Source organism: Thalassospira sp. SN3W (assembly GCF_038070535.1).
Classification (GTDB): domain Bacteria; phylum Pseudomonadota; class Alphaproteobacteria; order Rhodospirillales; family Thalassospiraceae; genus Thalassospira; species Thalassospira xiamenensis.
Window position 1 is genome coordinate 4420583 of sequence record NZ_CP121124.1, and the last position, 57134, is coordinate 4477716.

Below are 57134 nucleotides of genomic sequence, written 5' to 3' on the forward strand. Positions count from 1 at the left end.
CCCGATCAGCAAACGGGGGGCGGCAAATTCATGCCGCAGGAAATCGGCCGCGCGTTTCAGGTCATCCAGATTGGATGTGAAATTGGTCGATGCAAAATCACCACCCGATCCGCCAAGCCCGGTAAAATCGAACCGCAAAACGCCAATCCCCTGCATGGTCAGCGACTGCGCGATCTTGCGCGCCGCCGTCAGGTCCTTACTGCACGTAAAACAATGCGCAAACAGCGCATAGGCCCGAACCGGCCCCGTTGGCAAATCCAACCGTGCCGAAAGCTGTGCCCCCAGTGCACCTTCAAAGCTAAGCTTAATCGGCCTTACAGCCATATCGGACCTCCGCCGCCGGTATTTGGCGAATTCATTGTTTATTTATGCACGTTCTACGCTAGCATGCGATATTCGCTGCCACGAAACCAAGGGTAATACAGTATGACAATACTGGAAACCAAAAGAACGCTTGTGCGTCACGGAACCCACAACGACGCCCACTTTATCATGCAACTGCTGAACGAACCGGGCTGGATACGGTTTATCGGGGATCGCAATATCCATGATCTTGATGCCGCCCGAAAATTTATTGATGACCGGCTTCTCAGCAGCTATCTGAAACACGGTTTCGGGCTTTACATCGTCGATGAAAAGGCATCCGGATGCAGTATCGGGCTTTGCGGATTTGTCAAACGCGACACGCTTGATGCACCCGATATCGGTTATGCCATTACCGAAAGCCATCATGGCAGGGGCTATGCCTTCGAAGTCAGTACCGCCCTGATCGACTATGGCCACGATACGCTGGGCTTTGATCGGATATTTGGCTATACGCTGCCGGAAAATACCGTATCGCTTAAACTTCTCGCCAAACTGGGCCTGACCTATGAACGCGATCAGGACGTGAACAACAGCGGCGAAATCTGCAAGCTGTTTGTAAAGGTCGCCTGAACGCAAAAACCCGCATCACCGGATGCGGGTTTGCTCATTTCGGAGCATTGAAAATCGTTATTCCTTGCGGCGAATACCGATCTTGCGCCCGACACCCGTTGGCACCGGCAAACCGCGATGCGCCTCACGGATCAGATCAAGCGTCTTTTGAATGTCATCGGGAAATGCCGCCGAACGGCGCGTTTCCATATCGATATGCATCGTGATGATTTCATTGGTCGCCGACAGCCACCCTTCGGTCCCGTGACGCAATTCGTGATACATGTGAATGCGTTTGTGATCGCAATCCAGAATTTGCGTATGGATCACGAACGGGTCATTAAGGTGAATTTCCCGGTCATAGGTGATGTGCATTTCAAGCGCAAAGGTCGAAAACCCGCGCCGCTCGGGATATGTCCGCCCCATCCCGACCCCGTCCAGAAACGCCACAGACCCCAGATCAAAACCAACCACGTAATAGCCAACATTGACGTGACCGTTAAAATCGATCCAGTCCTGCGGCACCGTCCCGCGATAGCTTTCAAGAATCTCCGGGGCAAAAAGATCGGTACTGATCATTTACCGGCCTTTCCCACCGCATCGACAACCGCGACTGCCGCAACAAAATCTTCCAGCGAATGACCGACGGATTTGAAAACCGTACATTCCGTATCTGTCTCGCGTCCCTTGACCTCACCACGCGTCAGGCCGAACAGATCGCCGAGAATATCGGATTTTGAAATCGATCCGGCATTTAGCGGCTGCACCACATCACCGCCCTCGGCCGCGGCCCCTTCAAAACTATCAACATAAATCCGGCATTTCTGCATCAGGGCATCATCGGTTTCGCGCATGGTCGGCTTGAACGCCCCGACCAGATCAACATGCGTCCCCTCGCGAAGCCATTCACCACGGACCAGCGGCTCGGTCGAAAGTGTCGCGCATGAAATCAGATCGGCACTCTTACAGGCAGTTTCCAAATCATCCGTACCCACCGCCTCAAACCCAAGGGTGGCGGTTTCGGCGGCTAATGCGCGGGCCTTGTCGCCATTGCGGTTCCAGATCGTGACCTTTTTGATCGGACGCACCGACGCATGTGCATTGATCAGATTGGGTGCCATCGCCCCGGAACCGACCATGACCATTTCGCGCGTATCTTGGCGCGCAAGGTAGTCCGCCGCCAATGCCGATGCCGCCGCCGTCCGGCGTGTCGTCAATTTTGTACCGTCAATCACCGCCGATGGTTGCCCGGTCACGGCATCAAGCAGGATATAAGTCCCCGAAACCGCCGGCAGGTTACGCGCCGAATTTCCCGGCACAACGGCCGCAACCTTGACCCCGGCAGCGCCATCCTTTTGCCAGGCAGGCATGATTAGAAACGTCGCGTCATCCTCATTGCTGCGTTCCATGTTGAAATGGCTGCGTAGCGGCGCTTCGCAGCCATCGGCAAATCCTTGACGGAGCGCCTCAACCAGATCGCGGGGCGAGACGAATTTATCGATTTCTTCGGCAGAGATGAAACGCATGGGCCTTCCTGTAAATTTATTTTCGATTTCAGCGTGGTAGCGTTGATATCTTATACCACGTCAAAGGACATGCGTCACAGGATCGCACACTGTTTTTCACTTTGTTTCCGGTCAAAAATCTTCCCGAAATGGGTGAAATTAACGCTGCAAAAAACGTTTGAAATGGCCAAACATTGAACCGGTGCCAAGATAAAGTTCTTCAAGCACCGTGAAATGGTTCGCCCCCCATGCCTTATAAACCGGAACATGCAGTCCTTCCCGACTGCAATAGGCGGCATAAGCATCGCTTTGGCGGACAAATTCCGGGCTTTCGTTACTACCGACCACGACCATCATTTTGATGTCGTGTGGGACGGCATCAAGCATCGGTGAATTATCCGCTGCCGTCGCGGCATTAAGTTGCAGGTCGTTGTTGATACTGGTGAACCGGATCGGTTCCAGATCAAAAACCCCGGAAACCGGAACAACCGCACAAAACGGATAGGCATCATTAAGGGTATCTTCCCAATGATGAACCGCGAGGCGCGCGACAATCTGCCCGCCTGCCGAATGACCGGAAATGCTGATACGATCCCGATCCCCGTTAAAGTCGCCGATATTCTGGTAAATGAAGGTCATGCAACGGATCGCCTGACGGGTGATTTCCGCCACCGTCACATCCGGGCACAGATCATAATTCGCACAAATGACAGTAAAGCCCGCGGCGTTGAGGTCGCGGGCAACAAACGCATAGTCCTTTTTGTCCTGGCTTCGCCAATACCCACCATGGAAAAACACATGCACCGGTGCGTCCGGCTCGGCTGCCGGATAAACATCCATGGTTTCCTGGGGCCCGCCCCCATAACGGATATCGGTCATGTGGTGGACACTTGCCCGTGTATCGTCGGACAAACGAACAAACCGTTCAAAACAGGTCATATATTCCGGCACGGTTTCGCGCGGATTATACTGCCATTCAAGCTCGGCAAGGGTAAAACCACCCCAACTCATCTGAACCTCGTTTGCGTTGCCCGGACCGGAATTATTATCGGCAGATCAAGCCTGTCCGATAATCTTTCTTTATTTTTCAGGTTTTTGCAAACGCTACGCTAAGGTTCTTCACGCAATGCGATACAAATGCGGTCGTGATTGCAAGACCTGAAAGGCAATGGCAGAATATCGAAAATCAATTTTAAAATCAGCCGGATAGACCATGAGCAGCCGCAATATCCAAAGCCCGTTCCCCGCCGATGATGCGGATCGCAATCAGATTTGGGAAATGCTGGTGCCACGCGACATCGCGGCCTTTGTCGCGGCCGACTGGTCCATGGTGCAAGATGACTTCAAGGCAGACGGTTTTTACGCCATCGATGCCTGTAAATCCGACGATCCGGATGACTGGAAAATGATGTTTCCCGATCTGGCAGCCTATCGTGACGAATGGCTGCGTCAGGCGATTGTTGCACAGGAAATCGATTATGCCGAAGACCTGTTCGACGGAGTTTTCGTGCCACCGACCTTTCGAAAATCGATATCACCGGCAATCGTGCACTGGTGCGCAAACATTTCAACGGCACCATAAAAAAAGCAGACGGATCAACCGACCGTCTGCTTTGGAAAACCCATTATTACTGCGAAAAACAGATCGATGGAAAATGGCTGATTACCGGTTTCACCGGCTATCTGCCCAATCACGACCCGGCATAGATACGCTTGCCTTAAAGCACGCAACCACGCGCGGCAACATCAACCGTTTCGATATCGCCATTACGCACCAGATGCACCTGATCCAGCATGTTGCTGACAACGCAGACATGATTCGGGATGATTTCGATCCGCTGGCCGATTTCAAACGGTTTTGTCGCCGGATCGAAATGCAAAATGCCGTGTTCCTCGGACAGAGCCTTGACCGCAACATCGGGATGCCCCACGACATAGCCATATCCGTCAAGGCCCAGCAAATCGGATGTCAGAACCTTTGACCCGGCATCAATGATCGCCCGGCCCGGCGTCGGCAAGGATACGATTTCGGTCAAAACCCGAAGTGCACAATCATCTTCCTTGCAAACCCCACGCGCCATCAGGGATCGGTCATTATAAATATAAGTCCCGATGCGATGTTCGGTCACAGACGGCACTTCATGGGCCAACCACATATCGGGCGTCCCACCGGAACTGCGCACCGGGCATTCAAGGCCAATCGCATCCAGTTCCTTCATGGCCGTGGTGAAAAATGCCTCAACCTTGGCACCACCACCGGTCGCCGGATAGGTCATCAGACCGATAAATTTCACGCCCGGAAGCGATTGAATTTTCTTTGCCAGTTCAACGGCCTCTGCCGGGTTTTGCACCCCGCAACGCCCACCACCGGTATCGCATTCAATCAGGATTTCAAGCGGCTTGGCACTGTCGGCAAAGGCCTTGGACAATCCTTCAACCACAACCGCATTGTCGGCCACCACGCGCAGGCTTTTGATCCGGTCAAACAAGGCCCGCAAACGGGCCAGTTTGCGTTCGCCCAATACGTTATAGGTCAGAAGAATATCATCCAGCCCCGCATCTGCCATTACCTCGGCCTCGCCGATTTTCTGGCAGGTGATGCCAATCGCCCCGGCCTTCATCTGCTGGGCGGCAAAGGCCGGAATTTTATGGGTTTTGATATGCGGACGCAGCCCGATCCCGTGTTTGTCGCAATAGGCCTGATAGCTTTCGATATTTCGGTCAACGATATCAAGATCAACAACCGCGCACGGCGTATCAAGTTCGGGATATTGGGGCATTCCGGTCATCGGGGCAGCGTCCTTATCAAATCAGGTGGTGGCAGCAATCAGCTTGCAATTGCCGCAAACGGGTCATCAACAATCGGCCATATCGGGCGTGTCAGATGACGATATCCATTGGTTTTCGGATCGGACGGATAAGGTCCGTGGACATCGACATAAATGATCTCGCCCGCGATCTTGGCAAACGCATCGTAGAAGTGATTGGTCGATTTGATAAACAGATATTTTTTCGCCGTCGGATCAATGCCCATATTCGAAAACAGGCTGGGATCGAAGCTTTGCGACCGGTTGGAATTCAGGATCACCTCCCCCCCACCCGGAAGCTCGATCACCGCGCAATCGCCCAGCGGCACGATGCTGTCGCCGAAATACTGCCATGAATCGCGCCGGATTTTTTTCACCCGCACTTCGGCATCAATCGGTGCCCCGGCATGCGCACCGGTTTTTCCGCCAAAGCGTAATGGCAATGTCGCGCCCTCGCCGGCCGAAATGCAAACCCGAACCGCCATCGGGTCCCAGATGGTGCCAACTGCAAAATCACGAAGCCCGCGTTCCATTACGGCCCGCAGCAAAATCGTGCTGTCACCGGGCACACCGCCGCCCGGATTATCCCACACATCGGTCAGAACAATCGGCCGTGCATCGCTTGCCAATGCCTGATCAAGGGCGACATCCGGGGTTACAAAACTTGGCCGTGTCGTACCACGGAACCCGAAAAGCTCCTGACCCAGCTTTTGGGCAATCTCGTTTGCCTTGGCCGGGTCATTGTTGGTGGTCACAATCACCTTGGCACCAAGATCGGGCACATCACCGGCCATAAAGCCGTGAATAAACGATACCGAAAGAACATCACCGGCCCCCTCCATCGCCTTGGCGCGGTCAATAAAGGATCGCATCGGTTCGCGTGATGTCGGCAGAACTTCGATCATGTGGCAGTCAAAAACCGCCTTGGTCGGCTTGATCTCGCCGCGAAGCGTACGCAACACCAGATCAACCACCGAACGCCCGGCATCGACAAAATCGGTATGGGGGAATTCCTTGAACGCGACGATAATATCGGCGTTCGCAATGCGCTGCTCTGTCAGGTGGCTGTGCGGGTCATAACTGGTGCCGATAATAACGTCCGGCCCGACAATGTCGCGAACACGCGAAATCAGATCGCCTTCGCAATCCAGATATCCTTGCGCCACCATCGCCCCGTGCAGGCCCAGAATAACCGCATCAACCGGCATGGCCGCACGCAACTGGCCCAGAACCTCGTCGCGCAATTGTTCATAGGTTTCCCGATTGACCAAACCGCCCGGCTCGGCCCAGGTGGCGGTTCCCTCGATCAGGTCCCAGCCTTCCTTTGCCGCACGCGCGCGCGCCTCGGTAAAGACGGCACTACACAGCGTCGGGGTCACCGGATGCTGTCCGGGCGGTGCATAGAAGCTTTCCTTGAAATCGGAAAAATCGGTGCGCAACGGCGAGAATGTGTTGGTTTCGGTCGCAATAGAGGCGCAAAAAATCCTCATGACCCCATCCTTTTTGTTCTTTGTAATCATCATATTTTATGTGCAAAAGAAAAAAGCGTGCGGGTGAAGCACCACCCGCACGCCCATGGATTATTCCATGTAGCGGTGGGCGTTGGCTTTATCGACTTCCGTCTGGAACAGTTCGAGAAGTTCAACGCCTTCCGTGCCCAAAGATTCCTGAACGTGTTTGACCACGACCGGCTGGGTTACATCTTTAAGCTTCTGACGCTCTTCCGCGCTCAGTGCCGTGATTTCCATTTTGTCGGTCAAACCGGCAAGACCACGATCAGATGCCTCGATCACGCGCGACACACCGCGGCTGGCAACAATGCAGGACTGCGCGGCATAACGAACAATCTTCTGCTGGTCGGCAGTCAGATCATCCCAGAATGCTTTCGACAGCATAAAGGTGTAAGGCGAAAACAGGTGGTTGGTCAGGGTCAGATACCCCTGCACTTCGTTGAATTTGGCAAAGGTCACGGTCGGAACCGGGTTCATCTGACCATCGATCACGCCCGTCTGAAGACCGGCATACACTTCGCCCCACGCCATCGGATAGGCTTCTGCACCCAGCGACTGCATGATTTTCTGGTGCGACGGCAGCGACATGGTGCGAACACGAATGCCTTTGAAGTCCTCAAGCGTTGCAATCGGATGCTTGGAGTTGGTCACGGCAAAGAACCCGCCGGTATCCGGGAAGCCAAGAACCTTGACATCGCCAAGGGTGCTTTCGATATCGCTTGCCAGTTTCTGTCCAAACGGACCATCAAAAACGTCATAGGTCGATGCGTTGCTGTCAAACGCAAAGGCAAGGTTCAGAACGTCGATACGCGGATAATAGGATGCGATTGCCCCGGTCGAGGTCAGGGTCGCCTGGATCAGACCATCGCGAACCATCTGCACATGTTCGGCGGCCGAACCAAGCTGGTTGGACGGATAAACCTCTACCTTGACCTCACCATTGGTGTCGGCTTCGACAATGTTGGCGAAAACAGCGGTGCAGGCATGCGCCGGGTTTTCAAACGGGTCTTCCTTGTTGTCATGGGCAAATTTCAGAACCTTGGGTTCCGCATAGGCCAATGACGTGGTGCTGGCCAGCATGGCCGTCGCAAGGGCAAATGCCCCGAAACGCTTCATCGTATTCATTCTACCTCTCCTTGATTAAGGCCTTTTATTTCTGTCCGCGGTCTTGGTTTTGATGCCCCGATCCGGACCTGATCGGGGCGTTTCATTGCCACCGGTTACCGGAAGCCCAGCAATCGCGGGATCGCGAGGGCAAGATCGGACCAGAAGGCAAACAGGAACAGCACACCCAGCTCCGCCAAAAGGAATGGCCAAAGCTGGGCGGCAATTTTTTCAAGCTTTTCACCCGTGACAGACGACAGCACGAACAGGCACGCACCCACGGGCGGCGTCATCAGCGAGATGTTAAGTGCAAGGACAAAGATGATCCCGGCATGGATCGGATCCATGCCGATCTGAACCGTCAATGGCACCAGAACCGGGGCCAGAATGATCAGGATTGCATTGATATCCATGACCATCCCGATCATCAGCAACAGGGCGACGATCATGAAAATGACCATATAGGGATCGGACGACAACCCCAGGACAAGGCTCGCAACTTCCTGCGGAATGCGATTGAAGCTCAGCCACCAGCCAAGGATCGACGCAAAGGCGATGATGATGAAAATCACCCCCGTCACCCTGGCAGTGCGGATCAGCATCTTGAAGAAATCGGCAAATGTCAGCGCACGGTAAATAAAGATACCGATAAACAGTGCATAGGCCACGGCAACCGATGCCGCCTCCGTCGGGGTAACAATCCCGCCCAGAATACCGCCCAGAATGATCAAAGGCATGATCAGGGCCGTGATGGATGATTTGAAAATCTTCCAGATTTCCAAAAGGTTCGCCCGGCGTTCGTTTTTCGGAAGGTTCTTGGACCGCGCGGTCACCGCGATCACCGTCATGCAAATCAGGCAAATCATAAGCCCCGGCAGGATACCGGCGGCAAACAATCCACCGATGGAAACCCCCATCAGCGACCCGTAAACAACCATCAATCCCGACGGCGGAATGGTCGGACCAATGATCGACCCGGCTGCGGTCACGGCACAGGCATAATCGCGGCGATATCCACGCTCAACCATCGCCGGCACAAGTGTCTTGCCAAAGGCCGCCGCATCGGCAGTCGCCGCTCCGGTCAACCCGGCAAAGAAAACTGACGCCAGCATGTTGGTATGTGCCAACCCGCCGCGGAAATGCCCGACAAGCGCCTGCGCAAAAAGAACAAGACGGCTGGTGATGCCGATATGGTTCATGATCTCGCCAGCCAGAATAAAGAACGGCATGGCAAGAAACGGGAATACGTTCAGACCGTTAAAGACCTTGCTTGGCCCCTGAACAAGGAACATGCCCCCGCCCATGTCATAAAGGCCGATCACCCCGGCAACGCCAAGGGCAAAGCCGATCGGCATGCCCAGAACCATCAGAACGACAAAAGTAATACCGACGATCATTCCGCGCCCTCCGCCAGATCGATGGGAACAAAACGGCCCTGATCGCGAAGCGCGACCAGCAGCAACTGAATGGCAGCAAGCAGGGACGCAACCGGCACCGCGGCATAAGGCAGTGCCAGCGTCATGCCAAAGATCATCGCCTGACGGCGCATACCGCCGACGGCAAAGTCAAAGCCGTAAATCGCCAGATACAGAAACGCGCACAGCGCAACCAGATCGACACAGAACAGAACCGTACGCTGCACGGGCATCGGCATGTTAAGGATAAACATCCCGATGCCGATATGTTCGCGCCGCGCAATCCCCGCCGACACCGCCAAAAGCGCCGCCCAGATCATCAGGTAACGTGCAAGTTCTTCGGGCCACGGTAATTGCCAGTGAAAAATGTAACGATCAATCACGCCAAGCCAGACATCCAGCACAAGGGCCAGCATCAGGACGGCAATCACTCGTTCGACCACCCAGTTCAGGGACCGGCTGATCAATGCGGCTGTGGCTTCAACACGGCGCAGCGCCATCTTACTTAATCTCTCCGCTGATGAATGTTTTATGTAATTTTTCTACATCGTGATGACATTTTTGTAGCTTGTCTACATATTTTTGAGTCATAATTGCAAATATCACCACGAACGATCTATAACGAGTGATATTATAAGTAGTTAAACTACATTTTTGCCTATATTATTTGGGCCACCCACCCAAAACCACCGGAAGATAGCAACGGCGATCAAACAATTCGGCAATGAACGTCCTGCCCGCTTTACGGTTATATCCGGCAGGATGGGTAATCTCGGGATCAAGATCGAAGCTATCGCCTGCAAACCAAAAAGTGTTATTTATCAGTTGGGTGCTGGTAACAGCACCTCATATTCGAGAATGATCGGAACGCTCGCATGCAACCTACCGTCGATATCATCAGCCTCCTGCGTCGAAAGGCCGGAACCTTTCCCGCACGCGAACAGCGGGTTGCCGACTACGTTCAGGATCACCTGCAAGACGTCACAACCATCGCGCTTTCCGATCTTGCGCAAAAGGTCGGCGTCAGCGAACCGACCGTGATCCGGTTTTGCCGGACCCTTGGGTGCGACGGGTTTCGTGATTTCAAAATACGGCTGGCACAGAACCTTGCGGTCAGTATGCAATACCTGGCCCCCGAAGATCTGGCCGACGACACAACAGCCGCCGACGTGCTTTCCAATCACGTGCTGGGTGTGATTGTCGATAATTTGCGCTTTCTGCGCGAACAGCTTTCAAGCACCGAAATCGACAAGGCTGCCGACATTCTGGCCAATGCCCGCCAGATCGCCTTTATGGGCGTTGGCGGCGGCTCCACCACCGTTGCCTTTGATGCCGCCAACCGGTTTTTCCGTCTTGGCATTCCCGCACAGGCCCAAAGTGATGGTTACCTTCAGCGCATGCTGGCCTCAACCTTTGGCGAGGAAGATGTGCTTTTTGCCATCTCCACCAGTGGCCGCCCGACCGAACTGATCCATAGTGCCGCCATTGCCCGCCAATACGGGGCAAAGGTCATCTCCATGACCCACCCGCAAAGTCCGCTTGCCACCGAAAGCGACCTTGTGATTGGCATTGATATGCCGGAAAACCCTGATATTTATAAGCCAACGGCCACCCGGCATGTCTTTCTGGCAACCATCGATATCATTGCCACGGCGGTTGCCCGGCGCACACCGGACCGAACGCTTGAAAAACTTCGCCGGATCAGGTCATCTTTGCTGACTCTAAATCCGCCCACAGGTCGCCAGCCTATCGGTGACTAATCACGCCACCATCCCCATCGAGGCCCCAATGACCCGTACTGCCTTTATCGGCGAATGCATGATCGAGCTTGCCGGAACATCCCCCGGCAGCATTTTTGGCGCGGCCAACCTCGGCTTTGCCGGTGATACGCTTAATGGTGCAACCTATATGGCACGCACCAGCCGCCTGCTTGCAACGTCTGATACAGATGTTTCCTACATCACGGCACTGGGTACCGATCCCTATAGCGACGCGATGATTGCCGCATGGCAGAACGACAATATCGACACATCACTGGTCCGCCGGATCGATGGCGCCCTGCCCGGTCTTTATGCCATTCAGACCGATGAAACCGGCGAACGCAGCTTTTCCTATTGGCGCAATGATGCCGCGGCCAAACAGATGCTTCAGGGCGGCCACGATGCCGTGCTGCGCGATGCGCTTCGCGGGTTTGACTGCCTTTATCTTTCGGGGATCACGCTTGCGATCCTCTCGGACACTGACCGTAAAACCCTGATCGACATTGCAGAAAACTTCGCCAAACAGGGCGGCAAGGTCTGCTTTGATACCAATCACCGCCCACGCCTTTGGGCCGATCAGGACGATGCAATGGCAACCTATTTGGCGATGGCCCCCCATTGCCATACGGTCCTGCCGACATTTGACGATGACAGTGCGCTATTTGGCGATGCCACGCCTGCTGCCACCGCCAAACGCTGGCATTCGCTTGGCGCAACTGAGGTTGTTGTAAAATGCGGCGGCGAACCAACCTTTTATTCGATCAAGGATGGTGAAACCGGTACTGTCATACCGCCCAAGGTCACCGATATCGTCGATACGACTTCAGCCGGGGATTCCTTTAACGGATCGTACCTTGCCGCCCGCAATGCCGGGCTTGATGTGCCCGCCGCGATTGCGGTTGCACAAAAGGTTGCCGGACGCGTGATTTCACGGCGCGGCGCGCTTGTCGATATCAGCGATCTCAAACTCGATCAGTAATCCAGTCGGAACTGAACACCGGCCTTGCTGTCGATTTCGGTGGTTTCACTGGTGACACTGATATTCGGGGTCAGTTCGATTTCGACCTCAACCCCGCTTGACCCCGGCGTGGTTCCGGTTTTGGTCCCGACATAGACCCCGTCCGTCAGGTATTTACCCACCTTGACGTTCGGGCCGTCTTCGCCACCGCCGACCTGCAAAACATCCGCGCCGATGAAACGACGCACCGAACCGACGATATCAAGTCCGCCGCCCCCGCCTGAAAGCTCGTTGACCGCACTGGCAAGCTGAACCGCCTCAATCGCGCTCAGGCTTCCCTGCGATTTGCCAAACAGCACCTGCGACAGGATTTCGTCCTCCGGCAGGGACGGATTTGATGTCAAAACCAGTTCCGGGTCGCTTGACGGCCCCTGGAACCCGGCGGTTACCGTCAGATCATCGGTTGTATAAACCCCTGCGATATCCAGCAACGGGTCGGGCGGCGTTGCCCCTGAAAACGTGATCTTGGAATCCTTGATCACGAATGTCTTGCCAATGATATCAAGCTGCCCGCGAAGCGCCTGCAATTGCCCGACAATGATCGGCTCCGCCGTTGTGCCGCTGATATCAAGCTTACCGCCCCATTCGGAATCAAGCCCTCGCCCGCGCACAAACAAACGCCCCGGAATATCGACCGTCACATCCAGATTGCCGACAAAGCCCGGTGTCTGGTTTTTCTTTTCTTCTTCCTCGCGCTCTTTAACGTCTTCGATATTTTCGACATCAAGGGTCGAGACCGACACCGGCAGCGCAAGGGTCAGGTCGACTTCACCACGGCGCAGCATCACATTGCTTTCGATATCGGCAGTCTGTTCGGTTCCGGTAACGGACGCCGTCACATCAGCCCAGAATTGCAGTTCGTCCTTGCGCGAAAGTGCTGCATTATCGACCTTCAGATCGGCCTTGTAACTGACCAGCGGATCATCATCGAGTATTACCTCGGCAGAACCATTGATACGTCCATTACCGCCATCTGTTGCCGTAATTTCCGGAACGCGCAGACCGTTCTGATCGAAATCGCCATTGATCGTAATCTGCTTTAACAGCGTGCCATATTCCAGATGCTCGTAAGACCCGTCCGAAAGGGCAATCGTTCCGTTCCAGTCCAGCGCATCAAGCGTTCCCTTGGCAACCACGTCAAGTTTGAGATGCCCGGCAACCACGTGATCGGGTGCCGGAACGTAGGGCCAGAACTGCGCGATTTCCCCATCCACCTTGACCAGCGCATCAATCGGCGCATCGGGATCAAGCGTAAAATCCTGTAGCAGGATGGAAATACCCAAAGGCACCGCACCTCGCGCCTCGACAATCTGAGCCTCTTCGTTGCCAAGGGTGGCATTGCCGTCGAACTGACCGTCACGCAACACCAGATCAAGCACCATTTCAAACGGTGCCAAATCCTTTACACCGGCGGTCGTGATATTTTCAATTCCGCCCTTGACGGTCGCAACCGGCAATTGCCCCGATGCTTCGGACATATCGGCGGTGATATTCATCGTACCGTCCAGCCCGCTCAGGCCAAACATCTCGCCCCACGGGCCCAGTACCAGTTCGGAAATCTGCGCCCTGGCCTCAAAGTTTTTCTTTGGCATCAGATCAAGCTTGGCAAGCACCTGCCCCGCGCCAACATTCAGCGCCGCCTCAAGCTTCTGCTGCCCTTTGCCAGTTTGGCTAAACAGCAACGGCGCACGAAGCGCGATATTCTGGCTGCCGATATTCATATCAAGCTGATCGGCCCGAACATTGATGCCATCCGAAAGCCCAAGTTCGACGGTGCTATCAAGTTTAATCGGGATACTGTCGCGAAGCTGGCCATTGGCGTTCGTCGCAATGCCAATGCCCGAAAGATCGCCGGAAATCTCGGTCTGCAACTCATTAATCGCAAGCGACACAAAACGAATATCACGCCCGCGCAGGGTCAAATCAAAACCGGGCTTTTCAAATGCATCAAGGATCGAACCCGCCAGAACAACATCCTCGATCGCGGGCTGTTCCGCCCCTTCTTCGGCGACAAGTCGAATACCTTTCAGGTCGGCATTCACATCAATCTGTTGCTGGCCCGATTTCGGCACAAACGCCACATCCGCAGTTAGCGCACCGTTCGTCACCGGCACCCCGAAATCAGACAGCATCACGGTATCGAGTTTGCGCACCGAAAGCCTGCCGCGTATCGGCACCGCGTAATCCGGCAACATCAAGCTGCCAGCCAGCTCAAGCCGCTCGCCGCTCAGGGCAATGTTATCCACCCGCAAACCATCCGAAGGCAAGACCACATCTGCCGCCAGATCGTAATTGCGCCCCATCAAGGCAAACCCGGCCTTGTTGATCAGCGACAGAACCGCCTGATCGGACCAGCGCATTTCAGTCACAAGATCAAGTTTCTCAAACTTCTGCCCACCGGCCGAAACCGATGGTGTGCCAAGCCTGATCGTTCCCGCCGGTGCCGCGATATCCCCGTCAAGATTGATCGCAAGCATCGCCGGGGCGATGGAAACACCAATATCGGGCGGCACCACACCAGGCTGAACCGAAAGGTCAGACTTAACTGACAAATGGCTGAATTCATTTGAAATATCGATTTGCGCCGGGCCAGAAACCATCGCGGTGGCAATCTGATCAAGTGTGATCGACAGATCAAATGCATCATTAACCGCAAGCTTGCCATCAATTGTCGGTGTCGCCCCGACAATACGATCAAGATCGGCAATGCCAAACCCTGTTTGGTCTGCCTTGATCGCAATATCGGCTTTGCCGCCCTGCTCCATCGACCATTCGATATCGCTTATCGCAACCTGCCCTGTCCCGCTCAGATCAAGCCCCGAAATCGGCGCAAAGATCGAAAGGTCTGCGACATCGGCAATCAATTCGCCATCGGTCACCGCCATCACGTCATTGATATCGGTCTTGCCATTAACCGAAATACCCGGCGTGGTGATATTGATTTTGCCAAGCGCAAACTTGCTGAAATCCGGTGCGATTTCCGCATCAAGGGCAACCTGCTGCGTAGTGCCCAGCATCGCGCCAAGATCGGCATCCTGCCATTCATTGCCCGAAACATCGATCCGGCTTTGAACAGAAAACCCGTCCTCATCCCCGCGCAGATCGGCATCAAGTGCCAATGTCCCGATGGTTGATACCGGTGTTGCAACCTGATCCCCGCGCAGCATCAGAGTCACATCAGGCAATTCAAGCGGCCCTTCGGCATGGGCGGTCACATCAAGCCCGCCCCATGTCACGGCATCCTCGATCAGGCCCGATGTCGCCGGATCAATATCCCCGTGCAGATCGGCCAGAAGAGTACTCTCATCAAAATCGATTTCCGCCGTCGCGCCAATCATCGCAAGACCGGATTTTGTGATGTCGCCGCGCGTGACCGAAAGGATATTGGCATCCGCATCAAACTGCCCGCCAATGCCCAAATCAAGATCACCCTGCAACGGTTCGGGAAGCTGTGCTGCAAGTTCACCCTGCGTTGCCAGAACACCATCAAGGTCAAACCCGATCCGGCTTTCATCAAGCCGCAAGCCCAAATCACCGCCAAGCGTCACAAGGTCACTTGCCGCAAGTACAATCCGCCCTTTCCAGCCTGTCGCCAGGCCATCCCCCTTCAGGCTGATCGTGATATTTGGCGCATCTTCGGGTGCCAGCCCGGCAAGGGTCATGACCAGCCCTGCACGATCCAGCTTGCCTTCGATATCGGCCTTTAATCGCTGCGCATCGGCATCAAGATCAAGCTCGACACGCAGCCGGTCAATGCTGTCATCAAGCGGGCGCAGATCAAGTGACAAGGCCGCTTCAAGGTTTTCGCGAATTGCCGCACTGGCGCTTAGACCGTATTCAAAGCTTTTGCCGCTGGCCGGGTCGGAAATACGCACATTGCCAAGCGCCAGTTTGCCAAGCTCGATGGCCAATGGCGGCGCAAAACCGCCCGATCCGGCCTCTTCGTCCTCTGCCGTTTCATCTACGCCCGACATATCGGGCAAGACCACATCAATCGCGGTACTTTCAACGCGATTGATCCGAAGCGTCCCACCCAAAAGGGCGAGCGGGGACCAGTCAAACCCGAACTGACTGACATCCACGGCCAAGCCGGATGACGGCATCGACATCGACAAACGATCAAGCGAAAGCCCCGTCCAAAGGCTGCCCTCGATCCGGCCCAGTTCGAAATCGCCCTCTATCGTCTTTGCAACCGTAGTGTTTAACCACGGCGTTAGCGCACGCAATACCGGACCGGTCCCAGCAATACCGACAATCAGGATCACGGTCAGCAAAAGGCATGTGAACGCAATCGTGCCACGCCGCACCCATTTGGCGACCTTTCCGCGTTTGGTGGCTCTCGATGGTTTCGGATTTTCAGGCGACGTCAAAATGCTTGTCCAAGGCTAAGATAAATCTGGAAATCGTCATCAACATTGTCACGCTTATCAAGCGGCACGGCGACATCAAAACGAAGCGGCCCGACCGCCGTGTAATAACGGAACCCAAGCCCTGCCGCCCAAAGCAGATCAAGGTCTTCGGGGTCACTTGCCTCAAACACGTTGCCGCCTTCGATGAATGGCACGATGCCAAAACTTTCCGTCAGACGTGCGCGGAATTCGATCCCGGCTTCAAGCACCGAACGCCCGCCAAGCGGATCACCATCCTCATCAATCGGCCCGACTTTCTGATATTCGTAACCGCGCACCGATCCGCCGCCACCGGAATAAAACCGTTTGTTGGCCGGAAGGTCCGATCTGTCTTCGCCGATGATCATCCCCGCACGACCACGCCCTGCCAGAACGTAATCCCCGTCCTCGTCAAAGGCGAAATACTGCGATCCATTGAATGAAACGGATGTGAATTGCGCGCTCGGGCCGCTCAGACTGGTATAGGGCGATAGGTTGAATTCAAGCCGGTTGCCCTCGGTCGGATCAAGCGGATTATCGGTGCTGTCGCGCCGCAAAACACCCCGTAACCCGCCAAGATAGAATTGCTCATTGGGCGAATCTGCCCCCGTCAGGTCGGAATATTCCGCCGTTGGGCCAAGCGTAACCGACCAGTAATCGCCAAACTTGCGTTCAATACCGACAAAGCTTTCGACCAGTTCGCCGTCATAGGCATCCGTGCTGTAACTCTTGGCCGAAGCATCCGCGACCAGCGCCTGACGCCGCTTAAGAAACTGCGGCTTGCGGAATGCAGCTTCAAGGCCCTGGCTTTGCCCCGACCCTTCGATACCAAGTCTGAGCCGTTCGCCCGCCCCGAACAGATTGCGGTTTTCCCAGAATGCATTCGCCCCCGGCCCGTCGGCAGTTGAAAAATCAACCCCGCCACCAATCGTGCGATGTTTGCGTTCGTGCACTTCGATCTCGATGGGGATTTCACCATTTTCGGCAACCGGCCCGACCGGTTTGACGATCACACTGTCAAACAGGTTGGATTGCGCCAGATCGCGGCGCGTCGTTTTGACTTCTTCGGGGGAATATTTCTGCCCTGGTTTCCAACTGCGATAACCGGCGATGAAATCCTCATCAACACTTTCAGCCCCTTTGACATTGACCCTGCCAAAATTGGCTTGCGCACCGGTGATCAGTTCATAGGTCACCGAAATGGTCTTTTCGGTGGTATTGGCGATCACGGTTCGCTTGCCCGCTTCCACCAATGGATAACCTCGATCACGCATGATATCGACGGCATATTGTTCGGCCAGAATAATCGGATCTGCGGCCGCACGCTGTCCAAGGTGCAAATTCGACCGCTCAAGCTCCTCATCCGTGGCCTCGCGTTTGGTCGTATGGTCCGGACGGACAATTGAAAATTTCACTTCAGACAGAAGATAGGGCTGCTTGACGTCGACCTGATAAATCAGATCGACCGGATCAGGCTGTTCCCCACCCGCCGGTGCGCCAGCAGCCGGCTCGCTTGTCGCGCTGACAACGTCATCGCCATCGCCGCCATTTTCGTCGTCCGATATGGTCGGATCATCGCGTTCGGCCTTGCGGATATTGAATGCGACCTGCCCGTCATAAAACCCGAAGGCCCGCAAAACGGTCTCGAACCGCTCAACATCATCCTCCGCCCGGCGTTCAAGCCCGGCAAGTGATGGCGTGGGACGCGATTGCAACCGGATCGATGTGCTGACTTCGCGCAACGCATTGATCAGCCTTTCCTCCTGCGGATCAATACCTTCTATCTTGACCTGATAGGGGATCTGGACACCCAACACATCCTGTGCTGCACTATCGCTGTCCTTACCGAACCCAAATTCGGATAAGACACCATCCCCTGAACATCCCGAAACGGCTGACCCCATAAGCAGAACAGACACAACACCAATGCCACGCAGTCTGGATTTGCGGCTGTAGCGTTTACCCCTGTTCACCAAAGACGTCCCCAATATTTTCACTCGGTCCCGATAGACTTATGCAACGGTCGGCTGCATTCGTCGCGCAGTCCGATCCATTTATTGTTTTAAGGCACTTGCCAAGCGCCTGCCATCTTTTCATTCTATACACTGGTCGAAGACGCCAAGGCTCAGAGAGCATGAAATAATGGCATGGCTGTGATCGTTAAACGCACTTGTCATAAAAATGTGCCCGGCTTACTCGAAGTTGAAGGCTATTTTTTTGCCATTGCCACCCAAAAGCCGGAGGCCCCTAAGTGAACTCCAACGCGACATCAAATTCCTCCCTGCCCGTTATCATCCGTACGGCGACCCGATCCGATCTGGATGGCCTTTGCGCTCTTGAAAGCGGCAGCTTCACAAGCGACGCGATTTCACGATCGGGCTTTTCGCGCTTCCTGCGCCAATCTTCCGCCCGTCTTCTGGTCGCCGATGCCGGCGAAAGCGGAACACCCGATATTGTCGGTTATGGCCTGCTTTTGCTGCGCGCAAATACGACAACTGCGCGCATTTATTCGCTGGCAATTTCCGATAAGTGGCGCGGCAAGGGCCTTGGCACCCAACTTCTGGCCGGGCTTGAAAACCTGGCGATTGATGCCGGATGTGTGCGTATCCGCCTTGAAGTCCGTGTTGAAAACAGCAATGCCCGCAATCTTTATGATCGCCATGGCTATCAACAGATTGCTGATCTGCCCGGTTATTATGAAGACGGGGCCGATGGCATTCGCCTGCAACATGATCTTTATGATATTCCGACCGAACGGTCCCCTGCGGTTGCAACCGGTGCCCCCTTGATCCTTGTGGACCGCCTCAAGGATCTGCCGTTTCAGGTGCCCGGTGCGCGCATCATGCGGGTGCGCGAATATCTTGCGCTTGACCACGGGGTCCGCAACCGCCGTGTGATCAACCTGTGTCAGTCCTATGAATATCTGTCACGCGGCTATTATTGCAGCTTGCTTGCCGCCGCACGCAGCGAACGCGTGATCCCCGAAGCCGACGTGCTTCTGGATCTGAACTGGAAACGGCTGCAAAAAACCGCCCGCGCGGAAATGAGCTCGCAAATCGTCGAAGCATTGACCAAACCCGGCGATCATCCGACCAGAATTGACGTCTTTTTCGGCCGCACCGTCGATAAGCGTTTCCGCGATATCGCGCAACGCGCCTTCGATCAGTTCCGCTGCCCGATCCTGCGCCTGCATCTGAACCCGTCGGATAAGAAAATCCTGCGCGAAATCGAAGCCCCAGCCCTAAGCCAACTGGATGCCGAAGACCTGCCCGCCTTTGAAAGTGCCATTCGTGCCTATCTGCGCGGTCGGGTGCGCAAACCGGCATCTGGCGGCAATCCGCCAAGTGCGCTGGTGGCAATCCTCCATGATCCCGACGCGGTTCTGCCGCCATCCGATAATGACGCATTGGCCCTGTTCGTTCAGGCCGCAGCCGACCTTGGTGCCAAGGCCGAACTGATCACCGCCAAGGATTTCCACCATCTGTCGGAATTTGATGCGCTGCTGATCCGCGAAACCACCGCCCTTGATCATCACACCTATCGTTTTGCCAAGCGCGCGCGAAAGGAAGGCATTCCGGTGATTGACGATCCGGACTCAATCCTGCGCTGCACCAACAAGGTCTATCTTGCCGAATTGCTGCGCACGCACCGCATCCCGGCCCCGCGCAGCATGATTTTCGATAAACGCCGCATTGCCGAAATCGGCAAGCTGTTCAGCTTCCCCTCGGTCCTGAAGGTGCCCGATGGCTGCTTCTCGCGCGGGGTGCGCAAGGTGAAATCGCCCGAACATCTGGCCGAAGTCGCGACCGAAATGTTCAAAAATTCCGAACTTCTGGTCATTCAGGAATATGTCGAAACCACCTTTGACTGGCGCATCGGCGTTCTGGGGGGCGAACCGCTTTTTGCCAGCCGCTATTTCATGGCGCCGGGCCATTGGCAGATCGTCAAACATGAAGATGACGGCAAATCGTTTGAACAAGGCGGTTTTGAAACTGTCGCGGTTGAAGACGCCCCGGCCGATATTGTTTCAACCGCCCTTGCCGCAGCCCGCCTGATGGGCGATGGGCTTTATGGTGTCGATATGAAGGAAACACCGCGCGGCCCGATGGTGATCGAGGTCAATGACAACCCCAGTATCGATGGCGGGGTCGAGGATGTGGTGCTGGGCATGGATTTGTATCGCCGGATCATCGCCCATCTTTTGGGCAAGATCGCACGCCCCTGAAGGTCTTCGGACACTCGAAATGACAAACAAAGGGTCGGTTTATCCGGCCCTTTTTTCGATGAACACTGCCGCCTGAAGCTTGTCCCGGCCATAGCGCGCCATAAGGTCAAACTCGTTGCGCAGGATCGGTGTCGATACGCAATCGCTGCCACTAAACGGTTCGTGATCCTCGCCAATATCAGGATCGGTGACATAGACATACCGGTCATCAAATCCCGAAACCACGACCCAATGCGGGATTTTATCGCCGTAAATCCGATACTGGCTGATCAGAACAAGCGCGATCTTGCCCTGTTTTGACCGTTCCTCGATTTCCGCAATGCTAAACGGCCCGGTGGTCACCGGAATGCCTGCTTCACGTGCCTGACGGGCGAAATCATAATGCACCAGCTCCACGACCTCGCGGTTTTTGGGTTTGCGCACGGTATCGACAAAAAGCGGCCCGTCCCGGCTGCTTAAAACCTCGACATTAAAACCGCGTTTATGCGCCGCCAGTCCAAGACCAAGTGGCCCGCACCCGCCATGCCCCGACGTCATGAAAATCGTCGTCGCCTCGCGCCAAAGCGCAATCTCCTGATTGCGATCCATTTCAATATCGGGATCAAGGGCATTCATCGCCATCATCAACGCCGCCGGACCACAGGTAAACGGCAATGTCTGATGATAAAAATGGATCGGCGATGGCCGACGCAATGATTGCGGCACCAGAACCCGTTCCATACGCAACGCGTCGGAATGGTCGGGATAGTAATCCGGATAAAGCGCAAATTCGCGGTAACCTGCCGCCTTGAACAGACGGATCGCCGTATCGTTATCCAGATTGACTTCAAGACGCAGGATCGGGGCCCCGAAATCAAGGCTCAGCTCCTCGGCCCGGTTCAAAAGTGCGCGGCCAATACCCAGCCCACGATGTTCGGCCAGCACCGCCATGGAATAAAGCCGCGCCATCGCAACGTTGGACCTGAAAATCACCAGCGCATAGCCAATCACCACCCCGCCCTTCTCGGCAACGCACAGACGCGCGGTCTCGATACCAAGGAAACGCTTGAACGCGCGGCGTGGCAGACGGTCGATGGCAAAAGATTGGTTTTCGATGGCACAAAGGGCATCCAGATCGCCCTCGACCGCCATACGAAGTGATAAGTCGCTCAAAACGGCACCTTCAAACACATGGCATGCGCGCCATTGTCGCGCGCCGTGACCATATCGTTCTAATCTCTCGAAACTTAAAGTGCAATTTTGGCAGATGTGTCACGCAAAAACGCTATCCTGCCTCTACGGTCGCGATGCCGTCGCCATCCTGATCCGGGTTGATGATCATTGGGTCAAGGGCGGCAATCGCGGCATATTGGGATAAAAACACCTGCCCGCTCAGATGCGATAAAAACGCGGTGCGCGCCAACCGGTCCATCACCGGCCCCTTGACCTCAGATAGATGGAATTTAACCCCGGCATCGCGCAGACGCAGATTGATATCTTCAAGGCTTTCAAGACCGCTGGCGTCAATTTCATTAATCGCCGGACACATCAAAATCACATGCGCCAAACCCGGATTCTTCGCCACCAGATCATAAATCCGGTCTTCCAGATAACGGCTATTGGCAAAATAAAGACTTTCATCGGGGCGCACCGTCAAAACCCGCGTGCCGGTCAAAACCTGATGACGATGGATATTGCGAAAATGTTCGGTTCCAGGCACCAGACCGACCACCGCAATATGCGGGCGGCTGGTGTGATGCAGATGCAAAATGATCGACAGCAGCACACCGCTGATCACCCCCGGCTCGACACCAAACAAAAGCGTTACGGCAATGGTTGCCATCATCGCGCTGAAATCGCGTTTCGAATAAACCCAGACCCGCCGGATCGCCGCAATATCCACAAGGCTTAATACCGCGACAATGATGGTTGCGGCCAATGTCGCATGCGGCAGAAAATACAAAAGCGGCGTTAAGAAAAATGTCGCCGCCCCAATCGCAATCGCGGTTATCAAACCGGCGGCGGGTGTTTGCGCCCCGGCATCGAAATTCACAACCGACCGGGCAAACCCGCCCGTCACCGGATATCCGCCCGAAAAACCGGCGGCGATGTTCGATGCGCCAAGGGCAATCAATTCCTGATCGGGAACAATGCGCTGGCGGCGCTTGGCCGCCAATGTCTGGGCAACCGAAACCGATTCAACAAATCCGATCACGCTGATCAACAATGCCGGCACCAAAAATTGCACGACAAGTTCCGGGTCAAAGGATGGTATCGACAGCCCGGGAAACCCGACCGGAACATCGCCAACAATCCGCACGCCCACCGCCGCCAGATCAAACTGCCAGACCAGCCATGTTGTGACGATCACCACCAGAACCGGCCCCGCCTTGGTCAAGAACGACGCCCAAACCCTGGCCATCCCCAACCGCACCAGAAGCGACCCCATCGACATCCGCACCCAAAACAGGAAAATCAGGCTGCCAATCCCGATCAAAACCGTCGAAAGGTTGCTGTCTGCAACGGATCGCACAATCGCAATCGCGGTCTGCACCGCATTTCCCGACGGGATCTGAAGGCCCAGAATATGGCGCACCTGCCCCAACGCGATCAGGATGCCCGATGCGGTAATGAAACCTGATATGACCGGATGGCTCAAAAAGCTGGCCAGAAATCCCAAACGGAAAATCCCCATCGCCAGCAACATCAAACCCGACATCACCGCCAATGTCACCGCCGCCATCAAGGCATTAACGCCCTCGGGCAATTGTGCCGCCCCAATGGTCGATGCCGTCATCAATGAAATGACCGCAACCGGCCCGACGGCCAGGGCACGGGACGTGCCAAACACCGCATAGGCTATCAATGGCAGGATGGAGGCATAAAGCCCGACTTCGGGCGGCAATCCCGCCAGCATCGCATAAGCCAGACTTTGCGGGATCAACATTACCGTCACGATCACCGCCGCCGTCATATCGTTGGCGGCGTCGTGTCGGTTATAGGTCCGTCCCCAGTCAAGGATCGGAAAATAACGGTGCAACCGTTTCACATTCGGCACTCCGGGCCATCAAGGCCACAAATCACGTCGGCCCGTTTCCGCCAATGGCCGCACCGCTGAATTATCAGCTCCGTGCGGCAATCCGCGGTGCCAGACCAGACATGTCATACCCCGCATCCGCAGCCGTTTTGACAATATCCTCGACCGGCATCTTCCCGGCATTGGCAAGCGACCACAAAATCGCGCAACGCGTTCCGGTCCGGCAATAGGCAAAGACGGGTTTGGGAGATTCGTTTAACGCCTTGGCAAAGGCATCGGCATCGCCGTCCTGCACATTGCCACTCATCACGGGTTGAAACACCGCCGTAAGGCCAAGTTCCTCGGCACGCGCCTTGACCGCACTAAACGGTGGCTGACCGGGATCTTCATTGTCCGGCCGGTTGCAAATGATCGTCTTGAAACCGGCTTGGGCGATGTGATCCAGTGCCTCAATCGGCATCTGGGGCGATACGGTAAGATCGTCATTCAGGCGTTTCATCGTCCTTGCATCCATTCTTTCGCGTCGGAAACGTCCCGCCTTTGCCCTCAAAGGCTGTTAAGCGGGATCTTGAGATAACGGATGCCATTATCTTCGGCTGGTGGCAACTCCCCAGCGCGCATATTTACCTGAACCGATGGCAGGATCAGGCGCGGCATATCCAATGTCGCGTCCTTGGCCTTGCGCATTTTGGTGAATTGATCCTCGCTGATACCTTCGCGGACATGGACATTATGGGCGCGTTCTTCGGCCACCGTGGTTTCCCAGATATAAATATCGCGCCCCGGTGCCTTGTAATCATGGCAAAGAAACACCCGTGTTTCTCCCGGAAGGGCCAGAATCTTTTGCACCGACCGATAAAGTGTCGCCGCATCCCCACCCGGAAAATCACATCTTGCGGTGCCAAAATCGGGCATGAACAACGTATCGCCGACGAAAACGCTATCACCAATCACATAGGACATACAGGCGGGTGTATGCCCTGGCGTATGCAGCGCACGCGCCGAAAGCCCGCCGATTTCAAACGTTTCCTCATCCTCGAACAGATGGTCGAACTGACTGCCGTCGCGCTGGAATTCCGTTCCGGCGTTAAACACCTTGCCAAATGTTTCCTGCACCACACTGATCTTTGATCCGATGCCCATGCGCCCGCCCAGCTTGTCCTTCAAATACGGGGCCGCCGACAGATGATCGGCATGGACATGGGTTTCAAGTATCCATTGCACCGTAAGCCCTTCCTCGCGGACAAAGGCAACAATCGCATCGGCGGAAACGGTATTGGTCCGGCCACTTGCCGGGTCATAATCCAGAACCGAGTCAATAATCGCGCAACAACTGCTTTGCGGATCGCGCACCACATAGCTGATCGTAAAGGTCGCCTCGTCAAAAAATGCCTTCACCACCGGCATTTTCGATTTGTCCGCCCGAAGCGACGGTTTGCCTGATCCGATACTCATGCCACTCCTCCGGTATTGTCGGACGCCGATAATGCTAGTTTGTGGATGTCTGACAGGTGCAAATACCCAAAATGCGATACAGCAGGCAGAATCGCATAACCCCGGTCAACAGGATGACCGCGCCCACAATCATCGCAAGCCAGCCAAAACCGCCAAGGGTGGCAAACGGACCGGCCTCGGTCGCAAGGATGAACGGCAATACAATCAGGACAAGACCAAGGATGATCCGTACCACACGATCAAATGTTCCAACATTGGCTTTCATCGCGAAATTCCGCTTTTTAAATGGATGAATAATCTCTGGCTGAGAGGTTATAATTAAACATTATAATAATCAAATGTAATTTTATCATTTTTTTGTGTTAAAAATGATCCATCGCAATGCAATGTACAAAAGCGCCCGGTTGCGGTCCTTTCCCGCGCGTGCTAAGCCCCTCTCAAATCAAAATTTCTGGGGATGGATCATGACCGACAACGTTGCATCACAACCCGAAAATGCCTCAACACCTGATTGGCCAGTCTGGCAGGCGCAAAATCCGGCGGGCACATTTTCCCAGTGGCTCAAGGCGTGTGTTGCCGATGATTGGCACAAGGTCACTCACCATCCCTTTACCGATGCCTGGGGCAAGGCCGCGGTTCCCGACCGCAATCTCAAAAACTATCTGATTCAGGACCACCGTTTCATCGACCGGTTTGTTGCCCTTCTGGCCGGTGCCGTATCACGTGCACCAACGCTGCCGGACCGGATTCCGGCCTGCCAGTTTCTCGCTCTTCTGACCGGACCGGAAAACACCTATTTCGAACGATCGCTTGATGCGCTTGGCGTCACCGAACAGGAACGCCGAGAAATGCCGGATTGGGACGTCACCGCGGACTTCAAGGACCTGATGCGCACCGCCATGGAAAGCAACGACTACGCCAGCATGCTGGCGGTTCTGGCCGTGGCCGAAGGCACCTATCTTGGCTGGGCGGATCGGGTTCACAATGAAATCGAAAGCCACCCCAAAGAATTCTGGTACGCCGAATGGCTTGATCTGCATATCGGGACCTATTTCGAAAGTGTCGTCGCCTTCCTCAATGATCAGCTCGATAAAACCGGACCGACACTCGATGACACGGCCCGTGCAAACTGTCTTTCCTGTTTTCGCAAGGCAACCGAACTTGAAGTCCGGTTCTTTGACGCGGCATGGGGTTCACAGAATTGATCACCATCCGCCCGTATCGCGCCACCGATGCATCGGTGCTGACCGAAATTTACACCCGTTCCGTCACGGAACTGGGATCACGTGCCTATAACCCTGATCAGGTCGGCATCTGGACGTCTCTCGCCCCAACCGCAGAACGGTTTGCCGAACTGATGGATGATGGTCGGCTGCGCCTGATTGCGGCCGATGCAAACGACCGGGCCGTCGCCTTTTGCGATCTCGAAGCCGACGGGCATATCCATTTTCTATATGCCCTGCCCGAACTTGCCGGTACCGGTGCGGTCAGGATACTTTATGACGCCCTCGAAAAAGCGGCACGTGACCGCAACATCGCAAAGCTCTATTCCGAAGCCAGCGAACTCGCCAAGGGCTTCCTGTTAAAACAGGGCTTTCACGTGGTTGAACGCCGCGATTTTGAAGTCGCCGGGGTCCCGATCCATAACTATGCCGTTGAAAAACGCCTGCGTCCTGTGACCTGATCGGGGCAAAATCAAAAGGCGGTCATTTCCCGACCGCCTTTTCATGTCAACTGTCCTTGATCGCCCGACGGGCGGTTGTCACCACCCGCTCGACAAAGGCATCGGCCTGCCCGATATAATGCGCCGGATCGCGCAGCTTGGCCCAGTCGATCCCGACATCGGTAAGTTTTGGCAATTCATCAAACAGATTGCTTTGATTGGCCGCCGACCTTGCAAGTCCATCCTTGACCAGCTTGTCCGCCGCATCGCGCCCGACATGTTCGGCCAGGGCAAAGGTCGCGGCCTCCGCCAGCATCGCCCCGCGTGACAGTTCAAGATTGGCCGCCATCCGGTCAGCATTGATCTTAAGGGTCGGCACCATATCAACCGCCTGCGCCAATCCCGCCGCCGTCGCCATGATCATCTGCGGCAAAGTCAGCCATTCCAGCAACCAGCTTGCGCCCGATCGTTCATGTTCATGGATCTGGCTTTGCGCAAATGTGCCAAGCTGCCCGGCATTGAACCGCGCCAATGTGATCAGCATTTCCGCCTGCACCGGATTGGATTTATGCGGCATGGTCGATGATCCGCCGCCCTTGCCCGGCTGGACTTCGGCTATTTCGGATTGCGCCAGCAAAACAAGGTCCTGCCCCATCTTGCCAAGCGCACCGCTCAGCGCGGTTAACTGTGCGGCAAAATCGACCAGAACATCGCGCTGGCTATGCCACGGCATATCGGTTGGGGGCAGTTCAAGTTCATCGGCCAGATTGCGTTCAACCTCAATCGCCTTATCCCCGATGGATGCCAGCGTCCCTGCCGCCCCGCCAAAGCTTAACCGGAACAGGTCAGAACATAACGTATCAATCCGCTGATCAATCCGCACCAATGGTGCCAGCCATCCGGCAGCCTTAAGCCCGAATGTGGTCGGCACCGCCTGCTGGGAACGGGTCCGCCCGATCATGACCGTTGCCCGGTGGGTTTCGGCCTGTGCAATCAATGCCTTGATCAGCTTGCGCGTCCGGCGGCGAATAATCCCCACCGCATCGCGAAGCCGCAACACAAGCCCGGTATCAACCACATCCTGACTGGTTGCACCAAAATGGACAAACCGTGCATCATCCCCGCCGACCTCGGCCTTAAGCGCCTTGACCAATGCCGGAACCGGCACACCGGCACTTGCCGATCCTGCCGCCAATGTCGCGGGATCGGGGCGAAATTCGCGGCACACATCGGCAATACGGTTCGCACTTGTTTCCGGGATCACGCCTGCGCGTGCTTCGGCCGATGCCAATGCCGCCTCGAACAGCACCATTGATGCAATCTGCGCATCATCGGTAAACAGGGCGGCAATTTCCGCATCGGCAAACAGATTGCCAAGCATCGCGGAATCAAAGGGCGAAATCGTCATCTGGTTTGGTCCACCGTTTAAACAGGTGTTATTTCAGGTCCTTAGTGTCGCGCTGCCATGGCGTTCGGTCAACAACACAAAAAGAAGCCCCTGCCCGTTCTTCCAACGGCACAGGGGCCATTTTGAAATCAACCGATAATCAGACCGCTTCAAGCACAATGGCAATGCCCTGCCCGACGCCAATGCACATCGTCGCCAGCGCATATTTGCCGCCACTACGTTTCAACTGCATCGCAGCCGTCCCGGTGATGCGCGCCCCCGACATGCCAAGCGGATGACCAAGCGCAATCGCCCCGCCATTCGGGTTCACACGCGCATCGTCATCGGCAATGCCAAGATCGCGCAATGTCGCAAGCCCCTGCGATGCAAAGGCCTCGTTCAGTTCGATCACGTCAAGCTGATCGGTCGTAAGGCCAAGACGCGCCAGAAGCTTCTTGCTGGCCGGTGCCGGGCCAAAGCCCATGATGCGTGGCGCAACGCCCGCCGTCGCACCGCCAAGCACCTTGGCAATCGGTTTCAGGCCGTATTTCTTGACCGCCGCTTCCGATGCAATGATCAATGCCGCCGCACCGTCATTAACCCCCGATGCATTCCCCGCCGTTACCGAACCACCTTCGCGGAACGGGGTCGGCAGTTTGCCCAGCTTTTCAAACGTGGTGCCCGGACGCGGATGTTCATCCTTGTCAACGATGATCGGGTCGGCCTTGCGCTGCGGAATGGTGACCGGCGTGATTTCCGCGGCCAGATTGCCGTTTTCCTGTGCGGCCACCGCCTTGTCCTGCGACCGGACGGCAAAGGCATCCTGATCGGCACGGCTGATCTTGAAATCCTCGGCGACGTTTTCACCGGTTTCCGGCATGGAATCAACGCCGTACTGCTTTTTCATCACCGGATTGATGAAACGCCAGCCGATTGTGGTGTCATGGATTTCCGCATTGCGCGAAAAGGCCGTTTCGGCCTTTGGCATCACGAACGGCGCACGCGACATGCTTTCGACACCGCCGGCAATCATCAGATCGGCTTCACCCGATTTGATCGCGCGTGCGGCCATGATGATCGCGTCCATGCCCGACCCGCACAGACGGTTGACCGTCGTGCCGGTCACATTTTCCGGCAATCCGGCCAGAAGCGACGACATGCGCGCCACGTTGCGATTGTCTTCCCCGGCCTGATTGGCACATCCGAAAATCACGTCATCGACATCGCCGAAATCAACATTCGGATTGCGTTCGATCAGTGCCTTTAGCGGAATGGCACCAAGGTCGTCCGCACGGACCGATGAAAGACTGCCGCCAAAACGGCCAATCGGGGTACGGATAAAATCGCAGATATAAGCATCAGCCATATGTGGGGTCCTTACTGCTGGCCTTCATGGGCCTTGGCGGTGCGGGCATGCAGGTCACGCAGGACCTGAAGCTCGTGCGCGTCGGGCACCGGAGTTTCGGCGACTTCATCAGCAAATTCAACAGTCCAGCCCGTGTTTTCAATAATATCTTCGCGCGTCACACCCGGATGGATCGATGTCACGATGAAATGCTTGCCAACCGGATGCGGTTCCATGATGCAAAGATCGGTAATCAGCCGCGACGGCCCTTTGGTATCCACGCCATAAGATGCGCGGTCATCCCCGCCCTTGCCATGACCAAGCGAGGTCACGAAATCGATCTTTTCAACAAAGCCGCGCTTGCTTTGTTTCATCACCAGAAACACCTCGCCACAGCTCGTCGCGATTTCCGGCGCGCCGCCACCGCCCGGCAGGCGGACTTTGGGATCGTCATAATCGCCAATCACGGTGGTGTTGATGTTGCCGTATTTATCAAGCTGTGCCGCGCCAAGGAAGCCGACGGAAATCTTGCCACCCTGCAACCAGTAGCGGAACATTTCCGGCACCGGCACGGTATTGACGGCCGTTTCGCAAAGCTCGCCATCCCCGATGGATAACGGCAATACGTCTGGCTTCGTACCAATCGTGCCGCTTTCATAAATCAGGGTCAGCTCCGGCGCATGCGTCAACCGTGCAAGGTTGCACGCCGCCGACGGCATGCCGATGCCGACAAAGCACACATCGTCATTCTTGAGTGCGCGCGAGGCAGAAACCGTCATCATTTCGGTAGGGGTATAGTCAACCATGATCTTTCCTCCGCTTACCCTTTGTTCGCTGCGCGCTTGGCGGCGAAATCTTCGGGGCCGCCCTTCATGACATGCTCATCGATCCACGCGGTGAAACTGTCACGATCATTGGCGATCTTGTCCCACGCCTTGTAAAACGCGTTGTCGCGCTTGTAATAGCCTTGGGCATAAGACGGATGTGCGCCACCCGGCACCTCGACAATCGCGGTCACCGCCCAGTTCGGCAGCATCACGGCGTTGTAGGGAACATCGTCAAAATTATCGACGATCTCCTCGACCGTGATGATCGACTTTTTCGCCGCCAGAACGGCTTCTTTCTGAACACCGACAATGCCTTCAAACAGGACATCGCCCTTCTTGTTGGCTTTCTGGGCATGGACCACGGCAACATCCGGGCGAATGGCCGGAACAGCCGCCAGGCTTTCACCGGTAAACGGGCATTCGATGAATTTAATATTCTTGTTCACGCGCGGCAATTCCGCCCCGCGATATCCCTTGAACACCGCACATGGCAAACCTGCCGCCCCCGCGTCATAGGCATTGGCCATTGCCGCGTGGCTGTGTTCCTCGATCTCAAGCTTGTGCGGCCAGCCTTCCTGAACCGCATCGCGCAACCGGTGCAAAGACCCGACACCGGGGTTCCCGCCCCACGAAAACACCAGTTTCTTGGCACAACCGGCCCCGATCAGCTGATCATAGATCATGTCGGGCGTCATCCGGATCAGGGTCAGATCCCTGATCCCCTGACGAATGACCTCGTGCCCGGCGGCATGCGGGATCAGATGCGTGAAACCTTCCATCGAGACGGTATCGCCATCCTTGATGCAGGATGCGACAGCCTCTTTAAGCGACATGAAACGTGCAACCACGGTAAAACTCCTGTGGTAACCAGAACAAGAAAACGCGGCATATCTCAGCCGGATGCGTTGGAATGATTTGGATGGCTGCGCCTACCGGCTTTCCCCAAAGCAGCGAACACAGCCATCCGGACCGAAGCGACCTACACGTCGAAGAACACGGTTTCCGCGTCCCCCTGCATGTGAATGTCGATCCGGTATTCAACCCCGGTACGGGTTTCGACACGCTTGGCAACCAGCGTGTCACGGCGATCGGCGGGAACCGATTGCAGGATGTCATCCTTGGCGTTCAATGCCGCCTCGTCATCGAAATAGAAACGGGTAAAGGCATGAACCAGCATGCCGCGCATGAACACGATGACATTGACAAACGGGGCCGTACCATCGGCAACAACACCCGGCTTGACGGTGTCAAAGTAAAAGCGGTTCTGCGCGTCCGTGCCGGTACCGCAACGGCCAAGGCCACGGAAACCCGATGATGCAACATCAACCGGATTTTCGGTATAGGCCCCGTTGGCATCGGCCTGCCAGATTTCGATCATCGCGTCATTGACGACATCGCCGTTGCCATCAAGAACACGGCCAGTGATGCGGATATGTTCACCTTCCGCGTCCGGTCCGGCGATGGTCGTGTCGGCAATGTCGGTAAAGTCATACGCGTATTGCCCGGCGGTCAGGCCATAGGCGAAATACGGACCAACCGTCTGCGAGGGGGTTTCACCATATGCCATGACTTAATTCTCCATCGGGGTGGCATTGCGTCCGCGAAGGACGATGTCAAACTGATAACCAAGGGCAAAGCCTTCCTCGGTCTTCTCGATCGAGAATTTCGCAATCAGGCGTTCGCGTGCCGCGGCGTCCTCGGTACCCAGGAAAATCGGATCAAGTTCCAGCAACGGATCGCCGGGAAAATACATCTGGGTCACAAGCCGCGTGGCAAAACCCGGCCCGAACAACGACAGATGAATATGGTTCGGACGCCATGCATTGAAATGGTTGCCCCACGGATAGGCTCCCGGCTTGATCGTATAGAAAACATAATTGCCGTTGGCATCCGTCATGCACCGGCCCGACCCGCGAAAGTTCGGGTCAAGCGGCGCATCATGCTGATCCACCTTATGCACATAACGCCCCGCCGCATTGGCCTGCCAGACCTCGACAAGAATATCGGGCTGCGGGCGGCCATCGGTATCCATGACCTTGCCATGCACCACAATACGTTCGCCCAGCGGTTCACCATTGGTGATACCGTTTTTCGTCAGATCGAAATCAAGCTTGCGCACCGATGCCGGGGCAAAACGCGGGCCAGTGCCCTCGGTCAGACCGGATTTGATGGCAAGCGGGGCGCGCGTCGGACCGCGCAGAATGGTGGATTTGTAACCGGGCGCGATAAAGGGGGCGTGGGAACCCCAGTCACGCGGTTTGAATGTGGACATGGCGTTACTCTCCCTTGGGGGCCGCATCGATCTCGGCATAGGTTTGTTTGGCAATGCGGAACGCCGTATTGGCGGTGGGAACACCGGCATAGACCGCAACATGCATCAGAACTTCACGGATATCTTCACGCGTGGCACCGGTATTAAGCGTCGCCCGGATATGCATCGCCAATTCTTCTTCATGGCCAAGCCCGGCCAGAAGCGCGATGGTCACGATGCTGCGTTCGCGCTTGGTAAACGCCTCGCTGGTCCAGACACCATTCCAGACATTCTCGGTGATGTAACGCTGAAAACCGGCATCGATTTCCGTGACATTCGCCGATGCACGATCCACATGGGCATCGCCCAGAACGGAACGGCGGGTTTTCATACCGACTTCATACCGGTTCTCAGACAAGGTTCTTCTCCTTGATAAATCGGTCGATCAACCGGGAAAGCAATTCGGGGGTTTCAAGGCACGGCAAATGCCCGACCCCGTTTATAAGTTCGAATTCGGCCCCGGGGATCATCCCGGCCATCTCGCGCACCACATCGGGCGGTGTCGCCAGATCATCCGATCCGCAAACGCAAAGTACCGGCACTGAAATCCGGGTTGCCGCATCGCGCAGATCCCCATCACGAAGGGCAACGCACGTTCCGACATATCCCTCGACCGTGGTGCGGACCAGCATGTCGCGATACATCGCGGTTTCAACCGGCCGTTCGCGGCGATATGTCGGCGACAACCATCGTTCGATGATCGCATCGCCAAGAACCTTGATGCCACCTTCCCTGATGGCATTGATGCGCGTGTTCCAGCCATCCGCATCGCCAAGTTTCGGCGCGGTATCACACAGGATCAGACCGCGAACGCGGGCGGGCACCAGTTCCGTGACCTTCTGCGCAATCAGTCCGCCGACGGACAAACCGCAGATGATGACGTCTTTGACGCCCAGATAATCCAGAAGCCCGATCAGGTCATTGGCATGCAGGTCGATATTGTAATCCGCCCCGCCAATGCCCGATAAACCATGCCCGCGCTTGTCATAGGTTATGACGTTAAACCGGTCGGCAAAGGCCGGGGCAACATCGTTCCAGATACGAAGATCCGTACCCAGCGAATTTGAAAACACCAAAGCCGGGCCGTTTTTTGGACCGGTCTGGCAATAATGGATATGTGTCCCGTTGATCGGGGCGACTTGTAAACTCATGTCATTTCCACCCTGACTTGTTACGCCCAATCTGGCAGGCGGTTTTGGTTATGTAAAATGAGGATTTGCGTTAATTGCATAACTATACAATTATATAAAACAGGAATATCTGATTTCTGGAATGGTACGCATGCTTGATCAACGCATTAAATTCCGCCATCTGACCTGCTTTCTGGAGGTCGCCCGCCAGCGCAGCGTCGTCAAGGCCGCCGACACATTATCCATCACCCAGCCGGCCGTATCCAAGACCATCCGCGAGCTCGAAGAACATCTTGATGCCCGCCTGTTTGACCGGTCCAAACGCGGCGTCACCCTGACCGATTTCGGCAAGGTGTTCCTGCGCTATGCCGGGGCAAGCGTCACCGCCCTTCGCCAGGGGGTCGACAGCATCAGTCAGGTGCGCATGCAGGGTGGGCTTTCGATCAATCTTGGTGTTCTGCCAACCGTCGCCGCCAGCGTCATGCCAAACGCCATCCGCCGGTTCAAGGCGCTAAGCCCCGACACAACGGTCAAGGTCGTCGCCGGGCCAAACGTCATGCTGATGGGGCAATTGCGTGTCGGGGAACTTGATCTGGTGGTCGGTCGTCTGGCTGAACCCGATCAGATGTCGGGCCTGTCCTTCATACATTTATATTCGGAACATATCTCGCTGGTCGCGCGCCCCGGTCATCCTTTGCTGGCGGACAAAAACCCTGATATCACCCGCATTCGCGAATTTACTGTTCTGGTCCCGCCCAAACAGGCGATCATTCATTCAACCGTCGACAAGATGCTGATTGCACATGGCATCGGCGCCCTGCCCGATCGGATCGAAACCGTTTCAACATCTTTTGGCCGTGCCTTTACCCGCGAAACCGATGCGATCTGGATCATCTCGAACGGGGCCGTGGCGTCCGACATTGCCGAAGGCCATCTTGTCGAATTGCCAATTGATACCAGCGATACCTTTGGCCCCGTGGGCCTGACCACCCGCATCGACAGCCCGGTATCCCCGCCAGTCGAAATGCTGATCAATGCCGTCCGCGAAGAAGCCGCCCTGCATCACGCGACCCATTCCCGCCATGATACATAATCATATGGTTATGAAAACGAGCGCCAATATCATTATACATAACCATGCGGCGACCATTAGATTGATTACAAATTGGCATCACTGCTGTGCGTAAACGGCAAACATGCGAACAAAAAGAACAATAAAAACAACAAGAAAAACTTCAGGAAAACTTTGCAGATAAAAACGCATCATGGTTGAGACGTTTGATGGCGTTTGGCAACGCCACGGGACGTTCAAAGGAGGAAAGAATGAAATACATCACGAAATTGCTGACAGGTGCCGCCGTTGCGACCATGGTGTCGTTTGGCGCACATGCGCAGGAAGTAACCCTGACGATCCATCACTTCCTGGGCCCGAAAGCACCGGCCCAGGCCCAGATGATGGAACCGTGGGCGAAAAAGATCGAAGAAGAATCAAACGGCCGTATCAAATTTGAAATCTTCCCGTCCATGTCGCTCGGCGGCAACCCGCCGGAACTGTATCGTCAGGTCCGTGACGGTGTCGCCGACATTGTCTGGACCCTGCCGGGTTACACCCCGGGCGTCTTCCCGCACACCGAAGTTTTCGAACTTCCGGGTGTCCATTTGGGGGATGCACGCGCGACCAACCTCGCGATCTGGGACATGATGGAAGACATGGCACCGGACCTTAAAGACATCCATCCGCTGGCCGTTCACGTTCATGCCGGTCAGGCCATCCACCTGACGGAAAAAGAAGTCCGCACCGTTGCCGACGTCAAAGGTCTTAAATTGCGTACGCCGACCCGTACCGGTTCCTGGGTGATTGAATCCTGGGGCGCAGAACCGGTTGGCATGCCGGTCCCGGCCCTGCCGCAGGCCATGTCGCTTGGTGTGGTTGACGGCGGCCTTGTGCCGTTCGAAGTCGTCCCGCCGCTCAAACTGGCTGAACTGGTTTCCTACTCGGTCGAAGGCCAGGGCGTTAATTCGCGCTTTGGTACCTCGGTCTTCCTGTTCGCCATGAACAAGGACCGTTACGAAAGCCTGCCCGACGACCTCAAGGAAATCATCGACCGTAACTCCGGCCGCGATTTTGCCGCCCAGATCGGTGATGTTTTCAACAATGTCGAAGAAGTCGGCAAGAAAATGATCAACGATGGCAAGGGTCAGGTTGTTCAACTGACGCCCGAAGAAAAAGCAACCTTTGACGATGCATCCGCATCGGTTGTTGATCGCTGGATCGAAGAAGCCAAATCGAACGGCATCGACGGTGCTGCATTGGTCGAAAAGGCCAAGGCTGCCGTTCTCGCCCATACCGAGCAGTAATCTTTCCAGATTACTGGCAAATCTGACAGGGTTACGTATCATCACGTTACGTAACCCCGTTTTCCCGCAAGATTGCCCGCGAGAATGAATGACAGATGAAACACGTGCTTAACAAGGCCGCATCATGGCTTGCCGTGGCGGGTGGTTTTTTGGCCCTGCTGATCGCGGTGGTAACCATCGTCAACGTTACCGCATTCGGCCTGGACAAACTCGCGCGCCTGTTTGGTGCGAATTTCCCGGCAATTATCGGCTACGAGGATTTCGTCAGCATGGTTGTCAGTTCGGCGGCCCTGATGTTCTTCCCCTATTGCCAGACCCGTTACGGCCATGTCGCCGTCGACGTGTTTATCAAAATGTTTCCCAACTGGTTCGCGCGCGGCGTTGATATCATCTCTGGCATCCTGATGACGCTTCTGGCCCTGTTCCTTGGCTATATGATGATCAACGGCCTGATCGAAGTCCGCAGCGACAATACCCTGTCGGCAATTCTGGGCTGGCCGATCTGGCCGTTCTATGTGCCGGGCATCGTATCGATGTTCCTGTGGGCGCTGATTGCCGCAAGCCAGATTTTCGAAAGCGAGGCCACGGCCAATGTCTGAACGCGAATTAATCGGCCTTGGCGGTCTTGTACTGCTGTTCTTTATTCTCGCGCTGCGCGTTCCGGTCGGGCTTGCCATGATCGGGATCGGGATCGGCGGCAACTATGTGCTTAGCCTGTTCTTCCCCTTCCTGCGCTTTGAACCCTATCTGCAACAGTTCAAATCCCTGTTTTACGGGATTGTCTCGAACTATGAACTCTCGGTCGTGCCGTTATTCGTCCTGATGGGCTATCTCGCCAGCCAGGCCAACCTGTCACGCGATCTGTTTCAGGGCGTCAATGCCATTCTGGGCCGGTTCCGGGGTGGCGTTGCCATGGCGGCCATCGGGGCCTGCGCCGGGTTTGGCGCGGTTTGCGGATCATCACTTGCCACCGCATCGACCATGGGCAAGGTCGCCCTGCCGGAACTGCGCCGCCTGAATTATTCGCCGCGCCTTGCCACCGGCACGCTGGCGGCGGGCGGAACGCTCGGCATCCTGATCCCGCCGTCTGTCGCACTGGTGATTTACGCCGTCACGGTCGAGGCATCGATCATCCAGATGTTCCAGGCGGCCATCATCCCCGGTTTGCTGGCGGTGGTGTTCTTTATGGCGGTAATTGCCATTCAGGTCCGCCTGAACCCGGGCCTCGCCCCGATCCCCGAACCGATGGCACCGGCGGAACGTCGCGAAGCATTGCTGCGCCTGATCCCGGTCATGGTGATTTTCGGCTCAATCATTCTGGGTCTTGGGGCCGGTCTGTTCACCCCGACCCCGGCGGCCGGTGTCGGCGTGTTTGCCATTCTGGTTTATGGCGGTTACATGCGCCTGCGTGGCAAGGGTGGCCTGACATTTTCCGGCCTGAAACAGTCGCTGCGCGATACGGCTGTCACCACCTCGATGATCTTTTTCATCCTGTTGGGGGCCGAAATCCTTAAAGGTTTCTTCAGCCGTGCCAACCTTCCGGCCTATATGGCCGAGGCCGCCGCCACCAGCGGCCTTGATCCCTGGCTGATCATGGTTCTGATGCTGCTCGCCCTGATCGTTCTGGGCTGCTTCATGGAAAGCCTGTCGATGATTGTTGTGATCATCCCGTTCTTCTGGCCTGCCCTGGTCGATATCAATGGCGGTGACTGGGCAACGGCGGCAACGGCGGCCTATGGCATGGGGGCCGAGGACCTTAAAATCTGGTTTGGTATTCTCGCCCTGATTGTCGTGGAACTGGGGCTGATAACGCCCCCGGTGGGGCTGAATGTGTTCATCATCAACGCCCTTGCCGATGGCGTCCCCATGAGCCAGACCTTCCGCGGTGTCATGCCCTTCTTTGCCGCCGAGATCGTCCGCATCATGTTGCTGATCTTTGTCCCGGTCCTGACATTGTTTGTCCCAACATTCCTCGGCGGTTAGCAACGCGCATCATAAGCTTGCGATAAGCCCGCCCGCTGTGGCGGGCTTTTCTTTTGGTCGCCCCCGAAAACCGCTAGACTGTCCGAAAGCAAACAGCAAAACATGATCATGGTCGCAACCCGCAACAGCATTCCGGTCTATAAACTTTACGGTGAAACCGGCGATACCGTCCCCGGAACCGCCGAACAGATTGCCATTTCCGAACCGGAATTCTTCCATCTCGAAAGCATCCCGTCGCGCTCCAAACTGCATGACCTGCACATTCAGCCACACCGTCATGCCAATCTGTTTCAGCTGCTTTACATCACCCACGGCCACGCCGGGATCGAATTTGACGACCGGCAATTCACCATGCAGGTCGGCCATCTGCTGACCCTGCCGCCCGGCACCGTGCACGGCTTCCGTTTCAGCCCCGATATCGACGGCTGGGTCATTTCGCTGACCGACTATCATTTGCAGGAAATTCTGGCCCCTGCCCCGAAATTGCTTGCACGCCTTGACCGACCACTTTGCGTTGATGCATCGGCAACCGCCGATCAGCCAAGCCCGACCGATTTCCTGATCCGTCAACTGGTCGCGGAATATTACGGACATAATACCGGGCGGTTATATGCGCTGCGTAACATATTGGGATTGCTGTTGCTCGGCATCGGTCGTGATGCCCCGTCCGGCGATCCGGCGCGCCTAAGCCGCAAGGAACAGAAAACCGCCAAGTTCCGCAAATTCCAGTCGCTGATCGAAACCTTCTACAAACAGCACAAACCGCTGGAATTCTACGCGCGCGAAATCGGCATCACCACGACACAGCTTAACCGCATTGCCAAGGACATCTATGGCATGACCGCCATCGAAGTCCTCCATCACCGCCTGATCCTGGAAGCCAAACGCACCCTGATCTATACCGACATCGCGGTTCAGCAGATCGCCGATGAACTGGGCTTTCGCGATGCCGGCTATTTCTCGCGCTTTTTCGCCAAAAAGGCCGCGATGTCACCGGTCCAGTTCCGGCAGGATCACCGGTAACATTCGGCCAAATCCGGGACCGGTCAAAGCCAGCCACCCGTCCCGCTCAGATGCTTGGGCAACTCATCAAGCGGCACATTGGTCAGGTCCTTGACGATTTCACCATCAAGCGCCTCGGCCAATGGCTTGGGCATTTTTGTGCGGACCTCGCCCATCACCTTGGGCGGCGCAATGACGATCAGATTGTCAAACCTGCCCTGCTTGCACTCATCGGCAAGATATCTGACGACATCATCGACAAATTCCTTCTGGGCATGTTCATGCGGATCGGATGCCGGGGGCATGGCGTGGCGTTGCTGATTACCTGCCGGATTGGCAAAACCGCGTCCCGGTTTGTCGCTGGCGATTTCCTGACTGGACCGGTTATCGGCCTGCATTTCCTCGACCGTTTCCAGATGACGGCCTTCGGCATCGCGCGTAACCGCAATCACATGCGCCTTGCCACCGTCAGCCACGAGAATCCATTGGTTCCTATGCATTTCAACCTGCCTTTTTGTTGGGACTGTCCCCGGAACGTTACGGGGACAGCTTTGGTTCCATATCAAGGCAGATCAAACAGTCCGAAATCGATTATCGCCAGCCCAGCAACCAGCGATCCAACCGCCCAAGCAACCACGAAACACACAACCCCAAAAGCGATAAAACCACCACACCGGCAATCAACTGATCGGTCTGATACAGGTTCCCGGCTGCCAGAATAAGCGCCCCGATGCCGTATTGCGCGCCGATCATTTCGGCCGCAATCAAAAGGATAATCGCGATCGAGGATGAAATACGGAACCCCGACAGGATGGTCGGCAACGCACCGGGCAGGATGATCTTGCGGATCACCGACCACATCGGCAGATCAAAGCTTTGCCCCATGCGGATCAGGTTGCGCTGCACGTTATCAACCCCGCCAAATGTATTGATCACGGTCGGGAAAAACACGCCAAAGGCAATGGTGGCAAATTTCGATGGTTCACCAATGCCAAACCAGATGATGAAAAGCGGCAGAAGCGCAATTTTCGGGATCGGGAAAAGGGCCGATACAAACGCCACACCGGGCGACCGTGCCCAGCTGAACATCCCGACCAGAAAACCGACAAAAAGCCCGGCCACCGTCCCCATGATCCAGCCGCCAACAAGCCGCTGCAACGACGCGCCAAGATGCAGCCAAAGATCACCCGTGACGATCAATTGCCAAAGCGCCTTGGCCACCGCAACCGGGCTTGGCATCGCAAGTTCGCTGATCACCCCGGTGCTTGATCCCAATTGCCAAAGCACAATCACGGCCACGAAAAAGCCCCATGCCGCAACCGGATTGGCCTTCGGGTTAAAGCCCGTGGCGCGAAACCGCACCTGACTTGCCGGCGACGCCGCACCTTGGGGATCGGCCCGGACTTTGCTGATATCATGCGACATTTTCAAGCTCCTTATCGGCCGCAATCGCCTCATCCCGGATCAGGTTCCAAAGCGCGCTCTCATGCGCGATCAGTTCCGGCATGCCTTCACGCCGCTCTGCAATCGGAATATCGATTGTGTGGATTTCCTTGATCGTACCGGGGCGACGGCGCAATGCCACCACCCGGTTGGCCAGCCGCACCGCCTCGTTCAAATTATGCGTCACATAAACCGCCGTCATGCCGGTCCGCGCAAACAGGGCGGCAAATTCATCCAGCAGCAAAATCCGCGTCTGCGCATCCAGCGCCGATAACGGCTCGTCCATCAACAAAACCGCCGGGCGCACCGCCAACGCACGCGCAATCCCCACACGCTGCTTCATCCCGCCCGAAAGCTGTTTGGGATAGGCATCACGAAAATCCCAAAGATTTGTCTGCTCCAGCACCTCTGCCACCCGCGCATCACGGTCTGCCCTGGATAATCCGTGGTCTTCAAGCACAAGGCTGATATTGCCCGCCACCGTCCGCCACGGCAAAAGCGCGAAATCCTGAAATACATAAGTCAGCGGGTTAAGGCATCCTTCAGGCGTCGCCTTGTCACAAATCAGAATCTCGCCGCGTGTCGGGGCCAGCAACCCGCCAATGATCGACAATAATGTCGATTTGCCGCAGCCCGACGGCCCGATCAATGCCACGACCTCGCCCGGTTCGATCCCGAAATCGATATCGCGCAGCGCCTCGACCTGATCATATGAATGGCAAATGCCCTTGATTTGCAGCCGCATGGCACAATCCGTTTATCTGAAATCTAAAAATGAAACGACCGGGCCAGCCGACAACGCAACCGGCCCGGTCGGGAAAATATCGCCTTACTCGGTCAGGGCCGGGATAAAGCTGGTATCGATGAATTTCGCCGGATCGGCATCGGCGGAAACAAAGCCGCGATCCTGATACCATTTGACCTGCGCCTTCACATCGGCAACGTCAAGTCGGGCTTCCTCGGTGATGAACATCGCGCCATCACGAATTTTCGGATAAGCCTTGTCCGCCGGATCGTTGGCATAAACATATTTATGCACGATCTCGAGGATCTCCTGCGTGGTGTCGCTTTCAACAAGCTTGCCATCCGCATCGGTCGCCAGAAGGGCCGCACGGTAATCCGCCACACCCTTCTGATAGGCGCGTACGAATTTCTCGACCATCTCGCGCTTTTCTTCGACATTCTCGGTCGATGTAAACAGGCCGCCGACCTGATACGGCACGTAATCCTTCACCCAGCCGATAATATGCGCCGCCCCGGCATTGGCCAGCGGCTTTGCGATATGCGGCACGATGATCATGCTGTCGACCTGCCCGCTTTTAAGCGCGCCAATCATGTTGGGTACGGACTGCAACGGTTTAAGCGAAACACTTTCCGGGTCAAACCCGGCCTTCTCGGCGACATTGCCGATCATGTAATGGAAGCTCGACCCGACCTGCGACAGCGCAAAGCTATGACCGGGCAATTTATCAACCGAAGTCAGACCGGCCTCAAACGCCGCATTGGACGCCAGAATGGCCGATCCGTCATAACCCGGATCTTCATGCAACTGCGCACCAATAACCTTAAGCGCCCCCTTGGCCGCAAGGTTAAAGAACCCGCCGGTAAACGCTGTCACGCCAAAATCGGCATCACCCGATGCAATCGCAACCGCAACCGGCTGGGCCGCCTGAAAGATCGAAATCTCGGCATCAAGGCCCTCGTCGGCAAGGTAACCCTTTTCCTTGGCAATAAATAACGGCGCGCTTGAAACAAACGCCAGTGCGGCAATATCGACCTTCTCGTTGGCCTGTGCGGCCTGTGCGCCAAACGCCACAAGCGCGCTCGCCCCCATCGCCAGTGCAACAACCGATCCACGCGCCAGCCGTGCCGCGCCCGCCATTCCCCTCATCGAAACCATGTTTCCTCCACAGGATCATTATTTTTGAATGCGTTATAACCTTCGGAATTTTGTTAGCCGATTTATCGACAAATTGCCAATCTTTGCCGCATTTTTCCGCCAAAAGGGTCGATTTCACCCTTAATGCGCAAGTCACAGCGAACCCTATTTCCGCCAAGGTCGAATTTTCGCGGGCCTCCCGCCCTTCCCGTACCACGCTCTCCCATCTTTCTAGCACCCCTCCACGGTCGTTCCCGCGAAAACGGGAACCCATCGGGCCACAACCTCCATCACCGAAATCGGAGAAACCCCGCACCGCAAACTGGATGCCCGCCTTCGCGGGCATGACGGGGATGGGTCAAGCCCCCGATACTTGCCTTGCGCAAAACAACTGTCGCCCCGCCCCGCTTCCTTTACCGTCTCCCGCCCCTCTACTGTCGCCCCGCCCTCTACCGTCACTCCCGCGAACGCGGGAGTCCATCGTGCCACCCGCTCCCACGCCGCCGCCTGTAATCCCGCAAATTGCCATCCCCGCCAAACCGGCTAAAACCGCCTGACATAGCCCCACGCACAAAGGCCACCAATGTCATCAAACCCCGATACCCCAGCCCCAAAACCAAACGGCAAAACCGCGATGATCATTGGTGCGGGTCCGGCGGGGCTGATGGCGGCCGAGCGCCTCGCCGGGTCCGGTCATGCGGTCACGATCTATGAGGGCATGCCAAGTGCCGGGCGCAAATTCCTGATGGCCGGGAAATCGGGGCTGAACATCACCCATGCCGAAGACCTCGAAACGTTTTTGTCGCGCTATGGCACCTCGCGCGCACGGCTTGAACCGCACTTGCGCAAATTCGGCCCCAACGAAATCCGCGACTGGTGTGCCGGGCTTGGCATCGAAACCTTTGTCGGATCATCTGGCCGCGTTTTCCCGACCGCGATGAAGGCAAGCCCGCTTTTGCGCGCCTGGCTGCGTCGTCTGGATGATTTGGGCTGCAAAATCCATTACCGCCATTACTGGACCGGCTGGGATGAAACCGAAAATGCCGTTTTCAAAACCCCGGACGGCGAAGTGACGGCCACGGCGGATATCACCGTTCTGGCATTGGGCGGCGGAAGCTGGAAGCGGCTGGGATCGGATGGCAAATGGATGGAAATCCTGAAATCCGCCGGGATCACCTGCAACCCGTTCAAACCGGCCAATTGCGGTTTTGACGTCGCCTGGACCGACCATCTGATCGATAAATGCGCGGGGTCACCTGTCAAGGCCGTGACGCTAACGGTCGAAACCAAATCCGGCCCGCAAACCGTGCGCGGCGAATTCGTGATTTCCAGAACCGGGATCGAAGGCAGTGCGGTCTATGCCATCTCGGCCCCGCTTCGCGATCAGTGGCTTGAAACCGGCGATGCCATCGTGACGCTCGACCTAACGCCTGACCGCGACCTGGCCGACGTCACCGCGCGCCTTGCCAAACCACGCGGCAAAAACTCGCTTGGCAATCACCTGCGCAAAACACTTGGTCTGGACGCCACCAAAACCGCCCTCGTTTTCGAAACCACCCCGCGCGAAACCCTGAACGACCCCGCCAAACTGGCAATCACGATCAAGGCCCTACCGCTTAAAATCACCAAACCCCGCCCGATTGACGAGGCGATCAGCACGGCGGGCGGTGTGGCATGGGAAGAACTCGACGAAAATTTCCAACTCAAAAAACGCCCCGGCACCTATTGCGTGGGCGAGATGGTCGATTGGGAAGCCCCGACGGGGGGGTATTTATTGAGTGGGTGTTTGGCTTAATGAGTTCTTGCCGAGCCTTGTTTTCGGAAAAAGGAAAAAATTATCGACTGATTGCAATTGATTAAAATAGAATTCTCGGAAGAACCTGACAGGCAGCACAGTTGACGTCATGAAGCACATAGGCTTAATCCCTAGAAATAGGCTAAGAAACCTTCCTGAAGAGCTGAGATGCTTACATGAGCTATGTTTTTTTCTACATGACCAATCCGTCCAAATGCTGAAAGAATATGAAGAAGCACGAGCACACATAGTCACTGTAGAATTTGAAAACGACACCCAAAAAGAAAAATTCCTCAGTATAGCAGATAAAGAAAATACTATTTCTGCAATGGAGGCAATTGGGCATCATGATCTCGCGAAGAGAGCTCAGATAAACACTATAATAATTGGATTAGTCAGCGATTATTTACATCACATATATGAATCATTGAAATGCTTTGAGAAAAGAAAATTCATAGTAGGGTTTAATCTTCTTAGGAAACCTCTAAAAGATAATCTTCTTTATTTATCTTGGATTCTTGGGGATGAAGATAGCTTCTATAATGAATTCAATACCGGCAATCCAAACCGCTTAACGCAAAGGGCTCTTGGAGGAAAACGCGTCACCATTTTTGATCAAGCTGTGTCAAAACTCAGATTCCCAGTATTTTTTCTGGAAAGAAAATTGAAGAAACAATATTCAGAAAAGAAAATGAAAATGGATTTGAAAAACTATTTCAACACTCTGTTCATTTAATAACCAATCAAAATCCAGAGATAACAAGCAGCTCTCACAATTTTAATTTTATATTTAAGAGCCCAATATCAGAAGATGTATATTATCATTTATACGAAAATCTTCCGTACATACTACTTTATTCAACACAAATAATTTATCAACTATTTTTAAAATGAAACCAGCCGACCCTGGGTCAAACAGCGCTTTTCTTTACAGAACCATATACAGCTATGCCTCTTTCAGTGAAATGATCCCCTGAAAAAATTGAAAAAGAAATAAAAACGTATTAAAAAATGAGGTAAATTGCAAAACTGTAAAACAATATAAAAATAACAAAATACAATACAGTCAAATTAATCATGACAGACAAAATCAGATGCAACAAATGCAAGAGAATAGAATACGTTCCATTCTCATGGATATTCTAAATAAACATAAAACAGCATCATCGAACATCACTCTTACGGCCAAGACTCCAAATCTTCCTCATCAACCTTCAATAAAAAGGGGACAGATTTATTTTTGTCCCTATAAAGTATAACACTCAATGACAATGCACCGCCCCCGCCCTGTTATCCATATGGCAACACTGCCCCGGCGGGGAGCTTTTGCGGCAGCCGCCGCCATGCTCAACCGCCTGATCAAACGCGATTGAACCCTGTGCGGCATATGTCGGCATCGGCGCGGCCCCCATCGCAAACAGCGCACTGATCCCCAGAACCATCATCATTTTCATCAATCTGCCCTCCCTTATTCATCCCGAATGATACACCTCTAATATACCTCCGAACACTACCCCTAAGGACAGCCCCAGAAGAACAGCCTCGAAAACAAGTTGACAAAATCAACCACATTTTATATTGGTTGATAAAGTCAACCATATAACCGTGCCTGCAACCGCGATATCGGGTGGCATTTTGCCCTGCTTGCCCGCTCCTCGCGCCGCCTCTTGCCACCGCACGCTTTGTTTTCGGAATGTTGCCCCACATGAAGATATCAAAAACCATCCACGCCGACGGATTGCCGCAGCCCCAGCGGTCATTCGCCATGATCGCCGTGTTACTGACCGTCATGATGGCCGTGCTTGACGGGTCGATCATGAATGTCGCCCTGCCCGCCATTGCCCACGATCAGAATGTCAGCCCGGCGCACGCCATCTGGGTCATCACCGCCTATCAGTTGGCGGTTGTCGTCGCCCTGCTGCCGCTATCCGCCCTTGGCGAGGCGATTGGCTTTCGCAAGGTCTATCTGGCCGGGATGGTGATTTTCGGCATTGCGTCCGCCCTGTGCGCCTATTCCCCCAATATCGAATTCCTGACCTTCGCCCGCGTGTTGCAGGGTCTGGGGGGTGCGGCGCTGATGAGCATCAACGCAGCCCTTATGCGCCACAGCGTCCCGCAGGCAAAACTTGGCCGGGCCATCGGGCTGATTGCCATGGTGGTGTCGATCTCCGCCGCCGCCGGGCCGACCATCGCCTCGGCCATTCTCGCGGTGACGACATGGCACTGGCTGTTTCTGATCAATATCCCGATTTCGATCATCGCCATTGTTCTTGGCACCTTCGCCCTGCCCTATACCAAACCAACCCGCACCCGGTTTGACTATATAAGCGCATTCCTGAACGTGCTGGCATTCGGCGGGCTGATTTCGGCCCTTGGCAATGTCGGCACCCAAAGCCACCCGATGCTGATCGCGGGCCAGTTCGTGATTGCGATCACCGCCGGTTTCTTCCTTGTCCGCCGCCAGTTTTCGCGGGAACGGCCGATGCTGCCGCTTGATCTGCTGGCCCGTCCGGTCTTTGCCTGCTCCATCGGGTCATCGATTGCGGGCTTTTGCGCGCAATTCATCGCCTTTGTCGCACTCCCATTCTATTTCCATGACGTGCTGCATTATAGTGCTGTCGATACCGGCCTTCTGATGACGCCGTGGCCCGTCGCCACCGCCATCATCGCCCCGATTGCCGGGCGGCTGGCTGATCGATATTCACCCATCCATCTGACCGGGATCGGCATGGGGATTTTTGCCATCGGCCTGTTTGCCGTCACCCTGATCCCGGCCGGAAGCCCGCATACAGCCCTTGCGATCATTGCCTGCCTGATGATCTGCGGCGTTGGTTTTGGCCTGTTCCAGTCGCCCAATAACCGCCTGATGATGACAAGCGCCCCACGCGACCGCAGCGGCGGTGCGGGCGGGATGCTCGCCACCGCCCGCCTGACCGGGCAATCGGTTGGTGCCGCCCTGGCCGCGATCCTGATCGGCACGGGTGGTGCGTTTGATCTGAGTGCGATCATGGGGGTTGCGGCGGGCTTTGCCCTGATATCGGCCGCCATTTGCGAGGGCCGCAAATATGCGATCCGCACCGGCATCATCGCCCCGCACGGCTATGAAGCCGACGCAAAGCCGTCATAACGAACCAGAAAACACCTTGCGAACGCGCAAGCCAGAAACATATCGATGAGTAAGCCCATGGAAACGCCGACGAAAACGCCAACGGAAACGCCAACAACCAAACCCGCAAATGCGCATGTCCCCGGCGAAACCCTTCACCGGCTGGTCCATGCTTTCAAGCGCGCCATGCGCGAAAGTTTGCAGGATGCCGATATGCCGCTTCCGATCTCGCAGATGCGCACCCTGAAATGGATCATCAAAAGCCCCGGCGTCACCGCACAGCAAATCGCCGCCCGCACCGGGCAGGACAAGGGCCGCATCACGCGGCTTATCAAGGAACTCGAAGAAAACGGATTGATCGAACGCCGCCCCCATCCCGAAGACGGGCGAAGCCAGACCCTGCATTTGACGCCAAAGGGCGATGCGCTGATGGAAGAATACCGTGCCGTAGAAGCCAAAATCCGCACGCGCATGGCCACCGGTTTAAGCCAGAAACAAATCACGGATTTCAACGAAATTGCCAGCCTGATGGCCGACAATCTGGAATCCGAAAACAGATAATCCCTACAGGAGCTTGGAATGAACAGACCAGCACCCCGCGATCTGACCGTGATCCGCAAAACCTATATCACGCCCAATATGCTGCGCGTGACCCTGGGCGGTGACGGCATCGCATCCTTCCCCGACGATCAGGAAAGCGCCTATGTCAAACTGATCTTCCCGATTGACGGCGATGAAAAGGACCGCGTTCTGCGCCGGACCTATACCGTGCGTCATGACCGCATCACCGATCAGGGTCGCGAAATCGATATCGATTTCGTCATGCATGGCGATGGTTCCGATGATAACGATCATGGCGGCCCGGCCTCGAACTGGGCGGTCAATTGCAAGCCCGGCGACCTGATCACCATCGGCGGCCCCGGCCCGAAAAAGCTGGTTGATCCCACCGCCGACTGGTTCCTGATTGTCGGCGATATGACGGCCCTGCCCGCCATTTCGGTCAATCTGGAAACGCTGCCATCCGATGCACGCGGTTACGCCGTGATCGAAATCGCGTCCGAGGCCGATATGCAGGATTTGCAAAAGCCCGAAAACGTCACCATCGAATGGGTGATCAACCCGCATCCGGGCGAAAATGCCAATGCCCTGCCCGATGTGGTGAAAAAACTGCCCTGGGCTGATGGTCGCCCGTCGGTCTGGGCCGCATGCGAATTTACCGCGATGAAAATGCTGCGCGATCATTTCCGCAATGATCGGGGGCTTGGGAAGGATGATCTTTATATCTCAAGCTACTGGAAACTTGGCCTGAACGAAGACAACCACAAGGTCATCAAGGCCGAGGACGCCCAGGCCGCGTGACATGCAGGCTATGCGTCCCGGCCTTCCCGTTCCTGATGGCAGTGACGCAGAAAATCGATCAATGCACGAACAGCGGGCGGTGTCGCCCGCTGCTTCGGATAATAAAGATACCAGCCCGGAAAGGGCGGTGAAAACTCTTCCAGAACCGGCACAAGCGACCCGTCATCGATCATCGGCTGCATCCAGCGCGACGACCAATAGGCAAACGCAATCCCCACCCCCTGTGCCGCCGCCTTTAACGCCGTATCACGGTGCGACACGATCAGTGGCCCATCGACCGCAACGCTGATCCATCGCCCGTCAACGCAAAATTCCCAGTTATAAAGCTTCCTGCGCCCCGGTTTGCGCCAATTGATGCATTTATGCCCGTGCAGATCGGCCGGTGTTTGCGGCACCCCATATCGCGCCAGATAATCGGGCGACGCCACGGCAAGCTGATGGATATCCGGGCCCAGCCTGACCGCGACCATATCCTTTTGCAATAACTCGCCCAGCGTAATGCCAAGGTCATATCCGGCATCAACGATATCAAGCGGCGCATCCTCGATCACAAGTTCCAGAACCACATCGGGATATTTTTCGTGAAACGCGCCAAGCCACGGCTCGATCTGGGTCGCAAGCGCAAGCCTTGGCAGCAAAAGCCGCACCGTCCCCGCCGGTCGCCCCTGAAACTGCATGATATCTTCCACCGCAAAGGCCATTTCGGCCATCGCCGGGCGAAACCGTTCAAAAAGCCGCTTTCCCGGCTCGGTCAGTGATGTGCTGCGCGTGGTTCGCTGCAAAAGGTTCACACCCAGCCGATCTTCAAGATTGCCAATCGTCTGGCTTAACGACGATGCCGAAATGCGCAGCCGTGCCGCCGCACGCCTGAAATTGCCTTCTTCGACCACGGCGACAAAGGCTTCAAGTTCGGCATATTCCCGCCCGCGCATAATACATTCCTTTTTAAACAGTCCATGCAGACTTTAACCCATATACCAAACAATCAGATATCACTAGCCTTGGTCATCACATCACGACACATCACGTCCCAAGCCTGCCCCGCATGGCTTGCCCGATTGCACAAAGGACCATCGCGAATGACCACGACCACAAATCCGAAAAACATCCTGATCACCGGTGTCAGCTCCGGCTTTGGCCGCGCCTTTGCCACGGCGGCAATTGCCGAAGGCCACCATGTCATCGGCACGGTCCGCAAACAGGGTGACCTTGCCGCCTTCACCGCCCTGTCCCCGGCACAGACCACCGGCATCATCCTTGATGTCACGGATTTTGACGCCATCCCCGGCGCGGTTGAAAAGATCGAAACCGATATCGGCCCGATTGACGTTCTGATCAACAATGCCGGATATGGTCACGAAGGATTGCTTGAAGAATCCCCGCTTGCCGAACTCGAAGCCCAATTCCGGGTCAATGTGTTTGGCGCGGTCGCGATGATCAAGGCCGTCCTGCCCCATATGCGCCAACGCAGACGCGGCCATATCCTCAATGTCACCTCGATGGGCGGCTTCATCACCATGCCCGGCATCTCGTACTATTGCGGCAGCAAATTCGCCCTTGAAGGCATCAGCGAAACACTGGCCAGCGAAGTCGTCGGGCTTGGCATTCATGTCACCGCGATTGAGCCGGGATCATTCCGCACCGACTGGGCCGGGCGTTCCATGGTTCGCTCCGACCGCAGCATTTCCGATTATGACGCCCTGTTTGATCCAATCCGCAAAGCCCGTGAAGCCAAAAGCGGCAATCAGGCCGGTGATCCCGCCAAGGCCGCAAAGGCGGTGATGGATATCCTGAATGCCCCCAATCCGCCGGTGCATCTGCTGCTGGGGCGCGATGCGCTGTCGCTGGTGCGCACCAAACTTGATGACCTGCAAGCCGAATTCACCCAATGGGAACACATCACCACATCAACGGATTTTGACGCTTGATCGGCCCGAACCATCGCAATCAGACATTCCCTTCTATTGCTCAAACAAAACCCTGATCTTGCGCTAGATCAGGGTTTTGCTCTTTCAAACCCGCTAGATTGCAATATTGATCCAGTCTGGGGGATGGCATGCTCAACTCTTTGCGGACACTTTATCGCGACAACCCGAAAGAGGCGCATCTGGCGGCCCTTGTTCTGGCGGGCTTTCTTGCGATCTATTTTATTCCTGCTGGCACCCAACGTTTTGACAATGCCGTCCTCGAAGCCGTCCGCCTGACCAACTGGTATGCGCGCGAACATGTCATCCTGTGCCTTCTGCCCGCCTTTGTCATTGCCGGTGCGATGGCGGTTTATATCAGTCAGGGATCGGTCATGCAGTATCTTGGCCCCGATGCATCCCGACCGATTGCCCTGGGTGTTGCCGCGATCTCGGGGACGCTTCTGGCGGTGTGTTCCTGCACGGTATTGCCCCTGTTTGGTGGCATTTACAAACGCGGGGCCGGTCTGGGCCCGGCCATTGCTTTCCTCTATTCCGGCCCGGCGATCAACATCATTGCCATTGTGGTCACGGCCAAAATTCTTGGTGCGGAAATCGGCATTGCACGCGGTGTTGGCGCAATTGCTTTTGCCATTGTGATCGGCATGATCATGCATCTGATCTATCGCCGCGAAGAAGCCGCAAGGGCCAAAACATCGGCGCGCGGCTTTGCCGCCACGGATACCGAAAAGCCGCTTGGCACCACCATCACGTTTTTCGCCCTGATGATTGCGGTTCTGGTCTTTGCCAATTGGGCACCGGTTGAAAATTCGATCTGGATGGCGGTTTTCAACCATAAATGGCTGATCACCATTGTGCTTTCGGCCGGGCTTGCGGTGTTGCTGATCTGGCAGTTCAACTGGTCGGCAACGCATCTGCTGCTACTGGCCGGGCTGGTCATCCTTGCCGCCCTGATTGTCCCAGATGCGCCGCAACTTGCCTTTGCCGTCGGGATTGGTGGCATGATGCTGATCGCACTTTCGCGCCCGAAAGACCGTGAATGGGCCGATCAAAGCTGGGATTTCACCAAACAGATCCTGCCGCTTCTGGTGATCGGGGTGTTTGTCGCGGGCCTGCTGCTGGGCCGTCCCGGCCATGACGGCCTGATCCCCGCCCGCTGGGTCAATGCCGCCGTCGGCGACAATTCCCTGAAATCGACAATCCTGGCCTCGGTCCTTGGCGCATTCATGTATTTCTCGACCCTGACCGAAGTCCCGATTGTACAGGCATTGATGGGGGCCGGAATGGGCAAAGGCCCCGCCCTTTCGCTGCTTCTGGCCGGTCCGGCCCTGTCGCTCCCCAATATGCTGGTGATCCGGACCGTCATCGGCACACAGAAAACAATGGTATATTGCGCGCTTGTGATCGTCATGGCGACGATCACCGGTTTCATCTATGGCAATTACTGGCCCGCAAACTGATCGATAAAGGAATCCCGCCATGAAATTGAAAATTTACGGCAGCGGCTGCGCCAAATGCCAGACACTCGCCAAAAATGCCTCCGCCGCCGCACAGGCGCTTGAACTCGACTATGACCTTGAAAAAATCACCGATACCAACGCCATCATTGATGCCGGTATCATGCGCACCCCGGCATTGATGGTCGATGAAAGCATTCTCGTCGAAGGCAAGGTCGCCACGGCGGATGAAATCCGCCAGTTGCTTCAATCGCGCTAAAGCGGCCGCATCGCCGGGATGCTGCCTCAGATATAGCGCGAATGCAGCCGCGCCATCCGGCGGCGGGCGAAAAAGCCGGTATGCTGGGTGGTCTGGACTTCTTCGGGGCGCAATTGGCCGTTTCGGTCGTAAATAAAGCTCCGGCTGGCCCCGATCACCCCTTTTTCCGAGCTATAAACCCCGATCACGATAATCTCGACCCGGCAATCCTCGCCATTGCGGACCGGATTGCAGGCCGCCGCATCTTCGTAATCACGCCGGGTCGCGTGATCAAACCGCCTTAGCAGGCGTTGCATCGCGCCCAGTTCAATACACCGGCCTGATGGCAAAGGCCCCTGCAATGTCACCTCGTCAAGCCGTGCCGAAAGGGCCGTCTTTTTATTCTGGTCATTCTGGTCATTCCGTTCACTCTGGCGCGTGCCATCATCCGGGTCGGCATCGGTCACAAGCTGGCAAACGCGGTTTTGCCCGCCACCAAGGCACATCACCACCGTTTCGATATGGATCGCTTCCTGACTCATATTGCTGATCAGGAACCGCGCATTTTCCGAATTCCCCAGCATCTGGTTGATCACGATTTTGGGCCGCCGCACCCGGCGGTAATTCTGAAACAGCAATTGCGCATAGAAAATCCACACCAGCAAGGTCGCAAGGCTGACCGCGGTCTGAAGCAATGTGCTGTGCTGTTCGATCCAGTCAATCATGCCTGTCCTTTGAAATGAAACAAACCGGGTAACGGGCGCGGGGGCCCTTTTCCCAACGTGCCCGACACGCTTTTGTTTCCCGCGAACAGCCCCCCGCACAAACGCCAATCCCCAAATGCAAAACGCCCCGGCCATCGGCACGGGGCGTTTGTATCGGCAATGTCGCAACCTTAAACGGCTGGCGGCAGGTCTTCTTCAAGGATGACGATATTCAGCGAATAGCTGACTTCGCCTTCGTCCTCGTCACGGTGCACAACACCGACAAACTCGTCGCCAACGCGCATTTCAATCGGATGGCCTTTGCGCTTGGGCGCATCGACGGCAATTTTCGGATTATCAAAAGTACGGCGCAGATAATCTGTAACGCGCGCGATTTCGGTCGGTGTCATGTAACTGGTCCCTTGCTTGTGCCAGGTCGGCTTTGGTCTTCGACCGCGTTCCGTACAAATGGCGCACCCTCTGCGCCCGCACGTCCCCGAACGGGTCTTGCTAAATGAATGACGGGCATTGTCCTTTCACAAACTGTGCCATGAAATCAACCCCGCTTGCGCAAAAAAGGCCCCAAAGGACGCAATTTTTTGCGCGATCCCGTCTTGTCCGTCTTTTGAACATAGGAAGTCGATACGTGAATGTCTAACGCATGACAATCCGCTTTGTGCCCGATAATCGGTTGCAATGCATTTCCCCAGGCGCTAATCGACTTATATGACTGATCACGATACCCGCCCGGTCTTATACAGTTTCCGTCGCTGCCCCTATGCGATGCGCGCCCGCATGGCCCTGCTGGCCAGCGGCACCGATGTCGAACTGCGCGAAGTCGTGCTGCGCGACAAACCGCAATCGATGATCGATGCCTCCCCCAAGGCCACCGTGCCCGTCCTGATCCTGCCCGATGGCAGCGTGATCGACGAAAGCCTTGAAATCATGGTCTGGGCACTGGCCGAAAATGACCCGGAAAAATGGCTGGAGCCCGAAAGCGGCACGCTTGAAGACATGCTCGCCCTGATTTCGCAAAATGACGGCCCGTTCAAACATCATCTCGACCGCTATAAATATTTCAACCGCTACGAGGATGCCGATCCGGCCGAACATCGCCGCGATGCCGAAAAAATCCTCAACCGGCTTGATGGCCGTCTGGCGGTTGGCAAATACCTGTTTGGCACTCGCCCGGCCTTGGCCGATTTTGCCATTGCGCCCTTCATCCGCCAGTTCGCCAATACCGACAGGGACGCCTTTGACGCCGCCCCCTTTGTCCATCTGCAACGCTGGCTTGATGATTTCCTGAATTCCCGCTGGTTTGCCGATGCGATGGTCAAATATGACCAATGGCACGAAGGCGATGAACCGGTGATATTCAAAGCTGCCTGACCGGTTGCCGTCTGCCTGTTTCCATCTGATGAAAAAGCCGTCGTATAGATGGGGTGACTGTTGCACAATCAGGGCGTGCAACGGGGCATGAATTCTACGGGATTATACTTCTGTTACCATTCACGGGCTGGTCATGGGGGGCAGCTTGTGATAGCAAGCGGGAAATCATCCCACAACGCTTCAGGACCGAGATTGATGGCCGATTATGATGTCAAGCCGCTGATAACGGCGGACGAAATTGCCACGCAGATCGATGCGCTTGCCGCCAAGATCAATGAAAACTTCAAAGATACTGAAAAACTGATCGTTGTCGGTCTGCTGCGCGGATCGTTCGTTTTCATCGCCGATCTGGCCCGCAAGCTGACCGTTCCGGTCGAAGTGGATTTCATGGTCGCGTCTTCGTACGGCGATTCCACCGAAAGCTCGCGCAATGTCCGCATCGTCAAGGATCTGGATGGTCAGATCCGCGGCAAGGACGTGCTGCTGGTCGAAGACATCATCGATACCGGCTATACCCTGTCCGAAGTCGTCCGCCTGCTTAAAACCCGCGATCCGAACCGGCTTGAAATCTGCACGCTGCTGAACAAGCCATCGCGCCGCGAAGTCGAAATTCCGATCCATTATTGCGGCTTTGACATTCCCGATGAATTTGTCGTCGGCTATGGCATCGATTACGCTCAGGCCAACCGCAACCTGCCCTTTATCGGCACGGTGCATTTCCACGGCGAATAAGCTTTCGGAAATCTGAAATGAAAATGGCGGGAACCATCCGGTTATCCCGCCATTTTTGAATCTGGTGTCGTGCTGCCATTTTCCGGCTGGTCTGGCGTCCCCGGTTGTTCGGCGGGGCTTGTTGTCGAACCAACCGGCCGATCAAACACGCCAAGGACCGATAGATCGGCAAACAGGCGCTCCAGACCGTCCTGCATGTGCCGCTTGTCGCCCTGCCCGGTTGCGTAACCGGCGCGGGCCGCATGGATCAGCATATCAAACAGAACCGCATCTTCATCGCGTGCCGGTTTGGCACCTGCTTTGTCTTCGCGTGCGATCCCGTCACTTGGGTCGCGTTGCAGAACAATCGCCAGCGCCACCAAGCCAAGGGCTACCAGAACCGTCCCAAGACCAAGGGCAGCACCAAGTGTCCCGAACTGCGCGGCCAGATAAATAAACACCGCCGCCAGCAGGAACCCGATCCCGATCAGGATCGTCACCCCGATAACCGCAAAGACCGCCAGCTTTACGGCGGCGGCCTTTGCGATTTCAGTGATCGCTTCAACAAGCTGATCGATCATTTACGAAGGAGTCCGCCAACCAGCATGCCAATGCCGAAAGTTATGGCAACCGAAGTCAGAGGGCGTTCGCGCACCTGATCAACGGCAACGCCGCGCGCATGGTCAAACTGGTCATGAACCTGACCTGAAACCTCGCGAACACGTTCGGCAGCAGATTGGGCAACAGAATTGGCCCGGTCACTGCCCATCGTTCTGAGCGTCTTGGTGACTTCGGCAAGATCCTTGCGCAAAGCCTCGACATCGGCCTGAAGTTTTGCATTATCCGTATCAGTCTTGGTCACCATCATAAAACTCCTGTGGTTATCCATTAACTTATTCGACACTTGCTTAACGAACCGGACCCCAAAGAAGTTCCACACAAGATTGTGATCATTTGGAGGCACCCGCGTCAAACCGCGGCATTCTGCGCCCCCGGCCAACATATTTTTCCAACAGAAATCCGCTTTTGACAAAAAAGAACGGCCCGTCGTGGGAACGGGCCGTTCATTCCTTGCAAATATCCGGGCGGATTACGGAGTGTGGGGCTCCAAACCATGCCGATCAGCAAGATAATCAGTAAGGCAAACCGACATAGTTTTCTGCAAGCGTCGTCAAACCTGCCTTCGATGACAGGATATATTCCAGTTCGGCGCGACGGATACGGCCGTCAAAATCGTGATGGTCATCAAAGGTGTGCAGCATCGTTGTCATCCACCAGCTAAACCGCTCTGCCTTCCACACGCGTGCCAGCGCTGTATCGGAATAGGCTTCAAGCAAATCATCACGGTTCTGCTTGAATTTACCGATCAAGGCCTCTGACAGGTAATGCACGTCACTCGCCGCAAGGTTAAGCCCCTTGGCCCCGGTCGGCGGCACGATATGCCCCGCATCCCCCGCCAGGAACAGACGCCCGTGGCTCAACGGCTCGGCCACAAAGCTTCGAAGCGGTGCAATGCTTTTTTCAAACACCTCGCCCTCATTGACCAGCTCCCCGTCCGCTTCACCAAGCCGGACCCGAAGCTCGCTCCAGAACCGGTCATCGGACCAGTCTTCGATCTTATCACTGCTCGGCACCTGCACATAATGGCGCACGACACTTTCGGATCGCATCGAACAAAGGGCAAATCCCCGGTCATGGCTGGCATAAATCAGCTCGTCCGCCACCGGCTTCGCCTTCGCCAGAACGCCCAGCCAGCCAAACGGATACACCTTTTCATAAGTCTTGAGTTTCGATTGCGGCATCGTCTGCCGCCCGACCCCGTGGAAGCCATCACAGGCCGCAATATAATCACAGCTCAGCTCAACCGGATTGCCATCCTTGACATATCGAACACGCGGCTTGTCAGTCTCGATATCATGCAGGCTGACATCCTCCGCCTCGAACACGATCTCGCCGCCATGATCAAGGCGCGCCTGTATCAGATCCTTGGTCACCTCGGTCTG

General features: G+C 55.7%; 57 protein-coding genes (2 of these 57 running past the window's edge). 22 read left to right on the forward strand and 35 right to left on the reverse strand.

The features are described 5' to 3' along the window. Positions 1–324, reverse strand: partial view of a bifunctional alpha/beta hydrolase/OsmC family protein gene (locus P8T57_RS20360; RefSeq protein ID WP_007089348.1) — the 5' portion only. 915 nt of this gene lie to the left of the window's left edge; only the first 324 of its 1239 coding nucleotides appear in the window; its start codon is at positions 322–324; the stop codon falls past the left edge of the window. Positions 325–426: 102 nt separating this feature from the next. Here P8T57_RS20360 and P8T57_RS20365 point away from each other — a divergent pair, with 102 nt between their 5' ends. Continuing rightward, positions 427–936 (forward strand): GNAT family N-acetyltransferase, encoded by a 510-nt coding sequence (locus P8T57_RS20365; protein WP_341364123.1) that lies wholly within the window; start codon positions 427–429, stop codon positions 934–936. Between the two features lie 57 nt (positions 937–993). Here the strand turns inward: P8T57_RS20365 and P8T57_RS20370 are convergent, their stop codons facing one another. From P8T57_RS20370 to P8T57_RS20380, 3 genes are all read right to left on the reverse strand, one after another. Next, complete coding sequence (locus P8T57_RS20370; protein ID WP_341364124.1) at positions 994–1494, reverse strand: thioesterase family protein; 501 nt, start codon at positions 1492–1494, stop codon at positions 994–996. Then, the gene (locus tag P8T57_RS20375; RefSeq protein WP_341364125.1) at positions 1491–2441 is read right to left on the reverse strand and encodes an ornithine cyclodeaminase family protein; all 951 of its coding nucleotides are present in this window, start codon (positions 2439–2441) and stop codon (positions 1491–1493) included. The genes P8T57_RS20370 and P8T57_RS20375 overlap by 4 nt, the downstream gene beginning before the upstream one ends. Positions 2442–2579: 138 nt before the next feature. Then, entirely contained in the window at positions 2580–3431 is an 852-nt protein-coding gene (locus P8T57_RS20380) for an alpha/beta hydrolase (protein WP_341364126.1), read from the reverse strand. A 202-nt stretch (positions 3432–3633) separates the two neighbouring features. Between P8T57_RS20380 and P8T57_RS20385 the strand changes: the two genes are divergently transcribed. Then, on the forward strand, positions 3634–4002 hold the full coding sequence (locus tag P8T57_RS20385; RefSeq protein ID WP_341364127.1) for a hypothetical protein: 369 nt from the start codon (positions 3634–3636) through the stop codon (positions 4000–4002). Positions 4003–4138: 136 nt separating this feature from the next. On the opposite strand, the gene P8T57_RS20390 is transcribed toward P8T57_RS20385, so the two are convergent. From P8T57_RS20390 to P8T57_RS20410, 5 genes are all read right to left on the reverse strand, one after another. After that, positions 4139–5209, reverse strand: a complete 1071-nt coding sequence (locus P8T57_RS20390; protein ID WP_007089342.1) for a D-TA family PLP-dependent enzyme — start codon at positions 5207–5209, stop codon at positions 4139–4141. A gap of 38 nt (positions 5210–5247) precedes the next feature. Next, positions 5248–6717, reverse strand: a complete 1470-nt coding sequence (locus P8T57_RS20395) for a M81 family metallopeptidase (protein WP_341364128.1) — start codon at positions 6715–6717, stop codon at positions 5248–5250. A 90-nt stretch (positions 6718–6807) separates the two neighbouring features. After that, positions 6808–7863, reverse strand: coding sequence for a DctP family TRAP transporter solute-binding subunit (locus P8T57_RS20400; protein WP_341364129.1), 1056 nt, complete (start codon positions 7861–7863; stop codon positions 6808–6810). Positions 7864–7958: 95 nt separating this feature from the next. Further along, complete coding sequence (locus P8T57_RS20405; RefSeq protein ID WP_062953091.1) at positions 7959–9239, reverse strand: TRAP transporter large permease; 1281 nt, start codon at positions 9237–9239, stop codon at positions 7959–7961. Further along, complete coding sequence (locus P8T57_RS20410) at positions 9236–9757, reverse strand: TRAP transporter small permease (RefSeq protein WP_341364130.1); 522 nt, start codon at positions 9755–9757, stop codon at positions 9236–9238. The genes P8T57_RS20405 and P8T57_RS20410 overlap by 4 nt, the downstream gene beginning before the upstream one ends. Positions 9758–10132: 375 nt before the next feature. On the opposite strand from P8T57_RS20410, the gene P8T57_RS20415 reads away from it, so the two are divergent. Further along, positions 10133–11017: a MurR/RpiR family transcriptional regulator gene (locus tag P8T57_RS20415; protein ID WP_341364131.1), complete on the forward strand. Its 885-nt coding sequence runs from the start codon at positions 10133–10135 to the stop codon at positions 11015–11017. A gap of 28 nt (positions 11018–11045) precedes the next feature. Beyond that, a complete protein-coding gene (locus tag P8T57_RS20420; RefSeq protein ID WP_341364132.1) occupies positions 11046–11996 on the forward strand; it encodes a sugar kinase in 951 nt (316 codons plus the stop codon). On the opposite strand, the gene P8T57_RS20425 is transcribed toward P8T57_RS20420, so the two are convergent. Continuing rightward, positions 11990–16405 (reverse strand): translocation/assembly module TamB domain-containing protein, encoded by a 4416-nt coding sequence (locus P8T57_RS20425; protein ID WP_341364133.1) that lies wholly within the window; start codon positions 16403–16405, stop codon positions 11990–11992. The genes P8T57_RS20420 and P8T57_RS20425 overlap by 7 nt on opposite strands. After that, complete coding sequence (locus P8T57_RS20430) at positions 16402–18396, reverse strand: autotransporter assembly complex family protein (RefSeq protein ID WP_341364134.1); 1995 nt, start codon at positions 18394–18396, stop codon at positions 16402–16404. The genes P8T57_RS20425 and P8T57_RS20430 overlap by 4 nt, the downstream gene beginning before the upstream one ends. 278 nt (positions 18397–18674) lie before the next feature. Between P8T57_RS20430 and P8T57_RS20435 the strand changes: the two genes are divergently transcribed. Further along, on the forward strand, positions 18675–20648 hold the full coding sequence (locus P8T57_RS20435) for a GNAT family N-acetyltransferase (RefSeq protein WP_007089333.1): 1974 nt from the start codon (positions 18675–18677) through the stop codon (positions 20646–20648). A 39-nt stretch (positions 20649–20687) separates the two neighbouring features. Here P8T57_RS20435 and P8T57_RS20440 read toward each other — a convergent pair whose 3' ends face one another. From P8T57_RS20440 to P8T57_RS20460, 5 genes are all read right to left on the reverse strand, one after another. Further along, positions 20688–21800, reverse strand: a complete 1113-nt coding sequence (locus P8T57_RS20440; RefSeq protein WP_341364135.1) for a peptidase C39 family protein — start codon at positions 21798–21800, stop codon at positions 20688–20690. A 112-nt stretch (positions 21801–21912) separates the two neighbouring features. Next, positions 21913–23676 carry a sulfate permease gene (sulP, locus tag P8T57_RS20445; RefSeq protein ID WP_037991619.1) on the reverse strand — a complete coding sequence of 588 codons (1764 nt, stop codon included), beginning with the start codon at positions 23674–23676 and terminating at the stop codon, positions 21913–21915. A gap of 73 nt (positions 23677–23749) precedes the next feature. Next, the gene (locus P8T57_RS20450; RefSeq protein WP_051682338.1) at positions 23750–24163 is read right to left on the reverse strand and encodes a TIGR01244 family sulfur transferase; all 414 of its coding nucleotides are present in this window, start codon (positions 24161–24163) and stop codon (positions 23750–23752) included. A gap of 47 nt (positions 24164–24210) precedes the next feature. Further along, a complete protein-coding gene (locus tag P8T57_RS20455) occupies positions 24211–25119 on the reverse strand; it encodes an MBL fold metallo-hydrolase (protein WP_007089329.1) in 909 nt (302 codons plus the stop codon). Positions 25120–25153: 34 nt separating this feature from the next. Next, positions 25154–25384, reverse strand: coding sequence for a DUF2892 domain-containing protein (locus P8T57_RS20460; RefSeq protein WP_037991445.1), 231 nt, complete (start codon positions 25382–25384; stop codon positions 25154–25156). A 199-nt stretch (positions 25385–25583) separates the two neighbouring features. On the opposite strand from P8T57_RS20460, the gene P8T57_RS20465 reads away from it, so the two are divergent. Beyond that, entirely contained in the window at positions 25584–26324 is a 741-nt protein-coding gene (locus tag P8T57_RS20465; RefSeq protein ID WP_341364136.1) for a TenA family protein, read from the forward strand. Then, positions 26306–26803 carry a GNAT family N-acetyltransferase gene (locus tag P8T57_RS20470; protein ID WP_341364137.1) on the forward strand — a complete coding sequence of 166 codons (498 nt, stop codon included), beginning with the start codon at positions 26306–26308 and terminating at the stop codon, positions 26801–26803. Before P8T57_RS20465 ends, P8T57_RS20470 begins: the two co-directional genes overlap by 19 nt. Before the next feature lie 46 nt (positions 26804–26849). Here the strand turns inward: P8T57_RS20470 and P8T57_RS20475 are convergent, their stop codons facing one another. From P8T57_RS20475 to pcaD, 8 genes are all read right to left on the reverse strand, one after another. Beyond that, complete coding sequence (locus tag P8T57_RS20475) at positions 26850–28190, reverse strand: 3-carboxy-cis,cis-muconate cycloisomerase (RefSeq protein WP_341364138.1); 1341 nt, start codon at positions 28188–28190, stop codon at positions 26850–26852. Positions 28191–28329: 139 nt separating this feature from the next. Then, positions 28330–29535 (reverse strand): 3-oxoadipyl-CoA thiolase, encoded by a 1206-nt coding sequence (gene pcaF, locus P8T57_RS20480; protein WP_341364139.1) that lies wholly within the window; start codon positions 29533–29535, stop codon positions 28330–28332. A gap of 11 nt (positions 29536–29546) precedes the next feature. Next, on the reverse strand, positions 29547–30320 hold the full coding sequence (locus tag P8T57_RS20485) for a CoA-transferase subunit beta (protein ID WP_037991458.1): 774 nt from the start codon (positions 30318–30320) through the stop codon (positions 29547–29549). A gap of 14 nt (positions 30321–30334) precedes the next feature. Continuing rightward, a complete protein-coding gene (locus P8T57_RS20490; RefSeq protein ID WP_037991460.1) occupies positions 30335–31189 on the reverse strand; it encodes a CoA transferase subunit A in 855 nt (284 codons plus the stop codon). Positions 31190–31320: 131 nt separating this feature from the next. Beyond that, positions 31321–31908: a protocatechuate 3,4-dioxygenase subunit alpha gene (gene pcaG, locus P8T57_RS20495; RefSeq protein WP_341364140.1), complete on the reverse strand. Its 588-nt coding sequence runs from the start codon at positions 31906–31908 to the stop codon at positions 31321–31323. Positions 31909–31911: 3 nt separating this feature from the next. Continuing rightward, a complete protein-coding gene (pcaH, locus tag P8T57_RS20500; protein ID WP_341364141.1) occupies positions 31912–32613 on the reverse strand; it encodes a protocatechuate 3,4-dioxygenase subunit beta in 702 nt (233 codons plus the stop codon). Positions 32614–32617: 4 nt separating this feature from the next. Further along, complete coding sequence (pcaC, locus tag P8T57_RS20505) at positions 32618–33010, reverse strand: 4-carboxymuconolactone decarboxylase (protein ID WP_341364142.1); 393 nt, start codon at positions 33008–33010, stop codon at positions 32618–32620. Continuing rightward, positions 33003–33803, reverse strand: a complete 801-nt coding sequence (pcaD, locus tag P8T57_RS20510; protein ID WP_341364143.1) for a 3-oxoadipate enol-lactonase — start codon at positions 33801–33803, stop codon at positions 33003–33005. The genes pcaC and pcaD overlap by 8 nt, the downstream gene beginning before the upstream one ends. A 130-nt stretch (positions 33804–33933) precedes the next feature. Between pcaD and pcaQ the strand changes: the two genes are divergently transcribed. The 5 genes from pcaQ to P8T57_RS20535 all read left to right on the forward strand — a co-directional run bounded on the left by pcaQ (position 33934) and on the right by P8T57_RS20535 (position 39146). Then, positions 33934–34875, forward strand: a complete 942-nt coding sequence (gene pcaQ / locus P8T57_RS20515; protein WP_114122901.1) for a pca operon transcription factor PcaQ — start codon at positions 33934–33936, stop codon at positions 34873–34875. A 230-nt stretch (positions 34876–35105) separates the two neighbouring features. Continuing rightward, the gene (locus tag P8T57_RS20520; protein ID WP_341364144.1) at positions 35106–36140 is read left to right on the forward strand and encodes a TRAP transporter substrate-binding protein; all 1035 of its coding nucleotides are present in this window, start codon (positions 35106–35108) and stop codon (positions 36138–36140) included. Positions 36141–36235: 95 nt separating this feature from the next. After that, positions 36236–36739 carry a TRAP transporter small permease gene (locus P8T57_RS20525; RefSeq protein ID WP_071239874.1) on the forward strand — a complete coding sequence of 168 codons (504 nt, stop codon included), beginning with the start codon at positions 36236–36238 and terminating at the stop codon, positions 36737–36739. Further along, positions 36732–38123, forward strand: a complete 1392-nt coding sequence (locus P8T57_RS20530; RefSeq protein WP_341364145.1) for a TRAP transporter large permease — start codon at positions 36732–36734, stop codon at positions 38121–38123. The genes P8T57_RS20525 and P8T57_RS20530 overlap by 8 nt, the downstream gene beginning before the upstream one ends. 102 nt (positions 38124–38225) lie before the next feature. Continuing rightward, a complete protein-coding gene (locus tag P8T57_RS20535) occupies positions 38226–39146 on the forward strand; it encodes a helix-turn-helix domain-containing protein (RefSeq protein ID WP_071239870.1) in 921 nt (306 codons plus the stop codon). Between the two features lie 23 nt (positions 39147–39169). On the opposite strand, the gene P8T57_RS20540 is transcribed toward P8T57_RS20535, so the two are convergent. The 4 genes from P8T57_RS20540 to P8T57_RS20555 form a co-directional block, all read right to left on the reverse strand. Beyond that, positions 39170–39625 (reverse strand): host attachment protein, encoded by a 456-nt coding sequence (locus P8T57_RS20540; RefSeq protein ID WP_071239869.1) that lies wholly within the window; start codon positions 39623–39625, stop codon positions 39170–39172. A 91-nt stretch (positions 39626–39716) separates the two neighbouring features. Then, positions 39717–40550: an ABC transporter permease gene (locus tag P8T57_RS20545; protein ID WP_341364146.1), complete on the reverse strand. Its 834-nt coding sequence runs from the start codon at positions 40548–40550 to the stop codon at positions 39717–39719. Then, positions 40540–41313: an ABC transporter ATP-binding protein gene (locus P8T57_RS20550; protein ID WP_341364147.1), complete on the reverse strand. Its 774-nt coding sequence runs from the start codon at positions 41311–41313 to the stop codon at positions 40540–40542. The genes P8T57_RS20545 and P8T57_RS20550 overlap by 11 nt, the downstream gene beginning before the upstream one ends. Before the next feature lie 84 nt (positions 41314–41397). Further along, positions 41398–42468: an ABC transporter substrate-binding protein gene (locus P8T57_RS20555; RefSeq protein WP_341364148.1), complete on the reverse strand. Its 1071-nt coding sequence runs from the start codon at positions 42466–42468 to the stop codon at positions 41398–41400. A gap of 562 nt (positions 42469–43030) precedes the next feature. On the opposite strand from P8T57_RS20555, the gene P8T57_RS20560 reads away from it, so the two are divergent. Next, positions 43031–44242 carry a TIGR03862 family flavoprotein gene (locus P8T57_RS20560; protein WP_341364149.1) on the forward strand — a complete coding sequence of 404 codons (1212 nt, stop codon included), beginning with the start codon at positions 43031–43033 and terminating at the stop codon, positions 44240–44242. Positions 44243–44456: 214 nt separating this feature from the next. After that, positions 44457–44978 (forward strand): hypothetical protein, encoded by a 522-nt coding sequence (locus tag P8T57_RS20565; RefSeq protein WP_341364150.1) that lies wholly within the window; start codon positions 44457–44459, stop codon positions 44976–44978. A 526-nt stretch (positions 44979–45504) separates the two neighbouring features. Here P8T57_RS20565 and P8T57_RS20570 read toward each other — a convergent pair. Further along, a complete protein-coding gene (locus P8T57_RS20570; RefSeq protein ID WP_341364151.1) occupies positions 45505–45696 on the reverse strand; it encodes a hypothetical protein in 192 nt (63 codons plus the stop codon). A 251-nt stretch (positions 45697–45947) separates the two neighbouring features. Between P8T57_RS20570 and P8T57_RS20575 the strand changes: the two genes are divergently transcribed. From P8T57_RS20575 to P8T57_RS20585, 3 genes are read left to right on the forward strand one after another with little or no spacing between them, the layout of a single operon-like run. Further along, positions 45948–47369, forward strand: a complete 1422-nt coding sequence (locus P8T57_RS20575) for an MFS transporter (protein WP_341364152.1) — start codon at positions 45948–45950, stop codon at positions 47367–47369. A 45-nt stretch (positions 47370–47414) separates the two neighbouring features. After that, positions 47415–47909, forward strand: coding sequence for a MarR family winged helix-turn-helix transcriptional regulator (locus P8T57_RS20580; RefSeq protein ID WP_341364153.1), 495 nt, complete (start codon positions 47415–47417; stop codon positions 47907–47909). 18 nt (positions 47910–47927) lie between these two features. After that, a complete protein-coding gene (locus tag P8T57_RS20585; protein WP_341364154.1) occupies positions 47928–48707 on the forward strand; it encodes a siderophore-interacting protein in 780 nt (259 codons plus the stop codon). 8 nt (positions 48708–48715) lie between these two features. On the opposite strand, the gene P8T57_RS20590 is transcribed toward P8T57_RS20585, so the two are convergent. Next, the gene (locus tag P8T57_RS20590) at positions 48716–49639 is read right to left on the reverse strand and encodes a LysR family transcriptional regulator (RefSeq protein WP_341364155.1); all 924 of its coding nucleotides are present in this window, start codon (positions 49637–49639) and stop codon (positions 48716–48718) included. A gap of 147 nt (positions 49640–49786) precedes the next feature. Here P8T57_RS20590 and P8T57_RS20595 point away from each other — a divergent pair, with 147 nt between their 5' ends. From P8T57_RS20595 to P8T57_RS20605, 3 genes are all read left to right on the forward strand, one after another. Further along, complete coding sequence (locus P8T57_RS20595; RefSeq protein ID WP_341364156.1) at positions 49787–50635, forward strand: oxidoreductase; 849 nt, start codon at positions 49787–49789, stop codon at positions 50633–50635. 128 nt (positions 50636–50763) lie between these two features. Beyond that, on the forward strand, positions 50764–52092 hold the full coding sequence (locus tag P8T57_RS20600) for a permease (RefSeq protein ID WP_341364157.1): 1329 nt from the start codon (positions 50764–50766) through the stop codon (positions 52090–52092). A 19-nt stretch (positions 52093–52111) separates the two neighbouring features. After that, positions 52112–52348, forward strand: a complete 237-nt coding sequence (locus P8T57_RS20605) for a thioredoxin family protein (RefSeq protein WP_071239764.1) — start codon at positions 52112–52114, stop codon at positions 52346–52348. A gap of 26 nt (positions 52349–52374) precedes the next feature. On the opposite strand, the gene P8T57_RS20610 is transcribed toward P8T57_RS20605, so the two are convergent. Both P8T57_RS20610 and P8T57_RS20615 read right to left on the reverse strand, forming a co-directional pair. After that, entirely contained in the window at positions 52375–53052 is a 678-nt protein-coding gene (locus tag P8T57_RS20610; RefSeq protein WP_341364158.1) for a hypothetical protein, read from the reverse strand. 170 nt (positions 53053–53222) lie between these two features. After that, positions 53223–53441, reverse strand: a complete 219-nt coding sequence (locus P8T57_RS20615) for a DUF3126 family protein (protein WP_007089297.1) — start codon at positions 53439–53441, stop codon at positions 53223–53225. A gap of 316 nt (positions 53442–53757) precedes the next feature. Here P8T57_RS20615 and P8T57_RS20620 point away from each other — a divergent pair, with 316 nt between their 5' ends. Together P8T57_RS20620 and hpt are read left to right on the forward strand one after the other, a co-directional pair. Next, positions 53758–54420, forward strand: a complete 663-nt coding sequence (locus P8T57_RS20620) for a glutathione S-transferase (RefSeq protein ID WP_341364159.1) — start codon at positions 53758–53760, stop codon at positions 54418–54420. Positions 54421–54615: 195 nt separating this feature from the next. Continuing rightward, positions 54616–55152: a hypoxanthine phosphoribosyltransferase gene (gene hpt / locus P8T57_RS20625; RefSeq protein WP_063091850.1), complete on the forward strand. Its 537-nt coding sequence runs from the start codon at positions 54616–54618 to the stop codon at positions 55150–55152. Positions 55153–55193: 41 nt separating this feature from the next. Here the strand turns inward: hpt and P8T57_RS20630 are convergent, their stop codons facing one another. The 3 genes from P8T57_RS20630 to pobA form a co-directional block, all read right to left on the reverse strand. Next, positions 55194–55712, reverse strand: coding sequence for a hypothetical protein (locus P8T57_RS20630; RefSeq protein ID WP_341364160.1), 519 nt, complete (start codon positions 55710–55712; stop codon positions 55194–55196). Then, positions 55709–55999 (reverse strand): hypothetical protein, encoded by a 291-nt coding sequence (locus tag P8T57_RS20635; protein ID WP_341364161.1) that lies wholly within the window; start codon positions 55997–55999, stop codon positions 55709–55711. Before P8T57_RS20635 ends, P8T57_RS20630 begins: the two co-directional genes overlap by 4 nt. 265 nt (positions 56000–56264) lie before the next feature. Next, positions 56265–57134: the 3' portion of a 4-hydroxybenzoate 3-monooxygenase gene (gene pobA / locus P8T57_RS20640; RefSeq protein WP_341364162.1), read on the reverse strand. Its footprint extends 303 nt past the window's final position; only the last 870 of its 1173 coding nucleotides appear in the window; the start codon falls outside the window, past its right edge; it ends in the stop codon at positions 56265–56267.

Coding starts and splice junctions, on each gene's coding strand:
- P8T57_RS20365 (WP_341364123.1), top strand. CDS start 427: ATGACAATACTGGAAACCAAAAGAACGCTTGTGCGTCACGGAACCCAC.
- P8T57_RS20370 (WP_341364124.1), bottom strand. CDS start 1,494: ATGATCAGTACCGATCTTTTTGCCCCGGAGATTCTTGAAAGCTATCGC.
- P8T57_RS20375 (WP_341364125.1), bottom strand. CDS start 2,441: ATGCGTTTCATCTCTGCCGAAGAAATCGATAAATTCGTCTCGCCCCGC.
- P8T57_RS20380 (WP_341364126.1), bottom strand. CDS start 3,431: ATGAGTTGGGGTGGTTTTACCCTTGCCGAGCTTGAATGGCAGTATAAT.
- P8T57_RS20385 (WP_341364127.1), top strand. CDS start 3,634: ATGAGCAGCCGCAATATCCAAAGCCCGTTCCCCGCCGATGATGCGGAT.
- P8T57_RS20390 (WP_007089342.1), bottom strand. CDS start 5,209: ATGACCGGAATGCCCCAATATCCCGAACTTGATACGCCGTGCGCGGTT.
- P8T57_RS20395 (WP_341364128.1), bottom strand. CDS start 6,717: ATGAGGATTTTTTGCGCCTCTATTGCGACCGAAACCAACACATTCTCG.
- P8T57_RS20400 (WP_341364129.1), bottom strand. CDS start 7,863: ATGAATACGATGAAGCGTTTCGGGGCATTTGCCCTTGCGACGGCCATG.
- P8T57_RS20405 (WP_062953091.1), bottom strand. CDS start 9,239: ATGATCGTCGGTATTACTTTTGTCGTTCTGATGGTTCTGGGCATGCCG.
- P8T57_RS20410 (WP_341364130.1), bottom strand. CDS start 9,757: ATGGCGCTGCGCCGTGTTGAAGCCACAGCCGCATTGATCAGCCGGTCC.
- P8T57_RS20415 (WP_341364131.1), top strand. CDS start 10,133: ATGCAACCTACCGTCGATATCATCAGCCTCCTGCGTCGAAAGGCCGGA.
- P8T57_RS20420 (WP_341364132.1), top strand. CDS start 11,046: ATGACCCGTACTGCCTTTATCGGCGAATGCATGATCGAGCTTGCCGGA.
- P8T57_RS20450 (WP_051682338.1), bottom strand. CDS start 24,163: ATGAAACGCCTGAATGACGATCTTACCGTATCGCCCCAGATGCCGATT.
- P8T57_RS20455 (WP_007089329.1), bottom strand. CDS start 25,119: ATGAGTATCGGATCAGGCAAACCGTCGCTTCGGGCGGACAAATCGAAA.
- P8T57_RS20460 (WP_037991445.1), bottom strand. CDS start 25,384: ATGAAAGCCAATGTTGGAACATTTGATCGTGTGGTACGGATCATCCTT.
- P8T57_RS20465 (WP_341364136.1), top strand. CDS start 25,584: ATGACCGACAACGTTGCATCACAACCCGAAAATGCCTCAACACCTGAT.
- P8T57_RS20470 (WP_341364137.1), top strand. CDS start 26,306: ATGGGGTTCACAGAATTGATCACCATCCGCCCGTATCGCGCCACCGAT.
- P8T57_RS20475 (WP_341364138.1), bottom strand. CDS start 28,190: ATGACGATTTCGCCCTTTGATTCCGCGATGCTTGGCAATCTGTTTGCC.
- pcaF (WP_341364139.1), bottom strand. CDS start 29,535: ATGGCTGATGCTTATATCTGCGATTTTATCCGTACCCCGATTGGCCGT.
- P8T57_RS20485 (WP_037991458.1), bottom strand. CDS start 30,320: ATGGTTGACTATACCCCTACCGAAATGATGACGGTTTCTGCCTCGCGC.
- pcaG (WP_341364140.1), bottom strand. CDS start 31,908: ATGGCATATGGTGAAACCCCCTCGCAGACGGTTGGTCCGTATTTCGCC.
- pcaH (WP_341364141.1), bottom strand. CDS start 32,613: ATGTCCACATTCAAACCGCGTGACTGGGGTTCCCACGCCCCCTTTATC.
- pcaD (WP_341364143.1), bottom strand. CDS start 33,803: ATGAGTTTACAAGTCGCCCCGATCAACGGGACACATATCCATTATTGC.
- pcaQ (WP_114122901.1), top strand. CDS start 33,934: ATGCTTGATCAACGCATTAAATTCCGCCATCTGACCTGCTTTCTGGAG.
- P8T57_RS20520 (WP_341364144.1), top strand. CDS start 35,106: ATGAAATACATCACGAAATTGCTGACAGGTGCCGCCGTTGCGACCATG.
- P8T57_RS20525 (WP_071239874.1), top strand. CDS start 36,236: ATGAAACACGTGCTTAACAAGGCCGCATCATGGCTTGCCGTGGCGGGT.
- P8T57_RS20530 (WP_341364145.1), top strand. CDS start 36,732: ATGTCTGAACGCGAATTAATCGGCCTTGGCGGTCTTGTACTGCTGTTC.
- P8T57_RS20535 (WP_071239870.1), top strand. CDS start 38,226: ATGATCATGGTCGCAACCCGCAACAGCATTCCGGTCTATAAACTTTAC.
- P8T57_RS20540 (WP_071239869.1), bottom strand. CDS start 39,625: ATGCATAGGAACCAATGGATTCTCGTGGCTGACGGTGGCAAGGCGCAT.
- P8T57_RS20545 (WP_341364146.1), bottom strand. CDS start 40,550: ATGTCGCATGATATCAGCAAAGTCCGGGCCGATCCCCAAGGTGCGGCG.
- P8T57_RS20550 (WP_341364147.1), bottom strand. CDS start 41,313: ATGCGGCTGCAAATCAAGGGCATTTGCCATTCATATGATCAGGTCGAG.
- P8T57_RS20555 (WP_341364148.1), bottom strand. CDS start 42,468: ATGGTTTCGATGAGGGGAATGGCGGGCGCGGCACGGCTGGCGCGTGGA.
- P8T57_RS20560 (WP_341364149.1), top strand. CDS start 43,031: ATGTCATCAAACCCCGATACCCCAGCCCCAAAACCAAACGGCAAAACC.
- P8T57_RS20565 (WP_341364150.1), top strand. CDS start 44,457: ATGCTGAAAGAATATGAAGAAGCACGAGCACACATAGTCACTGTAGAA.
- P8T57_RS20570 (WP_341364151.1), bottom strand. CDS start 45,696: ATGAAAATGATGATGGTTCTGGGGATCAGTGCGCTGTTTGCGATGGGG.
- P8T57_RS20575 (WP_341364152.1), top strand. CDS start 45,948: ATGAAGATATCAAAAACCATCCACGCCGACGGATTGCCGCAGCCCCAG.
- P8T57_RS20580 (WP_341364153.1), top strand. CDS start 47,415: ATGAGTAAGCCCATGGAAACGCCGACGAAAACGCCAACGGAAACGCCA.
- P8T57_RS20585 (WP_341364154.1), top strand. CDS start 47,928: ATGAACAGACCAGCACCCCGCGATCTGACCGTGATCCGCAAAACCTAT.
- P8T57_RS20590 (WP_341364155.1), bottom strand. CDS start 49,639: ATGCGCGGGCGGGAATATGCCGAACTTGAAGCCTTTGTCGCCGTGGTC.
- P8T57_RS20595 (WP_341364156.1), top strand. CDS start 49,787: ATGACCACGACCACAAATCCGAAAAACATCCTGATCACCGGTGTCAGC.
- P8T57_RS20600 (WP_341364157.1), top strand. CDS start 50,764: ATGCTCAACTCTTTGCGGACACTTTATCGCGACAACCCGAAAGAGGCG.
- P8T57_RS20605 (WP_071239764.1), top strand. CDS start 52,112: ATGAAATTGAAAATTTACGGCAGCGGCTGCGCCAAATGCCAGACACTC.
- P8T57_RS20610 (WP_341364158.1), bottom strand. CDS start 53,052: ATGATTGACTGGATCGAACAGCACAGCACATTGCTTCAGACCGCGGTC.
- P8T57_RS20615 (WP_007089297.1), bottom strand. CDS start 53,441: ATGACACCGACCGAAATCGCGCGCGTTACAGATTATCTGCGCCGTACT.
- P8T57_RS20620 (WP_341364159.1), top strand. CDS start 53,758: ATGACTGATCACGATACCCGCCCGGTCTTATACAGTTTCCGTCGCTGC.
- hpt (WP_063091850.1), top strand. CDS start 54,616: ATGGCCGATTATGATGTCAAGCCGCTGATAACGGCGGACGAAATTGCC.
- P8T57_RS20630 (WP_341364160.1), bottom strand. CDS start 55,712: ATGATCGATCAGCTTGTTGAAGCGATCACTGAAATCGCAAAGGCCGCC.
- P8T57_RS20635 (WP_341364161.1), bottom strand. CDS start 55,999: ATGATGGTGACCAAGACTGATACGGATAATGCAAAACTTCAGGCCGAT.